50 protein-coding genes and 2 pseudogenes (2 of these 52 only partly in view) are annotated in these 56,264 nt (G+C 67.9%); 23 read left to right on the top strand and 29 right to left on the bottom strand.

Features of this window, described 5'->3' with window-relative positions; translation table 11 throughout:
- The 3 genes in view from QFZ47_RS14005 to QFZ47_RS13995 are tightly spaced (at most 8 nt apart) and all read right to left on the bottom strand, a layout consistent with a single transcriptional unit that may run on beyond the window.
- Window positions 1-459, bottom strand: partial view of an ABZJ_00895 family protein gene (locus tag QFZ47_RS14005; RefSeq protein WP_307656206.1) — the 5' portion only. Its footprint begins 18 nt before the window's first position; 459 of the gene's 477 nt are visible here — the first part of the coding sequence; its start codon is at window positions 457-459; its stop codon lies off the left edge, out of view.
- Window positions 396-605 (bottom strand): zinc-finger domain-containing protein, encoded by a 210-nt coding sequence (locus QFZ47_RS14000; protein WP_012745419.1) that lies wholly within the window; start codon window positions 603-605, stop codon window positions 396-398. Before QFZ47_RS14000 ends, QFZ47_RS14005 begins: the two co-directional genes overlap by 64 nt.
- Before the next feature lie 8 nt (window positions 606-613).
- Window positions 614-1,564: a branched-chain amino acid transaminase gene (locus QFZ47_RS13995; RefSeq protein ID WP_307656205.1), complete on the bottom strand. Its 951-nt coding sequence runs from the start codon at window positions 1,562-1,564 to the stop codon at window positions 614-616.
- A gap of 133 nt (window positions 1,565-1,697) precedes the next feature.
- Between QFZ47_RS13995 and QFZ47_RS13990 the strand changes: the two genes are divergently transcribed.
- Window positions 1,698-2,702, top strand: coding sequence for a recombination-associated protein RdgC (locus QFZ47_RS13990; RefSeq protein WP_307656204.1), 1,005 nt, complete (start codon window positions 1,698-1,700; stop codon window positions 2,700-2,702).
- A gap of 71 nt (window positions 2,703-2,773) precedes the next feature.
- Here QFZ47_RS13990 and QFZ47_RS13985 read toward each other — a convergent pair whose 3' ends face one another.
- Complete coding sequence (locus tag QFZ47_RS13985) at window positions 2,774-3,217, bottom strand: glycerate kinase (protein WP_307656203.1); 444 nt, start codon at window positions 3,215-3,217, stop codon at window positions 2,774-2,776.
- 242 nt (window positions 3,218-3,459) lie between these two features.
- Window positions 3,460-4,848, bottom strand: a complete 1,389-nt coding sequence (radA, locus tag QFZ47_RS13980; RefSeq protein ID WP_307656202.1) for a DNA repair protein RadA — start codon at window positions 4,846-4,848, stop codon at window positions 3,460-3,462.
- Window positions 4,849-4,947: 99 nt separating this feature from the next.
- Here radA and hpaR point away from each other — a divergent pair, with 99 nt between their 5' ends.
- From hpaR to QFZ47_RS13905, 15 genes are all read left to right on the top strand, one after another.
- Window positions 4,948-5,382: a homoprotocatechuate degradation operon regulator HpaR gene (gene hpaR / locus QFZ47_RS13975; RefSeq protein ID WP_307656201.1), complete on the top strand. Its 435-nt coding sequence runs from the start codon at window positions 4,948-4,950 to the stop codon at window positions 5,380-5,382.
- Window positions 5,379-6,017, top strand: a complete 639-nt coding sequence (locus QFZ47_RS13970; RefSeq protein ID WP_307656200.1) for a fumarylacetoacetate hydrolase family protein — start codon at window positions 5,379-5,381, stop codon at window positions 6,015-6,017. Before hpaR ends, QFZ47_RS13970 begins: the two co-directional genes overlap by 4 nt.
- Window positions 6,014-6,784 carry a fumarylacetoacetate hydrolase family protein gene (locus QFZ47_RS13965; protein WP_307656199.1) on the top strand — a complete coding sequence of 257 codons (771 nt, stop codon included), beginning with the start codon at window positions 6,014-6,016 and terminating at the stop codon, window positions 6,782-6,784. The genes QFZ47_RS13970 and QFZ47_RS13965 overlap by 4 nt, the downstream gene beginning before the upstream one ends.
- 45 nt (window positions 6,785-6,829) lie before the next feature.
- On the top strand, window positions 6,830-7,822 hold the full coding sequence (locus tag QFZ47_RS13960) for a Bug family tripartite tricarboxylate transporter substrate binding protein (protein ID WP_307656198.1): 993 nt from the start codon (window positions 6,830-6,832) through the stop codon (window positions 7,820-7,822).
- Between the two features lie 16 nt (window positions 7,823-7,838).
- Entirely contained in the window at window positions 7,839-9,302 is a 1,464-nt protein-coding gene (gene hpaE / locus QFZ47_RS13955; protein ID WP_307656197.1) for a 5-carboxymethyl-2-hydroxymuconate semialdehyde dehydrogenase, read from the top strand.
- A 327-nt stretch (window positions 9,303-9,629) separates the two neighbouring features.
- Window positions 9,630-9,965 (top strand): aromatic ring-opening dioxygenase subunit LigA, encoded by a 336-nt coding sequence (locus QFZ47_RS13950; RefSeq protein WP_307656196.1) that lies wholly within the window; start codon window positions 9,630-9,632, stop codon window positions 9,963-9,965.
- Window positions 9,962-10,789: a DODA-type extradiol aromatic ring-opening family dioxygenase gene (locus QFZ47_RS13945; RefSeq protein WP_307656195.1), complete on the top strand. Its 828-nt coding sequence runs from the start codon at window positions 9,962-9,964 to the stop codon at window positions 10,787-10,789. Before QFZ47_RS13950 ends, QFZ47_RS13945 begins: the two co-directional genes overlap by 4 nt.
- Window positions 10,790-10,802: 13 nt before the next feature.
- Complete coding sequence (locus QFZ47_RS13940) at window positions 10,803-11,207, top strand: 5-carboxymethyl-2-hydroxymuconate Delta-isomerase (protein ID WP_307656194.1); 405 nt, start codon at window positions 10,803-10,805, stop codon at window positions 11,205-11,207.
- Between the two features lie 4 nt (window positions 11,208-11,211).
- Complete coding sequence (gene hpaH / locus QFZ47_RS13935) at window positions 11,212-12,015, top strand: 2-oxo-hept-4-ene-1,7-dioate hydratase (protein ID WP_307656193.1); 804 nt, start codon at window positions 11,212-11,214, stop codon at window positions 12,013-12,015.
- Window positions 12,016-12,027: 12 nt separating this feature from the next.
- Complete coding sequence (locus QFZ47_RS13930) at window positions 12,028-12,849, top strand: aldolase/citrate lyase family protein (protein WP_307656192.1); 822 nt, start codon at window positions 12,028-12,030, stop codon at window positions 12,847-12,849.
- A gap of 38 nt (window positions 12,850-12,887) precedes the next feature.
- The gene (locus QFZ47_RS13925; RefSeq protein ID WP_307656191.1) at window positions 12,888-13,361 is read left to right on the top strand and encodes a nuclear transport factor 2 family protein; all 474 of its coding nucleotides are present in this window, start codon (window positions 12,888-12,890) and stop codon (window positions 13,359-13,361) included.
- A gap of 38 nt (window positions 13,362-13,399) precedes the next feature.
- On the top strand, window positions 13,400-15,136 hold the full coding sequence (ilvD, locus tag QFZ47_RS13920; RefSeq protein ID WP_307656190.1) for a dihydroxy-acid dehydratase: 1,737 nt from the start codon (window positions 13,400-13,402) through the stop codon (window positions 15,134-15,136).
- 34 nt (window positions 15,137-15,170) lie between these two features.
- The gene (locus QFZ47_RS13915; protein WP_307656189.1) at window positions 15,171-16,160 is read left to right on the top strand and encodes a Bug family tripartite tricarboxylate transporter substrate binding protein; all 990 of its coding nucleotides are present in this window, start codon (window positions 15,171-15,173) and stop codon (window positions 16,158-16,160) included.
- 20 nt (window positions 16,161-16,180) lie between these two features.
- Window positions 16,181-16,975 carry a class II aldolase/adducin family protein gene (locus QFZ47_RS13910; RefSeq protein WP_307656188.1) on the top strand — a complete coding sequence of 265 codons (795 nt, stop codon included), beginning with the start codon at window positions 16,181-16,183 and terminating at the stop codon, window positions 16,973-16,975.
- A gap of 1 nt (window position 16,976) precedes the next feature.
- Window positions 16,977-17,954, top strand: coding sequence for a 2-dehydropantoate 2-reductase (locus QFZ47_RS13905; protein WP_307656187.1), 978 nt, complete (start codon window positions 16,977-16,979; stop codon window positions 17,952-17,954).
- A gap of 11 nt (window positions 17,955-17,965) precedes the next feature.
- On the opposite strand, the gene QFZ47_RS13900 is transcribed toward QFZ47_RS13905, so the two are convergent.
- The gene (locus QFZ47_RS13900) at window positions 17,966-18,700 is read right to left on the bottom strand and encodes a hypothetical protein (protein ID WP_307656186.1); all 735 of its coding nucleotides are present in this window, start codon (window positions 18,698-18,700) and stop codon (window positions 17,966-17,968) included.
- Entirely contained in the window at window positions 18,697-19,797 is a 1,101-nt protein-coding gene (alr, locus tag QFZ47_RS13895; protein ID WP_307656185.1) for an alanine racemase, read from the bottom strand. Before alr ends, QFZ47_RS13900 begins: the two co-directional genes overlap by 4 nt.
- A gap of 172 nt (window positions 19,798-19,969) precedes the next feature.
- Between alr and lplT the strand changes: the two genes are divergently transcribed.
- The 3 genes from lplT to QFZ47_RS13880 all read left to right on the top strand — a co-directional run bounded on the left by lplT (window position 19,970) and on the right by QFZ47_RS13880 (window position 22,780).
- Window positions 19,970-21,274, top strand: a complete 1,305-nt coding sequence (gene lplT, locus QFZ47_RS13890; RefSeq protein WP_307656184.1) for a lysophospholipid transporter LplT — start codon at window positions 19,970-19,972, stop codon at window positions 21,272-21,274.
- 113 nt (window positions 21,275-21,387) lie between these two features.
- Window positions 21,388-22,278: a DMT family transporter gene (locus QFZ47_RS13885; protein WP_307656183.1), complete on the top strand. Its 891-nt coding sequence runs from the start codon at window positions 21,388-21,390 to the stop codon at window positions 22,276-22,278.
- A gap of 13 nt (window positions 22,279-22,291) precedes the next feature.
- Window positions 22,292-22,780, top strand: a complete 489-nt coding sequence (locus tag QFZ47_RS13880; protein ID WP_307656182.1) for a glutathione peroxidase — start codon at window positions 22,292-22,294, stop codon at window positions 22,778-22,780.
- 11 nt (window positions 22,781-22,791) lie between these two features.
- Here QFZ47_RS13880 and QFZ47_RS13875 read toward each other — a convergent pair whose 3' ends face one another.
- From QFZ47_RS13875 to QFZ47_RS13835, 9 genes and pseudogenes are all read right to left on the bottom strand, one after another.
- On the bottom strand, window positions 22,792-23,226 hold the full coding sequence (locus tag QFZ47_RS13875) for a carboxypeptidase regulatory-like domain-containing protein (RefSeq protein WP_307656181.1): 435 nt from the start codon (window positions 23,224-23,226) through the stop codon (window positions 22,792-22,794).
- A gap of 91 nt (window positions 23,227-23,317) precedes the next feature.
- A complete protein-coding gene (gene glcF, locus QFZ47_RS13870; RefSeq protein ID WP_307656180.1) occupies window positions 23,318-24,550 on the bottom strand; it encodes a glycolate oxidase subunit GlcF in 1,233 nt (410 codons plus the stop codon).
- A 26-nt stretch (window positions 24,551-24,576) separates the two neighbouring features.
- A complete protein-coding gene (gene glcE / locus QFZ47_RS13865; RefSeq protein ID WP_307656179.1) occupies window positions 24,577-25,686 on the bottom strand; it encodes a glycolate oxidase subunit GlcE in 1,110 nt (369 codons plus the stop codon).
- A 19-nt stretch (window positions 25,687-25,705) separates the two neighbouring features.
- Entirely contained in the window at window positions 25,706-27,208 is a 1,503-nt protein-coding gene (locus QFZ47_RS13860; protein WP_307656178.1) for an FAD-linked oxidase C-terminal domain-containing protein, read from the bottom strand.
- A gap of 124 nt (window positions 27,209-27,332) precedes the next feature.
- Window positions 27,333-28,214, bottom strand: a complete 882-nt coding sequence (locus QFZ47_RS13855; protein ID WP_307656177.1) for a LysR substrate-binding domain-containing protein — start codon at window positions 28,212-28,214, stop codon at window positions 27,333-27,335.
- A gap of 329 nt (window positions 28,215-28,543) precedes the next feature.
- A pseudogene (locus QFZ47_RS13850) lies at window positions 28,544-29,477 on the bottom strand (SMP-30/gluconolactonase/LRE family protein).
- 279 nt (window positions 29,478-29,756) lie between these two features.
- Window positions 29,757-31,283: an ammonium transporter gene (locus QFZ47_RS13845; RefSeq protein WP_307656175.1), complete on the bottom strand. Its 1,527-nt coding sequence runs from the start codon at window positions 31,281-31,283 to the stop codon at window positions 29,757-29,759.
- A 22-nt stretch (window positions 31,284-31,305) separates the two neighbouring features.
- Entirely contained in the window at window positions 31,306-31,644 is a 339-nt protein-coding gene (gene glnK, locus QFZ47_RS13840) for a P-II family nitrogen regulator (RefSeq protein ID WP_007833403.1), read from the bottom strand.
- Between the two features lie 67 nt (window positions 31,645-31,711).
- Entirely contained in the window at window positions 31,712-32,536 is an 825-nt protein-coding gene (locus tag QFZ47_RS13835) for a TorF family putative porin (protein ID WP_307656174.1), read from the bottom strand.
- Window positions 32,537-32,753: 217 nt separating this feature from the next.
- On the opposite strand from QFZ47_RS13835, the pseudogene QFZ47_RS13830 reads away from it, so the two are divergent.
- Window positions 32,754-34,302, top strand: a pseudogene (locus QFZ47_RS13830) (YifB family Mg chelatase-like AAA ATPase).
- 27 nt (window positions 34,303-34,329) lie between these two features.
- Here the strand turns inward: QFZ47_RS13830 and QFZ47_RS13825 are convergent.
- From QFZ47_RS13825 to tssJ, 6 genes are all read right to left on the bottom strand, one after another.
- Entirely contained in the window at window positions 34,330-36,492 is a 2,163-nt protein-coding gene (locus QFZ47_RS13825; protein WP_307656173.1) for a serine/threonine-protein kinase, read from the bottom strand.
- Between the two features lie 31 nt (window positions 36,493-36,523).
- A complete protein-coding gene (tagF, locus tag QFZ47_RS13820; protein ID WP_307656172.1) occupies window positions 36,524-37,252 on the bottom strand; it encodes a type VI secretion system-associated protein TagF in 729 nt (242 codons plus the stop codon).
- A 1-nt stretch (window position 37,253) separates the two neighbouring features.
- Complete coding sequence (gene tssM, locus QFZ47_RS13815; protein ID WP_307656171.1) at window positions 37,254-40,889, bottom strand: type VI secretion system membrane subunit TssM; 3,636 nt, start codon at window positions 40,887-40,889, stop codon at window positions 37,254-37,256.
- Window positions 40,889-42,265 (bottom strand): DotU family type VI secretion system protein, encoded by a 1,377-nt coding sequence (locus QFZ47_RS13810; protein ID WP_307656170.1) that lies wholly within the window; start codon window positions 42,263-42,265, stop codon window positions 40,889-40,891. Before QFZ47_RS13810 ends, tssM begins: the two co-directional genes overlap by 1 nt.
- 8 nt (window positions 42,266-42,273) lie before the next feature.
- On the bottom strand, window positions 42,274-43,569 hold the full coding sequence (gene tssK, locus QFZ47_RS13805) for a type VI secretion system baseplate subunit TssK (RefSeq protein WP_307658938.1): 1,296 nt from the start codon (window positions 43,567-43,569) through the stop codon (window positions 42,274-42,276).
- 243 nt (window positions 43,570-43,812) lie between these two features.
- Window positions 43,813-44,469 carry a type VI secretion system lipoprotein TssJ gene (tssJ, locus tag QFZ47_RS13800; RefSeq protein ID WP_307656169.1) on the bottom strand — a complete coding sequence of 219 codons (657 nt, stop codon included), beginning with the start codon at window positions 44,467-44,469 and terminating at the stop codon, window positions 43,813-43,815.
- 11 nt (window positions 44,470-44,480) lie between these two features.
- Here tssJ and QFZ47_RS13795 point away from each other — a divergent pair, with 11 nt between their 5' ends.
- From QFZ47_RS13795 to QFZ47_RS13785, 3 genes are all read left to right on the top strand, one after another.
- On the top strand, window positions 44,481-44,864 hold the full coding sequence (locus tag QFZ47_RS13795; RefSeq protein ID WP_307656168.1) for a TssQ family T6SS-associated lipoprotein: 384 nt from the start codon (window positions 44,481-44,483) through the stop codon (window positions 44,862-44,864).
- A gap of 131 nt (window positions 44,865-44,995) precedes the next feature.
- Entirely contained in the window at window positions 44,996-46,972 is a 1,977-nt protein-coding gene (gene tagH, locus QFZ47_RS13790; RefSeq protein WP_307656167.1) for a type VI secretion system-associated FHA domain protein TagH, read from the top strand.
- A complete protein-coding gene (locus tag QFZ47_RS13785) occupies window positions 46,965-47,780 on the top strand; it encodes a PP2C family protein-serine/threonine phosphatase (RefSeq protein WP_307656166.1) in 816 nt (271 codons plus the stop codon). Before tagH ends, QFZ47_RS13785 begins: the two co-directional genes overlap by 8 nt.
- A gap of 30 nt (window positions 47,781-47,810) precedes the next feature.
- On the opposite strand, the gene QFZ47_RS13780 is transcribed toward QFZ47_RS13785, so the two are convergent.
- The 7 genes in view from QFZ47_RS13780 to QFZ47_RS13750 are tightly spaced (at most 44 nt apart) and all read right to left on the bottom strand, a layout consistent with a single transcriptional unit that may run on beyond the window.
- Complete coding sequence (locus tag QFZ47_RS13780) at window positions 47,811-48,194, bottom strand: DUF4150 domain-containing protein (RefSeq protein ID WP_307656165.1); 384 nt, start codon at window positions 48,192-48,194, stop codon at window positions 47,811-47,813.
- Window positions 48,195-48,238: 44 nt separating this feature from the next.
- Complete coding sequence (locus QFZ47_RS13775) at window positions 48,239-48,931, bottom strand: DUF3540 domain-containing protein (RefSeq protein WP_307656164.1); 693 nt, start codon at window positions 48,929-48,931, stop codon at window positions 48,239-48,241.
- 20 nt (window positions 48,932-48,951) lie between these two features.
- The gene (locus QFZ47_RS13770; RefSeq protein ID WP_307656163.1) at window positions 48,952-50,007 is read right to left on the bottom strand and encodes a pentapeptide repeat-containing protein; all 1,056 of its coding nucleotides are present in this window, start codon (window positions 50,005-50,007) and stop codon (window positions 48,952-48,954) included.
- Window positions 50,004-52,685, bottom strand: coding sequence for a DUF2169 family type VI secretion system accessory protein (locus QFZ47_RS13765; protein WP_307656162.1), 2,682 nt, complete (start codon window positions 52,683-52,685; stop codon window positions 50,004-50,006). Before QFZ47_RS13765 ends, QFZ47_RS13770 begins: the two co-directional genes overlap by 4 nt.
- Complete coding sequence (locus QFZ47_RS13760; protein ID WP_307656161.1) at window positions 52,682-53,122, bottom strand: DUF3592 domain-containing protein; 441 nt, start codon at window positions 53,120-53,122, stop codon at window positions 52,682-52,684. The genes QFZ47_RS13765 and QFZ47_RS13760 overlap by 4 nt, the downstream gene beginning before the upstream one ends.
- Window positions 53,123-53,152: 30 nt before the next feature.
- Window positions 53,153-55,486 carry a type VI secretion system Vgr family protein gene (locus QFZ47_RS13755; RefSeq protein WP_307656160.1) on the bottom strand — a complete coding sequence of 778 codons (2,334 nt, stop codon included), beginning with the start codon at window positions 55,484-55,486 and terminating at the stop codon, window positions 53,153-53,155.
- Between the two features lie 31 nt (window positions 55,487-55,517).
- Window positions 55,518-56,264: the 3' end of a type VI secretion system Vgr family protein gene (locus tag QFZ47_RS13750; RefSeq protein ID WP_307656159.1), read on the bottom strand. The gene runs 1,581 nt beyond the window's last position; the window shows 747 of its 2,328 coding nt (coding positions 1,582-2,328); its start codon lies beyond the right edge, outside the window; it ends in the stop codon at window positions 55,518-55,520.

Raw genomic sequence — 56,264 nt, 5'->3', positions numbered from 1 at the left:
CCTGGCTTCGGCGGCCGCGAACTGCCGGCCCGCCATGCCGACGAAAAAGTAGATCACCGCGGCGTGCAGCGCGCCCACGAAAAGCAGCACCAGCAGCATCGGCCCCAATTGCAGCACCGAAGCGCCGGCAGCCAGGGCCGCCGCCACCGACACCGCGGCCTGGATCGCCAGGTCGATCGCGATCATGCCGAGCACGGCGCGGGTCTTTTCATCGCGCGCGAGGTACCGGCCGTTCTTCTTGCCGAAAGCCAGGCACACCCACATCACGGCGCCCAGGAGCGCCGCCGTGTTGACGCCCGCGTTGGCCTTGACGCCGAACAGGTTCAGCGCCAGGCCCAGGATGAGCAGCAGGAGCAGGTAGGCCGCGCCGAAGCGGCCCAGCAGGCCGCGAACGGTCAATGCCGGGACGACACCGTCTCGCCCGCCTTCAGGCGGTAGACGGTGCCGCAGTAGGGGCACTTGGCCTCACCGGTGCGCGCCACGTCCAGGTAGACCTTGGGATGGGTGTCCCAGAGCTTCATGTCCGCCTTGGGGCTGGGGCAGAACACGCCGCCCTGATGGTTGAGCTCTCTGGCCAGGAGTTCGACGACTGCGTTGGTAGGCATGGTTTTTCTCAGACTTTCGTGAGCCAGTGGGCGTACTTGGGGTTCTTGCCGTTCACGATGTCGAAGAAGGCCGCCTGGATTTTCTCGGTGATCGGGCCGCGCGAGCCGCCGTCGCCGCGGTTGCCGATCTCGATGCGGTCGAGCTCGCGGATGGGCGTCACTTCGGCGGCCGTGCCGGTGAAGAAGGCTTCGTCGGCAATGTAGACCTCGTCGCGCGTGATGCGCTTCTGCACCAGCTCGATGCCGAGATCCTTGCACACGTGCAGGATGGTATTGCGCGTGATGCCGTTGAGCGCGCCGGCCGAGAGGTCGGGCGTGTAGACCACGCCGCCCTTGACCACGAAGATGTTCTCGCCCGCGCCTTCGGAGACGAAGCCGCTCGCGTCGAGCAGCAGCGCCTCGTCGTAGCCGTCGTCCAGCGCTTCCATGTTGGCGAGGATCGAGTTGGTGTAGTTGCTCACCGACTTGGCCTGCGTCATGGTGATGTTGACGTGGTGGCGGGTGAAGCTCGAGGTCTTCACGCGGATGCCGCGCCGCATGCCCTCTTCGCCCAGGTAGGCGCCCCAGGACCAGGCCGCGACCATGGCGTGGATCCGGTTGCCCTTGGGGCTCACGCCGAGCTTTTCGGAGCCGATCCAGATCAGCGGGCGCAGGTAGCAGCTTTCGAGCTTGTTCTCGCGCACCACCTGCTTCTGGGCTTCGTTGAGCTGTTCCTGCGTGAAGGGAATCTTCATGCGCAGGATCTTGGCGCTGTTGAAGAGCCGCTCGGTGTGCTCGGCGAGGCGGAAGATCGCCGTGCCCTCGGGCGTCTTGTAGGCGCGCACGCCCTCGAAGGCGCCGCAGCCGTAGTGCAGCGTGTGGCTCAGCACGTGGATCTTGGCGTCGCGCCAGTCCACGAGTTCGCCGTCCATCCAGATCTTGCCGTCACGGTCGTCCAGCGAGGGGGGGATCGAGCTCATTTCCTGATTCCTTTGGGAGCTGTGTGGGGAGCGACCGGGGGGAAGTCGCAAAAGCTTTCGATTTTACGGTGGCCGCCGGAACGCCGTGCCCGACAATGGCCAGTTGTCCAAACCAGTGGAAAAAAGGGTTTCCGTGTCCGTATTCAAGAACGTCATCGTCTATCGCATCGAACCTGCCTGGTCCCAAACATTGGCCGAGGCAGAAGAGGGGCTCGGCAAGCACCGCTTCGAGCCCTGCGGCCCCTCGCAGGAAAAGTCCGCCGGCTGGGCCGAGCCCCGCGGCGAAGCCAACGGCCCGCTGGTCGAATCCATCGACGGCCAGTGGCTGGTCGAATACATGATCGAGAGCAAGGCGGTGCCCGGCTCCGTGGTGCGCCGCAAGCTCGACGAGCGCTGCGCGCAGATCGAGGCCACCACCGGCCGCAAGCCCGGCAAGAAGGAAAAGAAGGAGCTCAAGGAGGACATCACCCTGGAGCTGCTGCCGATGGCCTTCACGCGCAGCGCCCGCGTGGCCGTGTGGATCGACCAGGCCGAGCGCCGCCTCGTGATCAACAGCGGCAACGCCGCGCGCGCCGACGAAGTGGTCACCAGCCTCGTGAAGTCGCTCGACGGCTTTGCGGTGGCCCTCATCAACACGCAGATCGAGCCCGCGGCCGCCATGGCCAACTGGCTCCTGACGCAGGAGCCGCCCGCGGGTTTCACCATCGACCGCGAGTGCGAGCTCAAGGCCTCCGACGACTCCAAGGCCGTGGTGCGCTACGCCAAGCATCCGCTCGACATCGAGGAAGTGCAGAAGCACATCACCGACGGCAAGCGCCCCACGCGCCTGGCGCTCACCTGGGACGACCGCGTGTCCTTCGAGCTGACGCACGGCATGCTGATCCGCAAGATCGTGTTCCTCGAAGGCACGGGCGACGGCGCGGCCGGCGGCAAGAAGGAAGACAACTTCGACGCCGACGTGGCCATTGCCACCGGCGAGCTCGGCCAGCTGGTGCCGGCGCTGCTCGACGCGCTGGGCGGCGAGGCGGCGTTCAGCGGCGCGCCAACGGATGCAGCAGCCCCGAAGCCTGTCGCGCAAGTGCCCACGACCACCACGCCGGCCGACGCCGAAGCCGAGGAAGAAGACGCGCCCTTCTGACGGCCGGCGCTTCTTCGCGCGGGCTGAAGGCCCGCGACGATGGCGCCGGAAGCGCGGCACCTCAGCCTTGCCTAGCGCGCCGTGTTTTCTTCGGAAGACGGCGCGTCGTCGGGCTCCGCTTCGGGCCGCGTCAATGTCCAGCTCTGCAGCTTGCCGCCGTTGAACACGGCGTCGACGTACGAGCCGCCGGTGTCGGTCCAGCGGTAGAGCTCGGGCTGCTCGTCCTTGGGCGAGCGCAGCTCACCCAGGGCGCGCGTCATCGCAATGACGTGCATCAGCGTCACGCCCTGCTTGAGCTTGGCGTTGAGCATCACCGCGCTCGCCACATAGCCCACCGGCCGGTCGGCCGCGCGCTTGAGCACCTGCATCGCGCGGTTGAAGTGCAGCAGCAGGAACATCACGATGACGCCGCCGGTCAGCGCCACGCCGGCCCAGCCGTAGCTGCGCCATGCGAGCCCGAGCAGGATGATGCCGCCCACGGGCACCAGTATTTTCTGGAAATTCATGGGGCGCATTGTCGCCTCGCGCGGTAGCCGCCCTGGCTACCGCCAGGCGCGCAGGACGGTACTCGCCCCGAAAGGCGCACCGCGCGCCGGCTCCCGCTGGCACATTTCGCCGCACGGGCCGACCAGGCCGGTTTCATTCAGGGAGAGGCAACCGGGGTTGCCAGCACAACAACAAGACACGTCACACATCGGGGAACAGGGAGGATCGCCCGGCGCGCCATTGGCGCGCCGGGCATTTTTTCATGGGTCGATCAGTCGAGCCGGCGCACCACGTCCATCGCCTCCTCGATGCGCTCGACGGCATGGATGGTCAGGCCCTCGATCTCCTTCGAGCCCTTGCGCGGCGCGTTGGCCTTGGGCACCACGGCCACGCTGAAGCCCAGCTTGGCCGCTTCGCGCAGGCGCTCCTGGCCCCGCGGCGCGGGGCGCACCTCGCCGGCCAGCCCGACCTCGCCGAATGCGATGAACCCCTTGGGCAGCGGCTTGCCGCGCAGGCTTGAGGTGATGGCGAGCATCACGGCCAGGTCGGCCGCCGGCTCGCTGATGCGCACGCCGCCCACCGCGTTGACGAACACATCCTGGTCCATGCAGGCCACGCCCGCGTGGCGGTGCAGCACGGCCAGCAGCATCGCGAGCCGGTCGCGGTCCAGGCCCACCGAGAGGCGGCGCGGACTCGGCCCGCCGTTGTCGACCAGCGCCTGGATCTCCACCAGCATCGGCCGCGTGCCTTCGAGCGTGACCAGCACCACGCTGCCGGGCACCGGCTCCGCATGCTGGCTCAGGAAGATCGCGCTCGGGTTGGTCACGCCCTTCAGGCCGCGCTCGGTCATCGCGAACACGCCGATCTCGTTCACGGCGCCGAAGCGGTTCTTGATGGCGCGCACGAGGCGAAAGCTCGAATGCGTGTCGCCCTCGAAGTACAGCACCGTGTCGACCATGTGCTCGAGCACGCGCGGGCCCGCGAGCGCCCCCTCCTTGGTGACATGGCCCACCAGCACCACCGCCGTGCCGCTGGTCTTGGCAAAGCGCGTGAGGTGGGCCGCGCATTCGCGCACCTGGGCCACCGAGCCTGGGGCGGAAGTGAGCTGGTCGGAATACACCGTCTGGATCGAGTCGATCACCGCGATGGCCGGGCGCGTGGCGTCGAGCGTGGCGATGATCTTCTCGAGCTGGATCTCGGCCAGCACCTGCACCTGCGAGTGGTCCAGGCCCAGCCGCCTGGAGCGCAGCGCCACCTGCGCGCCGCTTTCCTCGCCGGTGACGTAGAGCGCGTTCTGCCCCGCGCGCTGCAGCGCATCGACCGCCTGCAGCAGCAAGGTCGACTTGCCGATGCCCGGGTCGCCGCCGATCAGCGTGACGCCGCCCGAGACGATGCCGCCGCCCAGCACGCGGTCGAGTTCGTCGAGCCCGGTGGGCGTGCGTTCGATGTCGGTCGCTTCCATTTCCGACAGCGTGGCAAGTTCGGACACGCCCGCGAGCGCGGCGTACTGTGTGCCGAAGCGGTTGTTGGCCGGGCCGCTGCTGCCCGCCACCTGTTCGATGAGAGTGTTCCAGGCGCCGCAGCTCGGGCATTTGCCGAGCCACTTGGGGCTGGTGCCGCCGCATTCGCTGCAGACGAAGAGAGATTTTTCCTTGGCCATGCGGCGAGTTTAGGTGTCCGCACAAACCCTGATGCCAGGGGCCTTGGAAAGGCGTGATGAATCATTTAACATGTTAAGTAATTTCGAAAGAGACGAGCCTTGAGCACCACATTCACGCACCGCAATTTGCCGCGCCTGCTGCTGCAGGCGCGCGAAGCCGTGATGGCCCACACGCGGCCCAGCCTGCGCGAGCATGCGCTGTCCGACCAGCAATGGCGCGTGCTGCGCGTACTTGGCGAGCACGGCGCGGTCGATACCGGCCGCGTGGCTCGCGAGGCCTTCATCCTCGGCCCCAGCCTCACCGGCGTGCTCGCACGCATGGAGCGCGACGACCTCATCATCCGCGCCCGCGATCCGGCCGACCAGCGCCGCACCGTGGTCGAGGCCACGCCGCACGGCATGAAGCTCGTAAAGCGCCTGTCGGGCAGCATCGAGGCGCACTACGACTGGATGGAAAGGTCGCTGGGCAAGGCCAAGCTCACGCAGCTCTATGGGCTGCTCGACGAACTCATCGCACTGGAGCAGCCCTCATGAGCGGCAACCCCCATTTCATGCCCGCCGGCACCGTGTACGGCACGCTGTTGAATTTCCGCGCCGAGTTCGAGGCGCTCGCCCCGCAGATGACGCAGCTGCCCTACAAGGCCCCGCCGAAGGCGCCCGTGCTCTACGTGAAGACGGTCAACACCTGGAGCCCGCACGGCAGCGCCATCGCGATGCCTTCGTCCGTGTCCGAGGTGGAAGTCGGCGCCAGCATCGGCATGGTGATCGGCGCCGAGGGCGACGTCGAAGGCTTCGTACTGATGAACGACCTCTCGATCCCGCATGCGAGCTTCTTCCGCCCGCCCGTGAAGTTCAAATGCGTCGACGGCTTCCTGGGCATTGGCCCGGCGCTGCGCGATGCGCAGGAGGTGGCCGACCCCGCGCACTTCCACGTCGAGGTGCGCATCAACGGCGCGCTGAAGCAGTCGATCGACTTCTCGCAGCTCGTGCGGCCCGCGCAGCAGCTGCTCGCCGACGTCGGCGAATTCATGACGCTCGCGCATGGCGACGTGCTGATGCTGGGCTGCGATGCCGGCCGGCCGCTGGCGCGTGCGGGCGACCGCATCGAGATCTCGGCGCCGGGCTTCGAGGCCTTGAGCAACACGCTGGTGCAAGAGGCCGCAGCATGAAGCACGCACGCGTCATCTTCGAAGGTCGTGAGCACACCGGCATCGCGCACGAATTCAACGGCCAGGCCGATGCCGCCGTGCGGCTGGACGACGGCCGCGTCGTGCCGCAGGAACAGCTTGTGTGGCTGCCGCCGCTCGCGCCCTCGCCGCGCCCGCGCACCATCCTCGCGCTCGGCCTGAACTACGCCGACCACGCGAAGGAACTCGAGTTCAAGGCGCCCGAGGAACCCTTGGTGTTCGTCAAGGGCCAGAGCACGCTCATCGGCCACCGCCAGCACACGCACCGGCCGGCCGGCGTGCAGTTCATGCACTACGAGTGCGAGCTCGCCATCGTGGTCGGCAAGACCGCGAAGAACGTGAAGCGGGCCGACGCCTACGACTTCATCGGCGGCTACACGGTCGCCAACGACTACGCGATCCGCGACTACCTCGAGAACTGGTACCGCCCCAACCTGCGCGTGAAGAACCGCGACACCTGCACGCCGCTCGGCCCCTGGTTCGTCGACGCGGCCGACGTGCCCGACCCCATGGCACTCGCATTGAAGACCACGGTGAACGGCACCGTCACGCAGCAGGGCAGCACGCGCGACATGATCTTCGACGTGCCCTTTCTCATCGAATACTTCAGCCGCTTCATGACACTGTCGCCGGGCGACCTGATCCTCACGGGCACGCCCGACGGCGTGGTCGACTGCGAGCCGGGCGACGTGGTCATCTGCGAGATCGAGCACATCGGCGCTTTGGTCAACACCATCGACGCGGCCTGATTTTTTTCCTGTCACACATATACAAAAGCAGCGGAGACAAACGCCATGAACACCAGAAAGAAAATACGCGGCGTCGCGGCCACCCTCGTGGCGTTGAGCGCCTCGATGTTCGCGCTCGATGCATCGGCGCAGACCGCGGCCTACCCCGCCAAGCCCGTGCGCTGGGTGGTGGGCTACCCGGCCGGCGGCGGCACCGACTTTCTCGCACGCACGGTCGGCGCGCAGGTGTCGCAGCAGGTGGGCCAGCCGGTGCTCGTCGACAACAAGCCCGGCGCGGGCGCGATCATCGCGTCGGAGAACGTGGCGCGTTCGCCGGGCGACGGCTACACCGTGTTCTCGGCCGACAACGGCGTGCTGGTCTACAACCCCGCGCTCTACAAGAAGCTGCCCTACGACGCCGAGAAAGACTTCGCGCTCGTCGGCATGATGGGCCGCTCGCCGCTCGTCATCACGGCCGCGCCCAATGCGGGCATCGCCGATGCCAAGGCGCTCGTCGCCGCGCTGAAGGCTTCACCCGGCAAATACAGCATCGCGACGCCTGGCACAGGCAGCCCGCACCACCTCGCGATGGAACTGTTCCAGCGCGAGGCCGGCGTGTCGATGCTTCACGTGCCCTACAAGGGCGGCGCACCCGCGCTTCAAGACCTGATGGGCGGCCAGGTTCCGCTGATGATGCTCGACCTGCCCAGCGGTGTGAGCGCGGTCAAGGCCGGCAAGGTGGTACCGCTGCTCGCGATGTCGGCCGAGCGCATTCCGCAGCTGCCCAATGTGCCCACCGCCAAGGAGATGGGCTACGCCAACGTCGAGGCCTACACCTGGCAGGGCCTCGTGGCGCCCGCAGCCACGCCGAAGGAAGTGCAGGCCAGGCTCGGCGCCGAGCTGCAGAAGGCCATGGGCGATGCGGGCGTGCGCCAGAAACTCTATGACGCGGGCTGGGAAGCACGCCCTGCCGACGCCACCGAAATGACGCGCTACACCGATGCGGAGCGCAAGAAATGGCACGCGCTGATCAAGGCGCGCGACATCAAGCTCGACTGAACCGGACACCTTTTCCATGCAACAGATCAACCACCTCATCGGCGGCAAGTCCGTCACAGGCAAGGACTACTTCGAGACCATCAACCCGGCCACGCAGGAGGTTCTGGCCGAGGTCGCCTCGGGCGGCGAGGCCGAAGTGAATGCGGCCGTGGCCGCCGCCAAGGAGGCCTTTCCCAAGTGGGCCGGCCTGCCCGCGCCCGAACGCGCCAAGCTCGTGCGCAAGCTCGGCGACCTGATCGCGCAGCACGTGCCCGAGATCGCACAGACCGAGACCAATGACTGCGGCCAGGTGATCGCACAGACCGGCAAGCAGCTGATTCCGCGCGCGGCCGACAACTTCTACTACTTCGCCGAGATGTGCACGCGCGTCGACGGCCACACCTACCCCACGCACACGCACCTGAACTACACGCTGTTTCACCCGGTGGGCGTGTGCGCGCTCATCAGCCCGTGGAACGTGCCCTTCATGACCGCCACCTGGAAGGTCGCGCCCTGCCTGGCCTTCGGCAACACCGCGGTGCTGAAGATGAGCGAGCTCTCGCCGCTCACGGCCGCGCGGCTGGGTGAGCTGGCGCTCGAAGCCGGCATTCCGCCCGGCGTGCTCAACCTCGTGCACGGCTATGGCAAGGAAGCCGGCGAGCCGCTGGTGGCGCACCCCGACGTGCGCGCGATCTCGTTCACCGGCTCCACCGCCACCGGCAACCGCATCGTGAAGAGCGCGGGCCTGAAGAAGTTCAGCATGGAGCTGGGCGGCAAGAGCCCGTTCGTGATCTTCGAAGACGCCGATCTCGACCGCGCGCTCGATGCGGCGGTGTTCATGATCTTCAGCAACAACGGCGAACGCTGCACGGCCGGTTCGCGCATCCTGGTGCAGCAGTCGATCTATGCCGACTTTGCCGCGAAGTTCGCCGAGCGCGCCAGGCGCATCGTGGTGGGCGACCCGCTCGACGAGAAGACCATCGTCGGGCCGATGATTTCGCAGGCGCACCTGGCGAAGGTGCGCAGCTATATCGAACTCGGTCCGAAGGAAGGCGCGACGCTCTTGTGCGGCGGGCTCGAGGTTCCGGGCAACCTGCCCGATCGCGTGAAGAAGGGCAACTACGTGGCGCCCACCGTGTTCGCCGACGTAGACAACCGGATGCGAATTGCGCAGGAAGAAATCTTCGGACCGGTGGCGTGCCTGATTCCGTTCAAGGACGAGGCCGATGCGATTCGCCTTGCCAACGACATCCAGTACGGCCTGAGCAGCTATGTATGGACCGAGAACATCGGCCGCGCGCACCGCGTGGCCGCCGCGGTCGAGGCCGGCATGTGCTTCGTCAACAGCCAGAACGTGCGCGACCTGCGCCAGCCCTTCGGCGGCACCAAGGCCTCGGGCACGGGGCGCGAAGGCGGCACCTGGAGTTATGAAGTGTTCTGCGAGCCGAAGAATGTGGCGGTGTCGATGGGCTCGCATCACATTCCGCATTGGGGGACTTGAGATGAGCTCTTGCTTTTCTGTTCGTCGCGTTGTGTTTGACGTGCGCTGTTCGGGGCGCGCTCCCGCCGACGGGGTACCTTGCTCCGCGAATGTCCTCCGGCCTGCGGCCTCCCCCTTTATTTCGCTGCGCAAGGCACCCCATCAGCGTGATCGTTATGCAGAGCGGTGGTTGATCGGCCAGCACAAGAGCAGCGCCCATGGTGCACAGGGCATCGGGTGCTCCCCGCAGCGAAATAAAGGAGGAGCCGAAGGCGGGGGACATTCGCGGAGGGGAGCACCCGGTGTCCTGTGCACGCGCCCTGAACAAGAGCGCCATGGATCACTGCAATGAGCCTGTACGCCATGCAGAAATTCCTGTTCACGCTCAACCGTGACGCCCAGGTGCAGCGCCGGTATGGCGAAGGCGGCGAAACACGTGCCGCGTTGCTGGCTGCCTATGACTTCGACGACGAAGAGCGCGAAGCCATCGACAAGGGCGACATCGGCAAGCTGTATGTGCTCGGCTGCAATGGACAACTGCTCATGCACTTTGCACCGCTGCTCGGCATTGCATGGGCCGACTATCTCGAAGCCATGCGCGAAGGCGTGCGCAAGTATGGCCCCGTGCGCGCCGGCATCTACGCCATGACAACAGGCACAGACGAGAAAGTGGCAGGCGTATGAGCCTCGTATTCGCAGGCGTGTGCAGCCACGCCCCCGGCATCACGGGCCGCGCCCACCTGGCCGACCCGGCCGCCAAGGACGAGTTCCACGCGCAGTTCCACCGCCTCGGTGAAGCCATGCGCGCCACGAAGCCCGATGCGGTGATCGTCATCGCGGCCGAGCACTTCGCGAACTTCTTCATGAACAACATGCCCGCGTATGCGATCGGCATGGCCGACAGCTACGAGGGCCCGATCGAGGACCCGAAGTGGCTGGGCATCGAGAAGCACACCATTCCCGGCGACGCCGCGCTGTCGCAGCGCCTGATCCGCGAGGTGATGCAGACCGTGGACGTGGCCTACGCGGAAGAATGGAAGCTCGACCACGGCATCATGGTGCCGCTGAACTTTCTCACGCCGAACTTCGACACCAAGGTCATTCCCGTGAACATCAACTGCCAGGGTCCGCCGCTCACGCCGCTGCACCGCGCATGGGCGTTCGGCGAGGCGCTGCGCCGCGCCTGCGACAAGGCGCCCGAGCGCATCGCGCTGGTGGGCACCGGCGGCATCTCGCACTGGCCGGCCACGCCCGATTCGGGCAAGGTGAATGCAGCCTGGGACGCCGAGTTCATGCGCCGCTGGTGCGCCAACGACCGCGAGGCGCTGCTCTCGCAAGACGATTACAACGACGAGGCCACCTACCGCGAAGCGGGCCAGGGCGGCTTCGAGATTCGCACCTTCATCAGCGTGGCCGCGGCTGCACGCGGCAAAGGGAATATCTTGCACATGAAGGCCATACCGATCTTCGCGGTGACATGCACCGCCGCGACGATGTCGGTCGAATGAACGGAACAACGACATGCCCCACCTGGTGATCCTCTACACGCCCAACATCGAAGCCGAGACCGACATGTCGGCGCTGTGCCGCACGCTGGCCGACACCATGCTCGCGCAGCGCGACGAGGCCGGCAAGCCGGTGTTCCCCGTCGGCGGCACGCGCGTGCTGGCCTATCCCGCCGCGCACTACGCGGTAGCCGACGGCAAGGCCGACTACGCCTTCGCGTACCTCAACCTCCGCATGGCCGCAGGCCGGCCCGAGGCCGTGAAGAAGAAGGCCGGCGACGACCTGCTGGCCGCCGTGCGCACGCATTTCGAACCGATCTTCGACAAGCGCCACATCGGCATCACGCTGCAGATCGACGAAAGCCCGGGCCAGGTGTATGACGGCAAGCACAGCAACCTGCATCCTCTTTTCAACAAGTAGAACCATGCTCACTGCCGACACCATTGCCAGGCTCGCGGCCGAACTGCACGAAAGCGAGAGGTCGCGCGTGCAGGTCGAGCATTTCTCCAAGCGCTTTCCCGAGATGACCATCGAGGACGGCTACGCCATCTCGCGCGAATGGGTGAAGCACAAGATCGCCGAGGGCCGCGTCGTGAAGGGCCACAAGATCGGCCTCACTTCGCGCGCCATGCAGCAGTCGAGCCAGATCGACGAGCCCGACTACGGCACCCTGCTCGACGACATGTTCTTCGAGCAGGGCGGCGACATCCCGTTCAAGCGCTTCATCGCGCCGCGCATCGAGGTGGAGCTGGCCTTCGTGCTCGGCAGGAAGCTGCAGGGGCCGAACGTGAGCATCTTCGACGTGCTCGCCGCCACCGACTACGTGGTGCCGGCCATCGAGATCATCGACGCGCGCATCGAGCAGTTCGACCGCCACACCAAGGCGCCGCGCAAGGTGTTCGACACCATTGCCGACAACGCGGCCAATGCGGGCATCGTGATGGGCGGCCGGCCGGTCAAGCCCGACGCGGTCGACCTGCGCTGGGTCAGCGCGCTGCTCTACAAGAACGGCGTGATCGAGGAATCGGGCGTGGCCGCGGCCGTGCTCAACCATCCGGCCACGGGCGTGGCCTGGCTCGCGAACAAGCTCGCGCCGTGGGACGAGTGCCTCGAAGCCGGTGAAATCGTGCTGGGCGGCTCGTTCACGCGGCCGACCACCGCCCTGGCCGGCGACACCTTCCATGCAGACTACGGTCCCTTGGGCGCCATCGCTTTCCGCTTGGTCTAAAGAAAGTATTTCATGCAAACACCCCTGAACACCTTCAAGCAGGCCATGCAGGCCGGCGAACAGAAGATCGGCCTCTGGGTCGGCCTGGCCGACGGCTATGCGGCCGAGATCCTGGCCGGCACCGGCTTCGACTGGCTGCTGGTCGACGGCGAGCACGCGCCCAACGACGTGCGCTCGGTGCTCGCGCAGCTGCAGGGCATCTCGAGCGCCTGGTCGGCGCAGCCCGAGTCCGAGCGCTCGCATCCCGTGGTGCGGGTTCCCGTCGGCGACGTCACGCTGCTCAAGCAGTACCTCGACATCGGCGCGCAGACCATCCTGGTGCCGATGGTCGACACCGCCGAGCAGGCGGCGCGCATGGTGCAGGGCATGCGCTACCCGCCCGAAGGCATCCGCGGCATGGGCAGCGCCCTGGCGCGCGCCTCGCGCTGGCAGGCCTATCCGCACTACCTGCACGAAGCCAACGCGCAGGCCTGCCTGCTGGTGCAGGCCGAAACCGTGGAGGCCATGAAGAACCTCGACGCCATCGCGGCCACGCCGGGCGTGAACGGCGTGTTCATCGGGCCGGCCGACCTGTCGGCCTCGATGGGCTTCGTAGGCCAGCCGAACCATCCCGAGGTGCAGGCCATGATCGCCGACGCCATTGCGCGCATCCGCAAGGCCGGCAAGGCGCCGGGCATTCTGTCGACCACCGAGGAGCAGGCGCGCAAGTGGCTGGCCGCCGGCGCGCAGTTCGTGGCGGTGGGGGTGGACACCATCCTGCTCACGGCGGCGGCGAAGCAGCTGTCGTCCCGATACAAGAGCGCCGCGAGCGCCGTGACGCCCAGCGGCTACTGAACGATTCATTCACTCGCTTTCGCACCGGAGCACCGTTCATGCAACGCGCCACCCTCGCGGCCCTTTTGGCGGCCGCCACCCTGTTCCTTGCCGCCTGCGCCCCCATGGGCACCGGCAAGCCGCAAGCCGCCACCGCCCAGCAGGAGACCAACCGCCAGACGGTACTCGCCTTCTACGAAAAAGGCCTGAACCAGAAGGACGCCGACGCGGCCCTGCAGTACGTGGGCAACCGCTATGTGCAGCACAACCCTACGGCGGCCGACGGGCCCGAGGGCTTCCGCAAGTTCATTGCGTTCCTGCGCGAGAAGTTTCCGAAATCGCACAGCGATATCAAGCGCAGTTTTGTCGATGGCGACCATGTGATCCTGCACGTCAACTCGGTGCGCGAACCGGGCACACGCGGCAGTGCCATCGTCGATATCTTCAAGCTGGAGAACGGGAAGATCGTCGAGCACTGGGATGTGGTGCAGCCCGTGCCCGAAACCGCCGCGAACAAGAACGGCATGTTCTGACGCTTCCGCAATCCAGCCAGCCAGCCGATGCCAGCCCGATGACCACCCCCACCGATCCGAACAGCAAGCGCTTCCGCTCCGCCACCATCCGCCAAGGCACGATCCGCGCGACCACGCGCAGCTTCCTGCATGCGCTGGGCCAGGACGACGAGGACATCGAACGCCCGCACATCGGCGTGTTCCACACCGGCGGCGAGATGAGCCCGTGCAACCTCAACCTGCGCGAGCAGGCACAGCACGCCAAGACCGGCATCTACGCCGGCGGCGGCACGCCCCACGAATGCCCGGTGGTGTCGGTGAGCGACGGGCTCACCATGGCGCATTCGGGCATGCGCTTCTCGCTGATCTCGCGCGAGCTGATCGCCGACAGCGTCGAGGCCTCCACGCGCGGCCACCAGTGGGACGGCATCTTCGCCATCGGCGCCTGCGACAAGAACCTGCCGGGGCTGATGATGGGCATGGTGCGCTGCAATGTGCCGAGCGTGTTCGTGCACGGCGGCTCGGCGCTGCCGGGGCAGATGCCGGGCCCGGACGGGCGCGACCTCAACGTGGTCGACACCTACGAGACCATCGGCAAGGTGCTGGCCGGCACCGCCACGCACGGCGAACTCGACGCGATGAGCCGCGCCTGCCTGCCCACGGCCGGCGCGTGCGCGGGGCAGTTCACGGCCAACACCATGGGCATGGTGTCGGAGGCGCTGGGCCTGGCGCCCATCGGTTCGAGCATGGTGCCGGCGGTGTTCAGCGAACGCGCACCGCTGATGCGCCGCGCCGCGAAGAACCTCATGAAGGCGGTGATGGGCGACAGCCCCCTGCCGCGCGACATCGTCACGCGCAAGGCGTTGGAAAACGCCTGCGCCGTGGTCTCGGCCACGGGCGGCTCGACCAACGCCGCGCTGCACCTGCCGGCCATCGCGCACGAGGCCGGCATCAGGTTCCACCTGGACGACGTCGCCGAGATCTTCGCGCGCACGCCGCTCATCGCAGACCTGCGCCCGGGTGGGCAGTACCTGGCGCGCGACGTGTTCTACATCGGCGGGGCGGGCGTCATTCTTCGCACGCTGATGGCGCAGGGCTTCGTGCATGGCGATGCGCTCACCTTCACCGGCCGCACGCTGGCCGAGGAACTGGCCGATGCCGCCGCGCCCGACGGCCGCGTGGTGCGCGCGCCCGGCAACCCGATCTCGCGCGACGGCGGCCTGGCCGTGCTCAAGGGCAATCTCTGCCCCGACGGCGCGCTGCTCAAGACCGCGGGCCTCCAGACGCTGGTGCACCGCGGCCCGGCGCGCGTCTTCGATTCGGAGGAAGAAGCGCAGGCCGCCGTGCAGAACCGGCGCTACGAGCCCGGCGACGTGATCGTGATCCGCAACGAAGGCCCCCGGGGCAGCCCCGGCATGCGCGAGATGCTGGGCATCACCGCCCTGCTCTACGGCCAGGGCATGGGCGACAAAGTGGCGCTTTTGACCGACGGGCGCTTCTCGGGCGCCACGCGCGGGCTTTGCATCGGCTATGCGGGGCCCGAAGCGGCCGACGGCGGGCCGATTGCGGCGCTGCAGGACGGCGACATGGTGGCCATCGACGCGCGGGCCGGGGCGCGCAGCATTTCGGTGGAACTGGCGGCGGAGGAAATTGCGCTCCGGCTCTCCAGACGTCAGGTAAACGCGGGGGTCCCGCACCGCGGCTTGCTGGAAAAATACGCGCTCACCGTGCGCCCGGCCTGCCAGGGCGCCGTGACCCATTCGGGCGCAGTCACCTGGCTGCGCGACGAATCGTGAAACGCAACCCACAACACCCCGGAGACAAATCATCATGACCTTCACCCGCCGCCAGCTGCTGCAGACCACCGGCGCCTCAGCGCTGCTTGCCAGCCTGGGCCAGCATGCCTTCGCGCAAGCCTCGCTCGAAACCGCCACCATCGTCACCGGCTTTGCGGCCGGTGGCACCTCGGACACCACCTGCCGGCGCATCGCGCAGAAGCTCAGCCCCGACTACGCCAAGGCCGCCGTGGTGGAAAACCGCACCGGCGCGGGCGGCCAGATCGCCGTGAGCTACGTGAAGGGCCGGCCCGCCGACGGCGCCACCATCCTGCAGACGCCGACCTCCATCCTCACGATCTATCCGCACATCTACAAGAAGCTGCCGTACGACCCGATGGTCGACCTCACGCCGGTGAGCATCGCGTGCATCTTCGACTTCGGCTTTGCGGTCGGCCCCGCGGTGCCCGCCAGCGTGAAGACGGTGCCCGAGTTCCTGGCCTGGGCCAAGGCCAATCCGGCCGGCGCCAACTTCGGCTCGCCGGCCGCGGGCTCCACGCCGCACTTCATCGGCGCGTTGCTGGGCAATAAGGGCGGCGTCGAACTCAAGCACGCCGCCTACCGCGGCACGCAGCCGGCCATGCTCGACCTGCTGGGCAGCAACATCTCGGCCGTCTCGGGCCCCATCGGCGACATCACGCAGCACCTGGCCTCGGGCAAGGTGCGCATCCTGGGCGTCTCGGGTGCCAAGCGCAGCCGCTTCGCGCCCGACGTGCCGACCTTCGGCGAGCAGGGCATCAAGGACATGGCGCACAGCGAATGGTTCGCCTTCTTCCTGCCGGCCAAGGCCTCGCCGGAGTTGGTCGCGAAGCTCAACACTTCGATGAAGAGCGCGCTGGCGCAGAAGGACGTGATCGACGGCCTCGGCACCTTCGGCCTGGAAGCCATGTCTTCCACGCCCGGCGAGCTGACCGACCTGCTCAAGAAAGACACCGCCAAGTGGGCGCCGATCGTGAAAGAAGTCGGCTTCACGGCTGAGGGATAAACCTGCATGAAGGAACTGCAATGAACACACTCGCCACCCGCGTGCCGCCGTCGGCTCCGGTCCATCCCTCGATCCATCCGGACGAGCGCGCCGCGCGCGAAGAGCTTGCGGCCTGCTATCGCGTGTTCGCGATGCTGGGCTGGACCGAGATGATCTACAACCACATCACGGTGCGGCTGCCCGCGAGCGTGACGGGCGGGGAGAAACAGTTCCTCATCAACCCCTTCGGGCTGCACTACAGCGAAGTCACGGCCAGTAACCTGGTGAAGATCGACCTGCAGGGCAAGGTGCTCGACGGATCGACGTATCCGGTGAACCCGGCTGGCTTCACGGTGCACGCCGCCATCCACGACGGCCTGCCCGGCGCGCACTGCGTGATGCACACGCACACCACGGCCGGCGTGGCCGTGGCCTGCCTGCAGGGCGGCCTGCAGCAGACCAATTTCTATACCGCGCAGCTGCACGGCATGGTGGCGTACCACGACTTCGAGGGCATCACCATCCATGCCGACGAGGGCCCGCGCCTGCTCAGGAGCATCGGCGACCGCAACGCCGTGATCCTGCGCAACCACGGCCTGCTGGCCTGGGGGCAGACGCTGCCGCAGACCTTCGCGATTCTCTGGACCTTGCAGCGCGCCTGCGAGATCCAGATGGCCACCTTCTCGATGGGCGCGGCCATTCCCGTGAGCGAAGAGATCGCGCAGCGCTGCACGCGCGACGCGCTGCAGTTCAGCCCCGAGCACGGCGCGGGACAGGACGTGTTCGATGCGCTGGTGCGGCAGGTCGACCGCATCGACGCCAGCTACAAGAACTGACATGAAGATCTGCATCTACGGCGCCGGCGCCATCGGCGGATGGATCGGCGCCGGCCTGGCGCAAGCTGGCGAACGGCTCAACGTGGTGGCGCGCGGCGCCACGCTCGAGGCACTGCAGCAGGGCGGCCTTTCACTGATGCGGGGCGAGGTGCGCACGCGCGTGCCCGTCAACGCGCAGGCCGACCCCGAATCGCTGGGCGTGCAGGACCTGGTGGTCATCGCCGTGAAGGCGCCCGCGCTGGCCGGCGTGGCCGAACGCATCGGGCCGCTGATCGGGCCCGACACCCTCGTGCTGGTGGCGATGAACGGCGTGCCGTGGTGGTTTCTCGAAGGCGGCTTCGGCGGCGCCATCACCGGCCATCGGCTTGCGGCGGTGGACCCCGACGGCGCAATTGCACGGGCCATTCCGTCGCGCAACGTGATCGGCTGCGTGGTGCATGCGAGCTGTTCGCTCGATGCGCCGGGTGTGGTGCGGCATCACTTCGGCAACGGGCTGATCGTCGGCGAGCCTTCGGGCGAAGCCACGCCGCGCGTGCAGAAGCTGGTCGCGCTGCTGCAGCGTGCCGGCCTGGACACCACGCTGTCGCCGCAGATCCAGAAGGACGTGTGGTTCAAGCTCTGGGGCAACATGACGGTGAACCCGATCAGCGCGCTCACGGGCGTCACCACCGACCTGATCATGGGCGACCACTACGTGCGCGGCTTCATCTCGGCCGTGATGCTCGAGGCAAAAGAGATCGGACAGCGCATCGGCATCGAGATCACGCAGAGCCCCGAAGACCGGCACGCGGTGACGATGAAGCTCGGCGCGTTCAAGACCTCGATGCTGCAGGACGTGGAAGCCGGACGGTCGGTGGAACTCGATGCGCTGGTGACCGTGGTGCGCGAACTCGGCGAGCTGACGGGCGTCGCCACGCCGTTCACCGATGCGCTGCTGGGGCTGGCGCGGTTGAAGCTGCGGCAGCTCGGGCTGTACTGAGCGCCGCCGGTTCAGTTCTTCTTCAACAAGACGCGCACCGCCTCGGGCAGCGAATTGACCTGCGGCATGAAGTGGTCCAGAACCGCACCCAGGATCACGGCGCAGGCGACGGCGCCCAGCAGCGGCTTCCACGTCAGCCGCACGGCCGCCATCAGCCAGCCCTCGCGCGCCACGCGCACCGCCGCGCGCGCCGACACGTACGAGAACGCCACTTCGACGGCCACGGCCAGCAGCGCGTCCCAGCTGAAGTAGAGCAGCACCAGCGAGCCGGCGCCGAGCACGATGGCCACGCAGACCAGGAAGATGGCGACCACCGGCACCACGATGACGGCGCCTTCGTCGGCAGCGCCAGCCACATCGAGCGCGCCGCTGGCCGCGTCGGACAGTGCGCTGCTGCCGGCGCCGCTTCCCGGGCTACCGCCCGCATCGAGCGCAAGATCGCCCGCGTCGACGACGTCCCCGGCATCGACGTTGAACTCGGCCCGGTTCTCGACCAGCCGCCGGGCCCACCAGCGCAGCACCAGCAGATAGCCGAGATAGCCCACGCCCAGCGTGAGGAAATAGCGCACCGCCAGCGACTGCACGCCGAACAAGTGCATCTGCAGCGCCGACACACCCCACATCAAGAGCAGCGTGAAGCTGCCGATCAGGATGCCGTGCGTGCGCAGGCTGTAGTTGCGGTGCAGGTCGCGCTCGAGCTGCGTCTCCCACAGGCGCACCGAGCGCCAGTTGGAGAGAACCTTCATTCGCCGTCGGCGGGAGCGAAGGGCACGCGCGGCGCCACCGCGCACATGAGCTCGTAGCCGACCGTGCCGGCCGCCTGCGCGACCTCGTCGATGGACAGCACCGCGCCGGTCACGGCCGAGCGGCCCCACAGCGTGACCTCGGTGCCGAACTTCGCCTCGGGCACGGGCGTGAGGTCGACGGTGATCATGTCCATGCTCACGCGGCCCACCATGCGCGTGCGCACGCCGTTCACCAGCACCGGCGTGCCGGTGTTGCAGTGGCGCGGATAGCCGTCGGCATACCCGACCGCCGCAACACCGATGGTGAGCGGCCCTTCGGCCGTGAAGTTGGAGCCGTAGCCGATGGTGTCGCCGGCCTTCAGCGTCTGCACCCCGATCAATTGGGTCGACAGCGTCATGGTGGGCTGCAATTGCCAGTGCGCCGCGTCATGCTCGGGAAAATCGGGCGCGCTGCCGTACAGCAGGATGCCGGGGCGCATCCAGTCGCCACGGGTCTGCTCAGGATGGCGCAGGGTGGCAGCACTGTTGGCGATGGTGCGTTCGCCCGGCAGGTCGCGGGTGACGCGCTCGAACACTTCCAGCTGGTGGGCGATGCCGCGCGCGCCATCGGCGTCGCTGAAATGCGTCATCAGCGAAATCTCGTCGACCTGCGGCAGCGCGTTCAGGCGCGTCCAGGCCGAGCCGAAGCGCTCGGGCGTGTAGCCCAGGCGGTTCATGCCGGAATTCATCTTGAGGAACACGCGCTGCGGCTTGAGCGTCTTGTGGGCCGCGAGCATGTCGATCTGCTCGTCGCAGTGCACCGTGTGCCACAGGTCGAGCCGCGAGCACAGCTCCAGGTCGCGCGCGTCGAACACGCCTTCGAGCAGCAGCACCGGGCCGCGCCAGCCAAGTGCGCGCACGCGTTCGGCTTCGGCCAGGTCGAGCAGCGCAAAGCCGTCGGCGCCGCGCAGGCCTTCATATACCCGCTCGATGCCATGGCCATAGGCATTGGCCTTGACCACGGCCCAGACGCGGGCATCGACCGCGGCACGCCGTGCCCGCTCGAGGTTGTGGCGAAGCGCGGCGGTATGAACAGTGGCGAGAATGGGGCGCGGCATGGTTGGCGTCGGATGGTGAACAGATGCGGTTTTAGCATCTTCGCAGACAGGGCCGTCCAGGGTGGCAACGCTGATTTCGCCGCCGTACCCCCATGCTATAACCGCCCATTCGCCCAAAACACGCGACACTTTTTACTACTGCCAGCACCTTTCCTGGCCAGCCAGCCCATCGATGAAGCGCGGTTTCTACACGATCATGTCGGCCCAGTTCTTTTCGTCGCTGGCCGACAACGCGATGTTTGTCGTGGCGGTCGAGCTCATGCGAAGCACGGGAGCGGCCGAATGGCAGCGCGCGGCGCTGGTGCCGATCTTTGCCGTCTTCTACGTGGTGCTTGCGCCGCTGGTGGGCGCCTTCGCCGACGCCCTGCCCAAGGGGCGGGTGATGTTCATCAGCAACGCGATCAAGGTGATCGGCTGCCTGATGATGCTGTTCGGCTCGCATCCGCTGCTGTCGTATTCGATCGTTGGGCTTGGCGCCGCGGCCTATTCGCCGGCCAAGTACGGCATCCTGACCGAGCTGCTGCCGGCGTCGCAGCTGGTCAAGGCCAACGGCTGGATCGAAGGGCTCACGATTGCCTCGATCCTGCTGGGCATCGTGCTTGGCGGCTCGCTGGTGGGCCACGCGGTCTCCAGCCGGCTGCTGTCCTTCGACATGCCGCTGATCAACACGGGGGTCGATTCGCCAGCCGAGGCGGCCATCTCGGTGCTGATCTTCGTCTATATGCTGGCGGCCTGGTTCAACACGCGCATTCCGCACACCGGCGTCGAGATGCGGCCGCTGCGCGCCAATGAAGCGCACGGCCTGGCGCGCAACATGTTCTCGCTGCTGCCCGACTTCTGGCACTGCAACGCCCGCCTGTGGCGCGACAAGCTCGGGCAGATCTCGCTGGCCACCACCACGCTGTTCTGGGGTGCGGGCGCCAACCTCAAGTACATCGTGCTGGCGTGGGCCGCGCTCGCGCTCGACTACAACACCACGCAAGCCACGGCGCTCACCGGCGTGGTCACCATCGGCATGGCGGTGGGCGCCATCGTGGCCTCGATGCGCATGCGCCTGGACATGGCCACGCGCGTGATTCCCATGGGCATTGCGATGGGGCTGCTGGTCATCAGCATGAACCTGATCAGCAATGTCTGGATCGCGGTGCCCTTTCTCATTTTGCTGGGCGGACTGGGCGGCTTCCTGGTGGTGCCGATGAACGCGCTGCTGCAGCACCGCGGCCACAACCTCATGGGCGCGGGCCGCTCGATTGCCGTGCAGAACTTCAACGAACAGGCCTGCATCCTGCTGCTCGGCGGCTTCTACAGCGCCTGCACGGGCCTGGGCCTGTCGGCCTTCGCGGCCATCGGCGCCTTCGGCGGCGTGGTGGCGGGCTGCATGTGGCTGATCCAGCGCTGGCATCATCAGAACCTGCGCAAGTACCCTGAAGAAGTCGAGCACCTGCTCGCCATCGCCCGCAGTGATAAACATCATTGACCTCCCCCAGGCTGCGCGCACTTCGTGTCGCTTCGCCCACCCCCTCACCGGGGGCAACACCGGTGGCCCGGCAAAGCCGGTTCCACGGTGTTCCACGAAAAATTCCCGTCCTCATGGCCGCTTTAGCACTGATCTTCAACGCCTTCGTATGGGGCGTTTCGTGGTTTCCGTTCCGGCACATCGAAAGCCACGGGCTGCATCCCGTCTGGACCACCTGCATCATCTACGTGGCGATCTCGCTGGCCATGGGGTTCTTTCGCCGGCACGCCTGGCGCGGCTTCGCGGCGTATCCGATGCTGGTGCTGCTGGGCCTGGCGGCGGGCTTCACCAACCTGGGCTTCAACTGGGCGGTGACGCAGGGCGACGTCGTGCGCGTGGTGCTGCTGTTCTACCTGATGCCGCTGTGGAGCGTGCTGCTGGGCTGGGCCGTGCTGGGCGAGCGGCCCACGGCGGGCGCGCTTGCGCGCGTGGCGCTGGCACTGGCCGGCGTGGTGGTGGTGCTCAAGGCGCCCGGCGTCGAATGGCCGGTGCCTTCGAGCGTGCCGGACTGGCTGGGCCTGGCGGCCGGGTTCAGCTTTGCCGTCACCAACATCGTGCTGCGCCACCTGCGCAACGCGCCCGGCGAATCGCGCGCACTGGCCATGTTCTGCGGGTGCGCGGCGGTAGCCGGCATTGCGGCGGCGGCCGGCACGCTGCTCGGCGCCTTCGGCTCCCCATTGCTGGCCGAGCCGGGCTGGATCGGATGGGCAGCCTTGCTGGGCGCCGGCTTCGTGGTGGCCAACGTCTGCCTGCAGTACGGCGCGGCCCGGCTGGCGGCCAGCGCCACGGCGGTAATCATGCTGTCGGAGGTGCTGTTCGCGAGCGTTTCGTCGGTGGCGCTCGACGCGGCCGCGATGAGCCCGCGCATCCTGGCCGGCGGCGCGCTGATCGTGCTGGCGGCCGTGTGGTCGGCGTTTGCGCGAACGCCGGCGCGGAGCGATGATCGCCTTTCGTCCCCCACCTGAGCAAGGCACTGCGATGACCAGCATCTACGACTTCGAAGCCAACCGGATCGACGGCCAGAACGTGAAGCTCTCGGCCTTCCGCGGCAAGGTGCTGCTGATCGTCAACACGGCCAGCCAATGCGGCTTCACGCCGCAGTTCGCCGGGCTCGAGGAGCTGCACGAAAAGTACGGCGGCCAGGGGCTGGTGGTGCTGGGCTTTCCGTCGAACCAGTTCGGCTCGCAAGACCCGGGCACCAACGAGGAAATCGGCGCCTTCTGCACCACCAACTACGGCGTGAGTTTTCCGATGATGGAAAAGATCGACGTCAACGGCAGCAACGCCGCGCCGCTCTACCAGTGGCTCACCAAGGAAAAGCCAGGCCTGCTGGGCAGCACGGCCATCAAGTGGAACTTCACCAAGTTCCTGGTCGGGCGCGACGGGCGGGTACTCAAGCGCTATGCGCCGCTCGACACGCCGGCCTCGATCGCGCGCGACATCGAGGCGGCGCTGGCGGCGGGCTGATCAAGGCCCGGTCAGAACCTGAAATCGGCCGTCTTCGAGCCGCCGCCTACCGTCACCGTCTGGCTCTTGGCAGTGGCTCCAGCCATGGCGGCGTCGATGGTGTAGCGGCCCGCCGGCAGATCGATCAGGCAGACCGGCCCGCTGGCGCGCAATGCCAGCGAAGGCGCGCCGTCGGCGCCCTTGATGTCGACCTGGACATCCGCCAGGTAGGCGCCATCGGAGCGCGCGAAAAGCAGCGCCAGCGGATGCTCTTTCATGGCCGCGCGCATTGCAGTCGATTCGTCCGAGCCGATGCCGCCGCAAACATAGCGCACCGCGCCCTCGCCCTTCCATTGCGGCATGGCCGACTGGGCCTGCACACCTGCGGCGCCGGCTGCGCATGCCAGCGCCAGCAAGGCGCGCCACAGGTTCTTCGGCAGGATGAACGCTTGAACAGAAGAAGACATGAGGCTTGCTCCTTGGAAATTCGGTGCCGCCATGATGCGGCTCGCCGCGCTTGCGCGCGAGTCGGACCAGGGCGCTCTTCGGTGTGCGCGATCAGGCCGCCGACAGCGCCGCGTCCAGCAGTTCCACCCAGTGCCGCACGGGCGTCTCGTGGCTGCCGCTTTGCAGGTGCGTGATGCAGCCGATGTTGGCCGAGGCGATGACGCTCGGCTGCAGTTGCTTCAGATGCTCCAACTTGCGGTCGCGCAGCGGGTAGGCCAGTTCGGGCTGCAGCACCGAGTAGGTGCCGGCCGAGCCGCAGCACAGGTGCGATTCGTTCAGAGCCACCCGCACGTCGAAGCCGAGCGCGCGCAAATGCGTTTCGACGCCGCCGCGCAGCTTCTGGCCGTGCTGCAGCGTACAGGGCGGGTGATAGGCGACCACGCCCTGCGGCGCGTGCACGCGGGCCTTCAGCGCAGGCACCAAGTCGGGCAGCAGCTCGCTCAGGTCGCGCGTCAGCTCGCTGATGCGCGCGGCCTTGGCGGCGTAGGCCGCGTCGTGCTGCAGGATGTGACCGTATTCGCGCACGGTGACACCGCAGCCCGAGGCGTTCATCACGATGGCTTCGACCTCGTTCCGTTCGACCATCGGCCACCAGGCGTCGATGTTGGCGCGCATCTGCGCCTTGCCGCCCTCCTGGTCGTTGAGGTGGAATTTCACGGCGCCGCAGCAGCCGGCCTCGGGCGCGATCACGGCCTGGATGCCGGCCGCATCGAGCACGCGCGCGGTGGCGCTGTTGATGTTGGGCATCATCGCCGGCTGCACGCAGCCCGCGAGCATCAGCACCTTGCGCGCATGCGTGGCAGTGGGCCAGGCGCCGGCCTCCTGCTTCGCGGGCACCTTGGCCTTGAGCGCATCGGGCAGCAAGCCGCGCACCGACTGGCCGAGCTTCATCGCGGGGGCGAAGAGCGGCGACGGCAGCCCTTCCTTCAGCAGCCAGCGGGCGGCCGATTCCATGGCGGGGCGCGGCACTTTCTCGTCGACGATCCTGCGGCCGATGTCGACCAGGTGGCCGTACTGCACGCCGCTTGGGCAGGTGCTCTCGCAGTTGCGGCAGGTCAGGCAGCGGTCCAGGTGCAGCTGCGTGCTGCGCGTGGGGGCCTTGCCTTCGAGCACCTGCTTGATCAGGTAGATGCGGCCGCGCGGGCCGTCGAGTTCGTCGCCGAGCAGCTGGTAGGTGGGGCAGGTGGCGGTGCAGAAGCCGCAGTGCACGCACTTGCGCAGGATGGCTTCGGCTTCGCGGCCTTCGTCGGTGCCGCGGAATTCAGGGGCGAGTTCGGTTTGCATCGCGGGGGGTCTCGATTTTCTTTTTTCTAGGCGTCGGCGAACAGACGCGCGCGATCGAAGATGCGGTGCGGATCGAACTCGTGCATCAGTGCGTGGTGGATGCGGGCCACGGGGGGGCTCAATGCGTCGAAGCGCGAGACGTCGGCGCCAGCGGCGTCGGAGCCGGGCATCCTGAACAGCGTGGCGTGTCCGCCCGCCGCACGCGCGGCTTCGCGGATGCGCGCGGCCTGCGCGGGCGGCGCCTTGTACCAGCGCTGCCCGCCATGCCATTCGACCAGCGGCGCGTCGCCATCGCCCCACGCGAGCACCGATGCAGTCTGCGGCAGCGACAGGCGCCACAGCGCGTGCGGGCCGCTGGCGGTATCGAACCATGGCAGTTGCTGGTCGCGCAGCGCCTGCCATTCCGCCGCGGCGGCCGCGTTGTCCCTGCGCTTGCCGCCCAGGTGCGCGCAGGCGGCTTCCACCGCCGCGACCGCGCCGCGCAGGCGCAGCTGCAGGATGCCGGCGCCCGCCTGTTCGAACCAGCAGCTCGCATTCAGCGGCAGCGGCCGGCCGCCCCATTCGTTGAGCAGGCGCAGTGCATCGGCCTGGGTGCAGGTGAATTCGAGCGTGGCCTCGGCCGGCGCGACGGGCAGCACCTTGAGGCTCACTTCGGCAATCACGCCCAGCGTGCCGAGCGAACCCGCGAGCACGCGCGAGACGTCGTAGCCGGCCACGTTCTTCATGACCTGGCCGCCGAAGCTCAGCACTTCGCCGCGGCCGTTGACGAGCGTGGCGCCCAGCACGTAGTCGCGCACCGCGCCGACGCTGGCGCGCGCCGGGCCGCTGAGCCCCGCCGCGACCATGCCGCCGACGGTGGTGCCGGGGCCGAAGTGCGGCGGCTCGAACGGCAGGCACTGTCCCATCTCGGCCAGCACGGCCTCGAGCTCGGCGAGCGGCGTGCCGCCGCGTACGGTGACCACCAGTTCGCTGGGTTCGTAGCTCGTGATGCCGGTGAGCGCGGTGGTGCTCAGGATGTCGCCCTGCGGCGTCTCGCCATGAAAGTCCTTGGTGCCGCCGCCGCGGATGCGAAGCGGTGTGGCGTCGGCGGCCGCGGCGCGGATGCGTTCGGCAATCTGGCTGAGGGCTGGATCCATGTCGTCTCTTTTTATTTGCTCAGAAGCGCGGCAGGTCGGGATGCGGCAGCCGGCCGCCGCGCACCACCTGCTTGCCGTATTCGGCGCAGCGCTGCAACGTGGGAATCACCTTGCCGGGATTCAGCAGGCCGGCCGGATCGAAGGCCCGCTTGACGCCGAACATCTGCTCGTTCTCGGCCGCGGTGAACTGCACGCACATGCTGTTGAGCTTTTCCACGCCCACGCCATGCTCGCCCGATACGGTGCCGCCCATGGCCACGCTAGTCTCGAGGATGTCGGCACCGAAGAGCTCGCAGCGGTGCAGCTCGTCGGGGTCGTTGGCATCGAACAGCACCAGCGGATGCAGGTTGCCGTCGCCCGCGTGGAACACGTTGCAGCAGCGCAGCTTGTATTTCTTCTCCATCTCCTGGATGGCCAGCAGGATGTCGGCCAGCCGCTTGCGCGGAATGGTGGAGTCCAGACACATGTAGTCGGGGCTGATGCGGCCCGACGCGGGGAACGCGTTCTTGCGGCCGCTCCAGAACTTCATGCGTTCGTCTTCGCTGGTGCTGACCGCAATGGCGGTGGCGCCGGAGGAGCGCAGCACGGCCGTCATGCGGTCGATTTCCTCTTCCACCTCTTCGGCGGTGCCGTCGGATTCGCACAGCAGGATCGCGGCCGCATCGAGGTCGTAGCCTGCATGCACGAAGTCTTCGACGGCGGCGGTCATGGGCTTGTCCATCATCTCGAGCCCCGCGGGAATGATGCCGGCCGCAATCACCGCGGCCACCGCATCGCCGGCTTTGCGCACGTCATCGAAGCTGGCCATGATGCAGCGCGCGAGCTGCGGCTTAGGCACCAGCTTGACGGTGACCTCGGTGGTCACGGCGAGCATGCCTTCGCTGCCGATGACCAGCGCGAGCAGGTCCAGGCCCGGCGCGTCGAGCGCCTCGCCGCCGAACTCGACGAAAGCGCCTTCGGCCGTGAAGCCGCGCACGCGCAGCACGTTGTGCAGCGTGAGGCCGTACTTGAGGCAGTGCACGCCGCCCGAGTTCTCGGCCACGTTGCCGCCGATGGTGCAGGCGATCTGGCTCGACGGATCGGGCGCGTAATACAGGTTGAAGGGCGCGGCGGCTTCGCTGATGGCGAGGTTGCGCACGCCGCACTGCACCACGGCCGTGCGGCTCACCGGGTCGATCTTCAGGATGCGGTTGAACTTGGCGAGCGACAGCGTCACGCCCAGCGCATGCGGCATGGCGCCGCCCGAGAGCCCGGTGCCCGCACCGCGCGCCACCACGGGCACGCCGAGCTGGTGGCAGGTCTTGAGCACGGCCGCCACCTGCGCCTCGGTTTCGGGCAGCGCCACCACCAGCGGCCGCTGCCGGTAGGCGGTGAGGCCATCGCACTCGTAGGGCGTGGTGTCCTCGGCGTGCCAGATGAGCGCGTGCGCCGGCAGGTGGGCCTGCAGGGCGTGCACGATCTGCGACTGGCGGTCGGTTTTCTGCAGCGAATCGTGCTGGACGGCGGTGAGCGGCGCGTTCATGGGTGTGTCTCGTGGTGCCTCGCACTCTACGCAAATGGGGCGGCGCCGGGTTGAAGCTTTTTCGCGCCGGGCTTGAGGGAATTTTGCCGGCCGTCCGCGCGCTCGGCTCAGGCCGAGCCCGCGTTCATTTCATGCTCTGCGCGAGCCAGTCGGCAAAGGCCGCGCATTCCCAGCGATCGAGCGTGCCGGGCTGCCAGCAGATGGTGTGGCGGTGCGGCGACGGCACGGGCCGGTCGGACAGCGGCACCAGCCGACCCGATTCGAACCAGGCGGCGCCCATCTTCTGGCGCACCAGCGCCACGCCGAAGCCGCTCGCGGCCGCGTCGTAGACCAGGCCCAGGTCGTTGAACTGGGAGCCCACATGCGGCTCGGGCTGGTCGATTCCGCAGCTTGCGAACCAGGTACCCCAGGGCTCGAGCGGGCTGCGGATCAGCCGGGCGCTCGCAATCTCGGCCGCGGTGCGGAAGCCGTCGAACGGGCCGAACTCGTTGAGATAGCTCGGGCTGCAGGCGGGCAGCACCTCTTCCTCGAGCAGCAGCCGGTGTTCGCAGTCGGCATAGGCGCCGCTGCCGTAGCGCACCTCGAGGTCGGCCTGCTCGGCCGTCACATCGAGCAGCGGAATGGACACCTGCAGCACCAGTTCGATGTCGGGATAAATGTTTCGGAACAGCTCGAGCCGGGGCATCAGGAACACGCGGCTGAAGGTGGGCGTGACGGCGATGCGCAGGCGCGTGGCGCGCGGCGCCGCGTTGCCGAGCGGCGTGGCCTGCAGCGCCGCGAGGCCGGTGCGCACGTTCGCGAGGTAGGCCGCGCCGTCGGCCGTGAGGCTGAAGTCGCCGCGGCCGAAGAGCTTGAAGCCCACGTGCGCCTCGAGCTGGCGGATGCGGTGGCTCACGGCGCTGGCGGTGACGCACAGCTCGTCGGCCGCGCGGCCCGCGTGCCGCAGCCGTGCCACGGCTTCGAAGGTCAGCAGGCACTGGATGGGCGGGATGTGCTGTAGGGTCATGTCTTTACCCTCAGGCCCTTTGTTCTTGGCGCTGCTGTTCAGGGCGCGTGCACAGGCCACCGGGTACTCCCCTCCGCGAATGTCCCCCGCCTTCGGCTCCTCCTTTATTTCGCTGCGGGGAGCACCCGATGCCCTGTGCACCTGGGCACGCTGCTGGTGTATCGCTGATCAACGACCGCTCCGCATAACGATCCCGCTGATGGGGTGCCTTGCGCAGCGAAATCAAGGAGGAGGCCGAAGGCCGGGGGACATTCGCGGAGCAAGGCACCCCGTCGGCGGGAGCGCGCCCTGAACACAGCACGCCGAACACAACGCATTGAGTCGACACCCTAGTCCTCGAAGAAGTTGACAGGCAACCCAGGCGTCTCGACACGCATCGAGATCACCGTCCCCGATGCCGGCAGCCGCTCGATCTCGGCAGCGGGCCGGCCCTTGCGCGCGGTGGTGACGAAGAGCGTCTTCAGGTCGTCGCCGCCGAAGCAGGGCATGGTCGGGCATTGGACCGGAACGGGAACCGCGGCCACGATCTCGCCCGAAGGCCGCGAGGCGCAGCAGCTGCGCGCCTTCGAACATCGCAACCCAGTAGTGGCCTTGCGCATCGACCGTGGCGCCGTCGGGGCGGCCTTCGTAGCGCATGGTCGAATCGGGAGTCCAGCCTTCGGGCTTGGCGTCGAACTGGCGGAACACTCGGGGCTGCGAGAGCGCGTTGGCCTCGGCGTCCCAGTCCCAGGCGCGCACCTGGTGCGCGGGCGTGTCGGCCCAATAAAGGGTGCGCGCATCGGGCGAGAACGCGAGCCCGTTGGCCGTCGTCACCTGGTTGGCCATTTGCGTGAGGACCGGCGCCACCCCGGTGCCGGGGCGCGCATCGAGGCAATACAGCGCGGCGTTGGCGCGGTCCTTCGCCTCGTTGATCGAACCGCTCCAGAAGCGGCCGAGCGCATCGCACTTGCCGTCGTTGAAGCGCATGGTGCGCACGTCGTGTTCCACGTGCGCGATTGCGACGAGCTCGCCGCCCCACTCGCGCGCCCGGTAGATGCCGTCGCGCAGCGCGATCACGAGGCCGCCGCTGCGCGCCGGCGCCATGCAGCCGGGCTCGGTGGACAAGGCCCATCGCTCGACCTTGGCGGATGGCGAGCCGATGTCGCCGCGCGTGCGCAGCACCGCGCGGCCCGGAATGTCGAGCCAGTACAGGGCGCGTTCCCGCGGATGCCAGAACGGCGATTCGCCGAGCTCGCAGAGGCTGTTGTCGATGGAGGTCCACATGCCCGGAATTGTGCATGCGCGGACATCGCCGCTCCAGAGGAAAAACACAGGCAAAAAAAAAGCCCGCTGACGCCGAAGCGCTCGCGGGCTGAACATCCAAAGGAGACCTCGCTGAAAAAGAGTTCCTGGTTTTTTTATAACCAGCCTGCGCGCCATATGCCTTCTTCGTGAAACACCGCGGAACCGGCTTTGCCGGGCCGCTGGTGTTGCCCCCAGCAGGGGGGTTGGCGTAGCGACACGAAGTGCGCGAAGACTGGGGGGTTACCTATTGCTTGGGGGTTACCTGTTATATGCGGTCTCGCCGTGCGCGGAGATGTCGAGGCCTTCGCGCTCTTCTTCTTCCGACACACGCAGGCCGATGGTGAGGTCGGCGATCTTGAAGGCAATGAACGCCACCACGCCCGACCACACGATGGTCAGCAGCACGCCCTTGAGCTGGATCCAGACCTGGGCGCCGATGCCGTTGGACACCACGCTGGCCGTGACCCAGTCGCCCACGAGGCCGGGGCCGCCGAGTGCCTGGGTGTTGAACACGCCGGTGAGCAGCGCGCCGACGATACCGCCGACACCGTGCACGCCGAACACGTCGAGCGAGTCGTCCGCGCCGAGCATCTTCTTGAGGCCGTTGACGCCCCAGAGGCAGGCGAAGCCGGCGACGAAGCCGATGATGATCGCGCCCATCAGGCCGACGTTGCCGGCGGCGGGGGTGATGGCCACGAGGCCTGCAACAGCGCCCGAAGCGGCGCCCAGCATGGAGGCCTTGCCGCGCATCAGCGCTTCACCGATGCACCATGCGAGCACGGCCGCGGCGGTGGCCGAGAAGGTGTTCATGAAGGCAAGCACGGCGCTGGTGCCGGCTTCGAGGGCCGAACCTGCGTTGAAGCCGAACCAGCCGACCCACAGCAGCGAAGCGCCGACCATGGTGAGCGTGAGCGAGTGCGGCGTGAAGGATTCCTTGCCGTAGCCGACGCGCTTGCCGATCACGTAGGCGCCCACCAGGCCCGCAACGGCGGCGTTGATGTGCACCACGGTGCCGCCTGCGAAGTCGAGCGCGCCCCATTGCCAGATCAGGCCAGCCTTGCCATTCATGGCGTCGACCACGTCCTTGCTGGCATAGGCATCAGGGCCCATCCAGAACCAGACCATGTGCGCGAGCGGCGCATAGCTGAAGGTGAACCAGATCACCATGAACAGCAGCACGGCCGAGAACTTGGCGCGCTCCGCGAAGGCACCCACGATCAGGCAGCAGGTGATGCCGGCGAAGGTGGCCTGGAAGGCGGCGAACAGCAGCTCGGGGATGTAGACGCCCTTGCTGAAGGTGGCGCCGGGCGCGAACACGCCGGTGGCCGGATCGAAGATCCCCTTCATGAAGAGCCGGTCGAATCCGCCGAAGAAGGCGTTCCCCTCGGTGAACGCGAGGCTGTAGCCATAGATGAGCCACAGCACCACGATCATCGAGAAGGTGACCATCACCTGCATCAGCACCGACAGCATGTTCTTGCTGCGCACCAGGCCGCCGTAGAACAGGGCCAGGCCGGGGATGGTCATCATGATGACGAGCAGCGTGGACAGCATCATCCAGCTGGTGTCACCCTTGTTGAAAGAGGGAGCGGCAGGAGCCGCGGCGGGCGCTGCTTCGGCAGCAGCTGCAGCAGCAGGAGCGGCGGCAGCGGGTGCCGGTGCGGCGGCTGCGGGCGCCGATGCCGCCGGCGCTTCGGGCGTGGCAGCAGGCGCCTGGGCGAAGCTCGCCGTGCCTGCGGCGAGCAGGCTCAGGCCGAGCGCGAGAGAAACAAGCAGTTTTTTCATGGTTGTTGTTTTCCGGGCTGGATCAGAGGGCTTCGCGGCCGGTTTCACCGGTGCGGATGCGAACGACCTGCTCGAGGTTGTAGACAAAAATCTTTCCGTCGCCGATCTTGCCGGTGCGCGCCGCGCCCTCCACGGCTTCGATCACGCGGTCGACGAGGTCGTCGGAAACCGCCGCTTCGATCTTGACCTTGGGCAGGAAGTCGACCACGTACTCCGCGCCGCGGTACAGCTCGGTGTGGCCCTTCTGGCGGCCGAAGCCCTTGACCTCCGTGACCGTGATGCCCTGCACGCCGATGGCCGAGAGGGCTTCGCGCACCTCGTCGAGCTTGAACGGTTTGATGATGGCTGTGACCAGCTTCATGACTTTCTCCTTCTTGGATGGAATGAATGGTGCGGCAGCTTGGGCCGCACCTTGTTCTTGTGCCTGCTTACAGCGTCTTGCTGAGCGTAACGATGAAGCGCGCCTTGTTGGGCGAATAGGTGGTCTGGCCGAAGGTGCCGAAGCCGAAGTCGTAGCCTGGGTTGGACACGGCCAGGTACGAGCTCTTCTTGTTGGCGCCCTGCACCGAGCCGGCCAGTGCCAATCCGTTGCCGAAGTCGTACGACACGCCCACGTTGTAGTCCACGTAGCTCTTGTAGCCCAGGCTGCGGATGTCGCTGGACATGTGGGTGTAGCCCACGGCGGCCTTCAGCGTGAGCTTGGGCACGATTTCCTTGCTGTAGGCCAGGTTCAGGTAGCCCGTGTTGCGGCCCTTCAGCCCCGAGCCGGCCTTGTTGCCCGCGTAGCCGAAGTAGTCCTTCGACACCGTGTGCGAGTACTTCAGCGTGAACGAGCCGATGGCCTCGTCGGCCCAGGTGCCGGCGCCGTACAGCTCGGTGGTGTTGCCGGTGGAGTTGCCCGGGTAGATGTAGCTGAGCGCGCCCACGTCCAGGTCGAACGGGCCGGCCTTGAACTTGTAGCCGCCGTAGATGTCGCTCTCGATGCTGTTGCCCTGCAGCCAGTTGACGCTGGAGTTCCAGTTGCCCACGTAGAAGCCGGTTTCGCCGAAGGCGTAGTCGAAGCCGCCCTGGATGGCGGGCTTGAAGCCCTTGGTCTTGGCGTAGTCGTTCTTCCCGATCATGTCCTGGTCCTGACCGCGGAACTTGTAGTTGCTGGTCAGTGCCACATTCCCCGTGAGCTGTGCGCTCGCAAGCATCGGCAGGGCGGCAAGGGCGGCCACGGCCATTGCCTGGGCGAATTTACGGTGCATCATCGGGACTCCTCGGAGTTGGTTGGATTGTTGGGGGACACCGTCTCATAGCAGGGAGCGTGCCAAAGTGCACGTTTTGCCCTGCGGCACGGCGGCCGCTCCCGCACCCGCAACCCAAGCGAAATAGTTACAAGCATGTTCAGTTGCGGTACCCCATGGGGCACCGCGGTGCATGAGCCCGACCAAAAACGGGCGCACCACAATGGGGAGAGGGAGAGAAATGAGCCTGTCTTTGGTGCAAAGCCGTGCTTTGCTTGGGCTGGAAGCGGCCAGTGTCACGGTCGAGGTGCATCTGGCGAACGGCCTGCCGAGCTTCACGCTCGTCGGACTGGCGGAAACCGAGGTCAAGGAAGCGCGCGAAAGAGTGCGCTCGGCCATCCAGAACGCCGGCCTGGAGTTTCCGAACAACAAGAGGATCACCGTCAACCTGGCGCCGGCCGACCTGCCCAAGGATTCGGGCCGCTTCGATCTGCCGATTGCGCTCGGCATCCTCGCGGCCAGCGGGCAGATACAGCCTGCGCTCCTCGCGGGCCACGAATTTGCCGGCGAGCTCTCTCTTTCAGGCGAACTGCGCCCCGTGCGCGGCGCGCTGGCCATGGCGCTGGCCCTGCACACACGCGGCATCGCGACACGCCTGGTGCTGCCCGCCGCAAGCGCCCAGGAAGCGGCGCTGGTGCCCGGCAGCGAGGTTTACGGCGCCAGGCACCTGCTGGACGTGGTGCAGCGCTTCATGCCCGAGGGCGCCGCGCTGCCGCAGGGTGAGGAGCAGCAGCAGCCCGCCGCCGACGGCTGGGCCCGGGTCCAGGCCGCGGCCGCGGCGCCCGGGCCGCTCTATGCCGACCTGGCCGACGTCAAGGGGCATGCGGGCGCCAAGCGCGCCCTCGAGATCGCCGCCGCGGGCGGGCACAGCCTGCTGATGGTCGGCGAGCCCGGCTCGGGCAAGTCGATGCTGGCGCAGCGCTTTGCCGGCCTGCTGCCGCCCATGAGCGTCGACGAGGCGCTGGAGAGCGCGGCCGTGGCCAGCCTGGCCGGCAGCTTCTCGACCGCGCGCTGGATGAACAGGCCGACCTCGGCGCCCCACCACACGTCGAGCGCCGTGGCGCTGGTGGGCGGCGGCTCGCCCCCGCGGCCGGGCGAGATCTCGCAGGCGCACCACGGCGTGCTCTTTCTGGACGAGTTTCCGGAGTTCGCGCGCTCCGCGCTCGAGGCGCTGCGCGAGCCGCTGGAGACGGGCACCATCACCATCGCGCGCGCCGCCCGGCGCGCCGAGTTTCCGGCCCGCTTCCAGCTGGTCGCGGCCATGAACCCCTGCCCTTGCGGCTACCTGGGCTCGGCGCTGAAGGCCTGCCGCTGCACGCCGGACCAGATCTCGCGCTACCAGGGCAAGCTCAGCGGCCCGCTGCTGGACCGCATCGACCTGCACATCGAGGTGCCCGCGGTATCGGCAGAGCAGCTCATCGATGCGCCCGCCGGCGAATCGACCGCCAGCATCCGCAGCCGCGTGGTGGCCGCGCGCGAGTTCGCCTTGCAGCGCCAGGGCAGCCCCAACCAGGCGCTGCAGGCCGGCGCCATCGACAAGCATGCCGCGCTCGACGATGCGGCACGCAAGTTCGTCTACAACGCCGCCGCCAAGCTCGGCTGGTCGGCGCGCAGCACGCACCGTGCGCTCAAGGTGGCGCGCACCGTGGCCGACCTGGCGGGCGCCGAATCGGTGGGGGTGGTGGCATGTGGCGGAGGCGGTGCAGTACCGCAGGGCGCTGCGGAACTGAGCGCCACCGCCAGATGCCGACGAGCGCCTACTTGAACTCGTGGCTCACCACAGGCGCAGACTTGCTGTCCTGGACCGTCACGCGCTGGCGATAGACATCGAGGTCGCCATTGCGCACTTCGATGTTGTAGATGCCCGGGCGCAGCGACAGCGACTTGAGCGGCGGGCTCACGCCGCGCTCGGCGCCGTCGACGAAGACCTGGCCCCACGGCCGGATGTTGAGCACCACGCGCCCCGTGCCGGGCGGTGCGGCCGGGGGCGCGGGCGGCGGCGTGGTGCCGCCTGCGACCACGGTGGGTACGGTGTTCGTTGGTGCCGTGCCGGGTGCCGCGGGCGCCGTCGGCGGCGAGAGCCGGTTCAGCTCTGCAATGGCGTTGCGGGCGTCGCGCGTATGCGGGCCGCGGCGATAGCGGCGCAGGTAGGCCTCGTAGCCTTCGCGCGTGTTCTCGGCCTGCGCCAGGTTCCAGTCCTCGGCTTCGGCGGTGGCCTGGGCGGGCTCCGGAGGTGTCATGGGCGTGGGCGTCGAGCCCGGCGGCGTGGCTGCGGGGTCCGGTGTTGCCGGTGCTGGCGCCGGCGCTGCGCCGACCGGCATGTTGTTCAGCGGCGTCAACGGGCCGGTCGGCGCGCTGGCGGCCGCGGCGGGAGGCGGCGTACCGGGCGCTGCCGCCACGTTGTCGCCCGCAGGCGCCGATGAGCCGCCGGGGGCGCTTTCGCCCGGCGGCATGGCGGCCGGCGGCGCAGCGGCGGACATCGGCCCCGACGGCGGGGGCACCGGCGCCATGGCGGTCGAGGTTTCCTGCCGGCCCGAAGTCAGGTGAAGGCCGATCCAGCTGCCCACGGCCACCAGCGCAATCATCAGCACGCCGACCAGGCCCCACGGCGGCCGGGATGACGCTTTCTTGGTGGGCGGCGGCTGCTTGCCGGCGGCCGATGGCGTGCGTGCCGGCGCTGCCGCTGCTTCGCGCGGCGCGGCGGGCTTGGGCGAGGATGGCGGAGCCGGTTCGGTTCGCGGACCGGGCTGGGGCTTGGGCCTGGCCGGTTCGGGAGAGGCGGCTTCGGCCCGTACGGCGCCGGCCGACGCAGCGGCCTGCGACACCGCACTCGGCGCGGGCGCCGGTGTTGTCGGTGTTGCCGGCGTCGTGGGCGCCGACGCAGCCGGCGCTTGCTGCGGCACCGGCGCCACCGCCGGCGCGGCCTTCGAAGGAGGCGGCGTAATGATGGCCGTCGGCGCCGCCAGCCCGCTCACGTAGGTGTCGCCGAGCTTGGCAAGGCCCAGTTCGGCGGCGAACGCGGCCACGGTCTGCGTGCGGTCCTTGCTGTGCACCGCCAGCGTGTGGTCGACGGCCGCGCAGAAGGCCGGGCTCAGGTCGCTGCGGCCCAATGACGACAGCGGCACGTAGGCGTCCTGCACGCTGCGCACCACGGCCGAGGGCGGCGGGTGCCCGGTGACGGCGCGGTACAGCACGGCGCCCAGCGCGTAGAGGTCGGTCCACGCGCCCTGCAGCAGCGTGTTGTCGTCGGCGTATTGCTCGATGGGCGAATAGCCGGACTTCACCATCACCGCTACTTCATCGACGAGGTCGGCAATCGACTTGCGCGCCGCGCCAAAGTCGAGCAGCACGGGCAGGTCGTCCTGCTGGATGAAGATGTTGTCGGGCGCGATGTCGCGGTGGAAGCACTGGCTGCGGTGCAGGGTTTCGAGCGCGCCGAGCAGCGGGCCGAGCATGCTCAGCAGCCAGGCTTCGGAGATCTTCTTCGGATCTTCCTCGGCCAGGCGGCGCAGCGTGCGGCCGCGGTAGAGCTGGATCGCCATGTAGGCGGTGGAGTTGGCCTCCCAGAAGCGGTGCACCCGCACCAGCGCCGGATGGCTGAACTGCGCGAGCGTGCGCGCCTCGTTGATGAAGCTGCGCAGGCCCGCCTGGAAGGTGGCCGTGAGCCGGTCGGAGCGCACGTGCACGCTGTCGTCGCCCACGCGGCGCGCAAGCATCGACGGCATGTATTCCTTGACGGCCACCTCGCGCTGCAGCGAGTGGTCGTAGGCCCGGTAGACGATGCCGAAGCCGCCTTCGCCGATGACCTCGAGCAGCTCGAATTCGTCCAGCCGGTGGCCCGCGTCCAGCGGATGGGGACGCTCCTGCGGATCGGCCTGCATGCTGGTGCTGTTGTTGTTGCTGCTGGCGTTGGTCGTCATGCATCTCCTCCCGCGGCGGGGGTCTGGTCGTTCATGCCCATGGCACATGCCCCTGTGAAAACAACTTGGAAAACAACGGCGTGTTGAGGCCTCCGCCGTGGGCGGCGGTGCGCAGCGGCGAGCCGTCCGCCTGGTTGGTCCACCAGTAGCTGGTGCTTCCGAAGGCGTCGAAGCACAGCGGAAGCTCGGGCCAGCCGAGGCGCTGCTGGGCAGCACCTGTTGCACCGGCGCCCCCGGCCGCGGGGCCGAGGATCGACAGGATGTCGTCCGAGCCGCCGCTCGCGGTCTGGAAACCGCCGTGGGCCGCGGCCAGCACCTGGCGGTCGAACTGGTCGGGCGCCACGCTGTGGCGGATCGCCTGCAGCAGCGCGGTGCCGCATTGCCAGTACCACGCGGCGGAGCCTTCGAGCATGGAGGGCCGGTAGCTCGATGCAGCCACCTGCAAGGTCACGCACACGGGGTAGTAGCGCCCCACGCGGTCGCAGCTGGGCGCCAGGCAGCCGAACTGCACCGCGTCCACGCCCTGCGTGGCCGGAATCGCAAAGTTCCAGACCGGCGCCACCACGTAGTGCCGCGTCATGGCGTCGGGCCAGCGCTTGAAGGTGCCCAGGCCGTTCTGCATCCAGCGGTCCCACCAGGCCTGCAGTTCGCGCGGCACGCGGCGGTAGAGAAAGTCGCCAGCCGCGGGCAGCTTGCCGTACCAGCCGATCTGCTCGTCGTCGGGCACCCACACCCGTGGTGAAGGAATGCCGCTGTTCATCTCAGGATTTCCCCGGGCATGAAAAGCCGTTCATCTGGTTCAGGCGCAGCGGGTTGTAGACGCTGTTGGCCGTCACCGCCAGCACCACCTTCTTGCCCTGCAGGTCGAAGGTTGCGTTGAACGATTCGGGCGCGCTGCCCGACGAGATCGAGGCCTTGTCGAACAGCCGGTGCAGCGCCCACGGCCCTTCAGTGACGATGCCGCCGGCCGGCGTGCCGCTGGCGGTCGTCACCTGCAGCCGCACCTGGTTGCTGTTGCGCGGGCCCGGCCACTTGACGGTGCTGGGCGCCTGCGGCCCGTGCGCGTAGCGCACCGTCTGGCCATCGATGTCGAGCGTGAACTGGCTGATGGCGGCGTCCATGTCCTCGGGCCGGATGTCGATGGTGAACGAGGGCGTGCGCCCGCCCGCCATGCCCGAGAAGAACACGTCTCGGATCGCCTGCGCCTTCTGGAACGAATCGAGGTACGCCGAGCGGCCCGGCGAGCTGCCGTCCACGCCCTTCTTGAAGGCCCACGGGTTGACGGAGGTGTCGACCTGCGAGGCCAGGTTCTTCTGGAAGAAGTCGTCCATCATGCCGCCCGGCGCGAACAGCTGCGCGAAGTCGCCGGCGGCCACGTCGCGGTTCGAGCCGCGCGAGAACGGATAGCGCCCCGCAATGGCCTGGCTGCAGAACTGGCCGATGGTGGCGGCCGCGTTTTGCCCGATGTTCTGCCGCGTCACGGCCGCCGCCTTGGACGACGCGGTGGCCGAGAGATCGTTCAGCATGCCCTGGAACGGCACCGGCAGGCGGCCCGCCTCGGCCTGCACCTTGGTGACCGCGTCGCCGGGCGGCGGAATGTTGCCGCTGCGCAATGCGGTGTCGGTGGCGGTGAGGAAGGTGTAGAGCTCGTTGATGAGCGCGGCGGTCGCGTCGATCGGCGCCTGGCCGCCGGCCTTGGGCGCGGTGACCATGCGGCGCAGCGGCGCGAAGTGGTTGTCCACCAGCGATTCGGGGCGGTCCGGCTGGGTGTTGCGGCGCTGGCTGCCGTCGGGCTGGCCGATGAGCTGCTCGATGCGCTCGCGCGTGCTGGCCACGCGGTTCTGCGCCTGGTCGAGCAGGCTGCGCGTGGCCTCGTCGTGGTTGCGCAGCAGGTCGGTCTCGCGCGCCGCGCCGCGGATGAGGCGCGACATCGGCGACTCGCTGGTCGAGAGCACGCGCGTCATCTGGATGCTCTGCAGCAGCGAGCGGCTGTCGGCCAGCCGGACGTCGAGCAGGTACTCGTCCCAGACGCGGATGTAGTCGGTGAGATAGAGCCGGCGCACTTCGCGCAGCAGCAGCTCGCGCGAGGTGATGTCGGTCATGCCCGGCGCGCGGATCTGCAGCACCCAGCGGTCTTCCTGTTCGAGCGCGAGCGTGGTCTCGGCCATGCGCTTGTCGAAGATGTCCCAGTAGCCGCGGTAGGTGAACAGCGTGGGGATGCCGTCGGTGAGCGGCTTGCCGCTCGCGCGCTTGATCACCAGCGCGGACTCGGCCCCCGCCGCCTCCGCAATGCTGAAGGCGTTGGGCGGGCTGGTCTGCAGCAGGATGCGCCGCAGCCGTGCGTAGGAGCGCTGCGCCAGCGGCACGCCGGCCAGGCGGTTGCGCGTTTCGGTGATGAGCCGGTCGTCCTTGGCGAAGGGCGAGGTCACCACGCGTTCCGCAAACAGCGCGTGCAGGTGCGACTCGAGGTTGGTGCGCTGCTCGCGCGTGAGGCCGGCGCCGATCTTGCGGTCCACGTCGGTGAGCAGCCAGGCCTGGAGAAAGTCGGCGTCGTAGCGCTCCGCGTCGTACAGCATGAGGTAGGCCTTGAGCGCCTCGTAGCTGTATTCGGCGTCGATCTTGGCGGCCTCGCGCAGCGCCTGCTCCACGCGCTGCGCGGCCTGCGGCAGCAGCACGCTTTCGAGGGCCCGCTGGTAGACGCCGTCGGTCGCGGCCTGCAGCTTCTCGCCCTGGTAGAGCCCGAAGCGGTAGCCCACGGGCGGGTCGCCGATGTCGAACTGGCCTGACTTGGGCAGGTCGCGCAGGCGGTCGAGCACCGGCAGCGAAGTGGCGATGTCGCTGTTGGAATCGACCACCGTCGGCAGCTCGCCGCGCGCCGCGGCCTTGTTGAAGGCCTTGGCGTTGTTGTCGACCTCGGCCACGTAGTCGCGGTTGTTGCGCCAGCTGTTGACGCACGCGCCCAGCAGCACCACCAGCAGCACGCCGATGAGGCCGTAGCCCGCCAGGTCGATGGCGCGCTTGCGCCGGTACCAGCGCAGGTTGGTGCCGGCCACGCCCGCGTCGCGGAAGATCACCTGCTGCAGCAGCTCCTTCAGGAAGTAGCTCTTGCCCGGACCCGGCGGTGGCGCGGGCGGCGCGTTGACCTGCAGGTAGCGCTTGATCGCGCCCATCACGCGGTCGAAGGCCGTGCCCTCCTGCGTGCCGCTGGTGAAGTACACGCCGCGCAGCATCGGCGCGACTTCGAACTTCGACGGGTTGAACACGTCGGCCAGGAAGGTGCCGAGGATGTCCTCGAAGCTCGCGAACTGCTGCGGCAGCAGGTAGGCCTGCGCGCGGCGCAGCTGGTCGGGCTCGGCCGCGAGCAGCTCCGGCAGGCGCTCGTCCAGGCGCTGGTGCAGCAGCTTGTATTCCTGGTGGAAGCGCTCGCGCAGGTCGGCCTTGGCGGGGTCTGCCGGGTTGGCGTCGATCGGAAAGGTGAAGCCCCACACCTGCGCTCGCTCGGCCCGGCCGAGCGAGCCGAAATACTCGTTGAAGCCGGCCAAGAGGTCGGTCTTGGTGACCAGCACGTACACCGGAAAATCGATGCCCAGGCCGTTGCGCAGTTCGAGCAGGCGCTTGCGCAACGCCATGGCGTGGCGCGCGCGCTGCGCATCGTCGGCCAGCGGCAGGTCGGCAATGCTGATGGTGAGGATGGCGCCGTTGATCGGCTGGCGCGGCCTGAACTTCTTGAGCAGGTCGAGGAAGCCCTTCCACTCGCCCTCGTCGGTTTCGCGGTTGCTCTCGTGCGTGGTGTAACGCCCGGCGGTGTCGATCAGCACCGCCTCGTTGGTGAACCACCAGTCGCAGTTGCGCGTGCCGCCGATGCCGCGCACCGCGGCCTTGCCGAGCTGGTCGGCCAGCGGAAAGTCGAGGTCGGAGTTGACCAGCGCCGTGGTCTTGCCCGAGCCCGGCGCGCCGATGAAGATGTACCAGGGCAGCTGGTACAGGTACTGGCGGTCGAACACCGCGAAGCGCCCCGCGGCCTTGCCGTCGGCACCCGCGCCGAAGCGCATGTTCTTCAGGATGGACGTGGCGTCGGTGAAGCCGCTTTGCAGCTCCTTGATCTCGGGCGCGTCTTCCGGCTTGGCGGCCTTCTCCTTGGGTGAGGGCGTGCGCAGCTGGTTGAGCAGCTGCGCGTTGAGGCGGCGCTCGCGCCATTTGCGGTAGAGCACGCGCGCGATCCAGATCGCGAACATCAGCGCGATCACCACGATGCGCACGAACTCGCTTTCGAACGGCCGGTAGCGGCCCACCGCGATGACGGGGCCGATGATCCAGATCAGGAACGCAACGGCCAGCAGCCCGAGAAAGACCCACAGGTCGCGGCTCACGAGAAAACGGAAAATCGCGCGCAGCATCAGCGGGTTCCTCCCTGCGGCGCCGCGGCTGCGGCCCCCGCCACGGGCGCCACCAGCAGCGTCACCTCGACCCGCCGGTTGCGCGCACGGTTGGCCGGCGAATCGTTGGGCACCAGCGGGTCGGCATCGCCGCGGCCTTCGGCGCGCAGGCGCTCGGGCCGCGTGACGCGCGTGGCGATCATCTTCTTGACAGCATCGGCACGCGCCTGCGAGAGCTGCCAGTTGGACGGAAAGCGCACGCTGCGGATCGGCTGGTCGTCGCTGAAGCCGCTGACCAGCACGTTGCCCTCCACCGAGTTGAGCGCATCGGCCACGCGCGCGAGCACGGGCGCATAGCGGTCGAGCACGCGGTCGGAGCCCGATGCGAACAGGCCGTCGCCGCGCAGCACCACCACGCTGCGGTCGGCCTCGTCGCGCACCGTCAGCAGGCCGTCGCGGATCTCGGGCTCGAGAAAGCGCTGCAGGCGCGGCTGCGGCGCCGCTGCAACGGCCACGGCGCGCTGCGTCTGCGGCAGGCGCACCGCATTGACCGCGGAGAACGCGCCGTCGGAGCGGCTGGCCAGGCTGAAGGTGAGCACCCCGAACACCAGCACCAGCAGCACCGCCGCCACCGCGCCCACGGCCCACAGCGGCACCCAGTTGCGCGTGCGGCGCACCGGCGCGCTCGAATCCTGCCAGTGCGGCGACAGCGGCGCGGCAATTTCACCGCGCGCCTGGCGAATGATCTGCAGCAGCCGCTGCTTGAGCGTTTCGAGCTGCGTGCGGCCGTTGTCGATGACACGGAAGCGCCCTTCGAAGCCCATCGCCAGGCAGAAGTAGATGAGCTCGATCAGCTGCAGGTGCTGCTGCGGGTTCTGCACCAGCCGCGACAGCAGCTGGAAGAATTTCTCGCCGCCCCAGGTCTCGTTGTGGAACATCACGAGCAGGCTCTGCGACGACCAGATGCTGCCGCCCCAGGGCGTGAGCGCGGCCGCCTCGTCGACTGCGGTGCACAGGCAGTAGCGCGCGCCGATGATCACCTCGGGCGCAATGCCGCTTTGCTGCGCGCGCGTCTCGAAGCGCCTGACCTCGTCGACCAGGTGCTCGCGCAATTGCGCGGGCGCATCGTGGTGGCCGGTGGCGCGGATCTGCGGGATCAGGTCGAGCAGCGGGTTGGCCGCCGCGACGAGCGGATTGTTGCCGGCCAGCGCGGTGTCGCCCGCATGCGGACGGCGCGCGTCGTGCAAGGCGGTGAATGACTGGGGTTGCTGCTGCCCCGCGCCGCGCGATGCCGGGGACGGGCCCGCCGCATCGCCGTTGCCGCTGTTGTTGCCGCCGCCCGGGTTGGGCGGCACGAAGCCTCCCGGACCGACGGCCATGTCGTTGACACCGTTCATTGGGTCCCTCACGGACGAATTGCCCAGAACTCCATGGCCAGGCCCGGGAAGTCGCCGGCCAGGTGCATTGCAACGCCGCCCGATTTTTCGAGCTGGCGCCACATGTCGCCACTCTTGTCGAGTTCGAAATAGTGGTAGCCCGCGTTGTATGGAATCTGGCGCGGGGCTACCGGCAGTGGCCGCACCGCCACGCCCGGCAGCTGCAGCTGCACGAGGTCGCGGATGCGCTCGACCGAGCCGATCTTGACCTGCGTCGGAAAGCGCTGCTGGATGGCTTCGGCGGGCAGGTTGGCATGCACCGCGAGCACGAAGCCCGCGTTGCGCACGAGCACCGGATCGGGCATGCGGCCCACGCGCACGCCATGGCTGCGCTCCTCGAGCTCGATGGCGATGGCGCTCTGCTCGAGCACCGCCGAGAGCGAGCGCCGCAGCTCTTCCATCAGCGGCCGGATGCTCTCGTTGAGATTGTCGTGGTCGTACTTCGGCCACACCACGGGGCGCCGCGTGGGCGAGGTGTGCGTGGCGAGATGGCAGGCCAGCTTGAACCAGTCGACGAACAGTTCCTCGGGATGCACCTGCACCGCATGCTGCGCATGCCAGGTCAGCGCGAGATAGCGGTTGACGAGTTCGAGCAAAAGAAAGTCGGAGACCTCGCTCACGCCGCCGCGGCCGGGCTGCGAGAGCCGCGAGGCCAGGGCCTCGGAGCGCTGCGTGAGCAGGCCGTGCAGCTCGGCCACCATGCTGCGCAGCATGGGGTGCGCCGACGCATCGAGCACCGGCGGAATGTAGTTGGCGTCGATCACCAGCTTGTGGTCGGTGCGCCGCTCGATCACGCGCACCGCGCCGATGGCCTGCCACTCGGCCGTGAGCGACGATGCGCGCGCCAGGCGCAGGCGCGGCTTGGCAAGCTGCAGCACCGCCGGGCCGAGCGCCACCGAATTGCCGTCGGCCACCTCGCGCTCGACCACGCCGAAGCGCGCGGCCGAGCCTTCGTTCTCCGCGAAGATGATTTCTTCGCTGCCCGTGCGGCGCAGCGGCAGCGCAAGCACGATGAGCTCGTCGGTCAGGTCGTTCGGCACCTCGTAGGGCAGTGGCGCATCGTCGGCGCCGAACGAGAACGGCGTGCCGTCGGGCAGCACGCCCGCGCCGCCGAGCAGCGACACGCGGCCGAGCGCATGGGCATCGCGGTCGATGTCCAGCTGCAGCCATCCCCAATAGGCACCTTGCAGGCCCGCTGTGCGGCGCGTGACGTACTGCTCGACATAGCGCTCCAGTTGCTGGAAATGCTGCGGCCGCAGGTACATGCCTTCGGACCACACCACGCGATTCGCCAACGCCTGCGGAAGGGCGCCTTGCTTGCCGGCGCCCGGATTGCGAACTGTCACCAAAGAACCTCCTGGGGAGTGCCCACACTGAAGCGGGAGGTGCTGCTAACGGCCTCCCGATTGAATTGGTTTTTTTCTCTGATGCTACACGGCGCTTCTTACGTTTTGCACCGCTTTTCGCGTGCGAATTTCTCGCACTTTCTAGCTACAAAGCCGAGAAAATTAACGACTTGGTAGTAACTCGATGCCGCTCTTGCGGATCGCGATGCGCACGGTTTGCTCGCTCGGAGAAAACTGCCACACCTTGTAGAGATTGGTTTGCTTGGGCTCCTTGAGCGGCAGCACGATGCGCCATCGCGCGGCCTCGAGCTTGCGGTAGCCGGCAATGATGCCGATGGCACGCGAATCGAGCCCGGCCTCGCGCTTGAAGACACGCTCTTCGCCGCTGCGCATGATGGCCTGGTCGGCGTTCACGAGTTCCGTCGAAAGCGTTTCGCGGTCGCGGTCCTGTAGTGCAAAGTAGTCTGCTGTCTCGAAGTTACCGGAAGATTTCAGTTCGAAGACCTTGACGAGAATCGGCGCCGGCTGGCCGCGTCCGTCGGGGTTGACGCCATCGTCGATCCTGATGGTCACTGCGTAGGGCGTGGGCAATGACTTCGCAGTCGATGCGCATCCACCGAGGCCACCGAGCAACGGTGCGGTTGCAAGTGCGCCTTGAAGCAGGGTTCGTCGATGCATTGAGATCTTCCCTTGTGGTTCGCGGCCTATATTATCGAAGTCGTGCGCACGAATCGCATTGCATCGCGTGCCTGTCGCATGACAGCGGCACACTATCTCAAGCATTGCCTTTTGCAAGGTAGGAGAGAAGATTGAAGTCATGTCTGCCTGCTTTGGCGTTCACCCTGGTTCTGGCCGCTGGTTGCGCAACCAAGCCACCGCCCGAGCCGCCGCAACCCGAACGCCTGAGCCAGCAGGTGGCGCGCAGCACGCTCGAACGCGCGCAACAGGCCTATGACGAAGGCGACTACGCCAAGGCCATCACCACGCTCAAGAGCGGTGGCGTCTCGGTGTTCGAGGCCGCGGAGCCGGCCACGCGGCTCGATGCCATGAAGCTCGAAGCGTTCAGCTATTGCGTGGCCAACCAGGTGCCTGAATGCCGCGCGCAATTCCGCAAGCTCATGGACGCGTTCCCGAACTTCGACCTCACCGTTGCCGAGCGCAAGCACCCGGTGTGGGGCCCTGCCTTCGAGGCCGCCAAGCGAATGAAGCGTTGAGCGCCGCAAGGGATGAGCCGCGGCTCGACATAGATGGAAATCCATGAACCCCCACGTTCATCACTGTGTGTATTCACTGCCCCCCGAGGGGGCGCAGACCGCCCTTGGGGCGGCCCGGCGGGAGGTCTGATATGCGTTGGACGGTGATCGAACATGCCGGCAAGCCGGTGGCCGCGGGGCCCTCGGCCTTGCTCGCGGCACCCGGCGGAACCATCGGGCGCAGCCCCGACAACCACCTGGTGCTGCCCGACGAGCAGCGCCAGATCTCGCGCCTGCAGGCCACCGTGCGCTTCGACGACAGTGGCGTGACGGTGCTGCGCAACATGAGCGCGGTGCTGCCCATCGGCGTCAACGAGCGCACGCTGCAGCACGAGCAGGAATCGCCGATCGCCGACGGCGACCGCGTGACCATCGGGAGCTATGTGCTGGTGGCGGGGAGCGCGCAACGCGCCGTGCCTGTCGAGGCCGCCGCGCCCGTGATGGCAGCACCACCGCCGGCCGCGCTTGTGCGCAATGCATCGCCGGCCGGCGCCATGGCGCAAGCGCCGATGGACTCGCTGCTGCCGGCGGCGCCCGTCTCCGATGTGTTCTCGGACCTCTTCGGCGCAGGCGCGCTGCCGATCGGCGATGCGCAGCCCGTGACCGTGGCGAGGCCACCGCCGGCCGTGCCGGCACCACCGCCCGCCGAAGCATTTGCGGCCGCGCCGGTGCCCGCGGCCTCGCCCTCGCCCTCGCCCTCGCCCTCGCCCTCGCCCTCGCCAGCCCCATCGCCGGCAAGCACTCATCCAGGCGCCTCGCAGATTCCCTCCGCCGCCGATTGGGATGCCATCCTCGCAAATGCGCCGCGCCGCGAAGCGAGCGCCTCCGAGCCCATGCCCGACCCGATGGCGCACGAGCCTTTCGAGCTGCCCTCGCAGGCACGCAGGAATCCGGTCGACCCGCTGGCCGAGCTGAACCCGCGTGCGGAAGAGGGCATGTCCGACGTGGCGCTCAAGCGCGGCATGGACCCGCTGTCCTTCTTTGCCGCCGACAACGACGCGCCCTCGCCGCTTTCCGATCCGCGCCCCACCGCGCTGACCCACGAAGATCCGCTCAGCGACGTGCATCCGGCCGTCGATCTGCTGACCAGGCCGGCGGCACCGCAGGGGTACGGCCACTCGAACCATGCGCGGGAACTGACGGCGCAATTCAGGCCGCCGAACCCGGTGGCCTTTGATGCGCCGGCTGCGAAGACCATCGAGGCGCAGGTGTCCGCGTCGACCGAACCGCCATCTTCGCCACCGCCACCGACACCGCCGCCGCCGCCGCCATCGCCAGCACCAGCACCAGCACCAGCAGCACCGGTGCCGGTCACAGCCACAGCCGCCCACGCGGACATTTCTCCTCCTGCAAAGGCCGCGCCGGCTGAACCGCCCGCGCCGGAACCGAAGCCCGCTGCTGCTGCGCCTTCGCCGGTGGCTGCGCCTACAGCCCCCGCCGCAGCGCCCTCATCGACACCGTCCTCCTCGGACGAACTCTTCAAGGCTTTTCTCGAAGGTGCCGGCGTGCCCGACGTGGCCGGCCAGCAGCCGCTGGACGCCGAAGCCATGCGGCGCCTCGGCCGGCTCATGCGCGCGTTCACCGACGGCACCATCGAGCTGCTCTCGTCGCGCGCCATGCTCAAGCGCGAAGTGCGCGCCGAGATCACGATGATCGTCGACGAAGAGAACAACCCCTTCAAGATTCTTCCCAACGGCCGCGCCGTGCTGATGCAGATGTTCGGCGCGCGCATGCCCGGCTTCCTGGCGCCCGAAGCGGCCGTGCACGACGCGCTCGGCGACCTGCAGTCGCATCAGCTCGGCATGGTGGCCGGCATGCGCGCCGCGCTGCTCACGGTGCTCAAGCGCTTCGACCCCGCAGCATTGAACACCGCGACGCCGCACGACGGCGGACTGGGCGAGAAGCTGCTGCCCGGCGGCCGCGAGGCGCGCCTGTGGCGCCAGCTGCAGAAGCTGCATGCCGAGACCACCGCGGCCGTCGAGGACGATTTCCAGGCCGTCTTCGGCCGGGCCTTCCAGCAGGCCTACGACAAGGAGATGGAACGGTTGAAGGAGGCGCGCCGTGCTTGAGACCGCTCCCCGCGCCTTTTCGGTTCCCATCTCGACCTCGCAGTTCTCCTGCGTGGGCGAGCGCAGCGGCAACCAGGACGCCATCGGCTACCACCTCGACGAATACAACGCCTGTTTCGTCGTGAGCGACGGCGTCGGCGGCAACGCGGGCGGCGAACTGGCCGCGCGCATCGCGGTCGATACCGCGCTCAACACCTTCGTCGACAACCCGTCGGTGGCGCAGCATGACATCCAGCAGGCCGTGAAGGCCGCCAACGACGCCATCCTTGCCAAGCAGCGCGAGCTGGCCGACCAGAACAGGATGAGCGCGACCATCGTCTCGCTGTTCGTGGACCGCACCAGCGGCCAGGCCTGCTGGGCCCATGTCGGCGACAGCCGTCTCTACTGGTTCCGCCGCGGCGCGCTGATGCAGCGCACCGAGGACCACAGCCTGTCGGAGCGCTCGGGCGAAGCCGCCATGGGCAATGGCGCCAACGGCGGCGAACGGCTGGTGAAGACCAATTTGCTGTACCGCGCGCTCGGCGCCCGGGCCACGGCGGAAACCACCGTGTCGACGCCGCAGCGCCTTGCCGACGGCGATGCGTTTTTGCTGTGCACGGACGGCTTGTGGCAGCTCATCTCGCAACAGGTGATGGAGCGCTCGCTGCAGTTGGCCGACAGCGCCGAGGAATGGCTCGCGCTGCTGCGCCGCGCGGCCGAAGCCAAAGCCGACGAGTCGCGCGACAACTATTCGGCGCTGGCGGTGTGGGTGGGGTTTCCGCAGCAGGTAACGCTGGCGGGGACGGCGGTGGCGCGCGGTACCGCCTGACGCCCCTCGCTGTCTTTCTCTCAGTGACTTTCAGGCCATCAGCACCAGGATCTTGGGCTGGCTCGGCACGATGCGCATGCCCATCGCGTTGCCGCGATTCTGTCGCGTCATGCTCGTCAGGCGCGTCTGCGCCGAGCCCTTGATCAGCATCGTGAACGCGCCCAGCGTGTGCTGGGACTGGCCCATCACGCTCTGCACCGCCACGCCCAGGCCGATGCCCGCGTTGTCGCCGAAGGTGATCGGCGTGCGCGTCGCCAGGTTGTGCGCGGGGGTGCACAGGTAGAGGATGTTCCAGGCTTTCGGAATCGCGGTGGGGCCGAGCGCGAAGTTGGGGTATGGAATCGGAATGGCCGGCGTCTTGCAGACGTCGGGAATGGCAAGGTCCATGCCCATCAACTGGCAATTGGCAAACATGCGGTGTCTCCTTCGATGATTGGAAAGCTTGGGCAGGCTGTGCTTCAGCCCATGTGAATCTGGCTGGCGTCGGCCTTGATCAGGTCCTGCGCCGTGACCACGGTGTTCCTGCCGTGCAGCCGCGCCATCTCGCTGGCCTGGTAGTCGATGTGCGACGCTCGCACCTGGTCGATGCCCTCGGTCATCCGAAATGCGGTCTTGCTCAGGTGCACCAGTCGGTCGACGATGACTTCGTAGACGCGGCCGATCACGCGCATGCTGAGCACCCTGGCCTCGGCCTCCTCGCCCTGGTAGGCGAGCCGGCCCACGCGGCAGTCAGCCGTGTCAGCGTCGATTTCCAGCTGCGGCGTATCCATGCACAGGCGTTCGCGGCCCTGCAGCGACAGCCGCGTCGCACTTTCGATGCTGACCGCGCCGCGCTCGGAAGCCAGGGTGAGATCGCCGCTCACGTCCAGGCGCGAGGTGCGCGCATCGGCCTGCTCGGCCACTGCGGTGAGATAGAGGCGCTTCGCATCGGGCCCGCTCACGAGCACCAGGTCGCCGATCTCGGGGCGCAGCAGGCAGCTGGCGGCACGCTGGCAATGCAGCACGCGGCCGTCGCTCTCGACGCTGTAGAGGCCGCCGGGCAACGCCGAGGTGACGCTGCCGAGCGCGTTGACGGCGCCGCCCTCCGCGCTCGTGCGCTGCTCGGTGGCTGTTGGTTGGATGGATGGAGATCTCAGGGAAGCGACATTCATGGGGAACCTCGATGTCCTTGTCAGGGTCTGGCTCGACGCGCCGAGAATTCCTCGGCCGCGAAAAGATCGGGATCGTTCGGCAGCAAGCCGCCGCGATCGGAAAAGCGCGTGCCTTCGGTCAGCGCACGGTGCATCTTCGTGCGCATGAACGTGGCGCCCCCGAAGTCGGCGTCGTGCAGGTCGGCATACGAAAAATCGGCGTATGTCAGCGTCGATTCCCCGAAGCTGGCCGCGCCGCAGCGCGCACGGTGGAACACGCACTGCTCGAGATCGGCGCCAGTGAAATCGACGCCTTCCAGGTCGGCATCGATCCAGATGCTCTGGGTGAATACCCCACCCGTGCACGCCACGCCCTTCATGCGCACTTGCGGAAAGAGGCACTGCGGCGCGCGCACACGCCGCAGGTTGCCGCCTTCGAGCAGCGCACCCTTGAAGTTGCAGCGCGCGAGCGTCGCGCCTTCAAAGTCGCAGTCGCTGAGGTCGGCGTCGGTGAACTGGCAGTTCTCGAAAGACTGGCCGCGAAAGGCCTGCCCCGCGAGCTTGGACTCGATGAAGATGGTCTTGTCGTAGCTGCAGCCGGCGAACACCGCCGAGCGCAGGTCGGTCCGATAGAACGTGGCGCGCACCTGCACGCGCGAGAAATCGGCGCGCAGCAGCGTGCATGAATAGACGCTGAGCTTTTCCAGGCGGACGTCGGCGAACGATGCGTCGTCCAGCACGTCGTTGTCGAACGAGGCATGGCCCAGGTCCGCGCCCGAGAAGTCCACGCCCGCCAGGTTGCAGCTCTCGAACATGACGCCGTCGAGCGTTGCGCCGGGCATGCGCGCACCGGGCGCCTCGCACCGGCTGAAGACGCATTCGACCAGCACCGCCGAGGCGAGGTCCGCATCGGCGAAGCGGCACTGGTTGAACACGCTGCCTTCGAGCTTCGCGCCCGAGAGATCGGCCCCGCTGAAATCGCACGACGAGAAGATGCCGCCCGACAGGTCGAAGCCGTGGAAGTCCAGCCCCTTCAGGTTTTTTTCGCGGACCTCGTCGCCGTGCTGGACCATGGCCTGGATGCGTGTGGGCGTCATGGCCTGTCCGCCTCCGTCGGCTGCGGCGCGCGCCGGGGCACGGTCTTGACCTGCCCGGTGTAGGCCTCGTCGAAACGGGTGAACTCGTCGATCAGGCACTGGCCCAGGTCGGCCTGGAACAGGTTCGCGCGATGGAAGTTGGCCGAGGCGAGCAAGGCCTTCTGCAGGTTCGCGCCGATCAGGTTCGCACCGGCGAGCGTTGCACCCGTGAGATCGGTGCGCACGAAGCTCGAATCCCGTGCGTCGGCGTCCACCAGCACGGCATGGCGCATCGAGGCGTTCGAGAAGTCGGTGTTGTCCATCCGCGCGCCGGTGAAATCGGCGGCATCGAGCACCGCGTCGCGCAGGTTGCAGTCGATCAGCACCGCGCGCTGGAATTTCGTCTCGCCCAGCTTGCTGGCGCCGACGAAGCAGGTGCTCTCCACGCGCGCATCCGAGAAATCGACGCCGCCGCGGCATTCGCTGTCGGTCCAGTCGCAGGTGTCGAGCGCGGCGCCCGCAAAAACCATTCCGGAGACGACGCAGTTGTGCCATGAGACCTTGCGCAGGCGCGCATGGTCGAAGCTGACCCGGTGCAGTTCGCTCTCGTCGAAAAAGTCCACCGAGACGAGTTGCGCGCGGTCGAACCTGCAGTCGCTCAGATGGGCCTTGTCCAGCGTCAGGTCATCGAGCTTCGCATCCGAGAAATCGCAGCCCTCGGCACGCAGCTCGTCGAGCTGGGTCCCGTCGAAGCGGGCTCCCGAGAAATCGGCGCTCTCGCAGATGGCCAGCACCATGTTGGCCTTGGCGAAGCCGGCGCCGCGCAGCGAGGTGCGCGAAAAGCGTGCGCGCACCAGCAGCGCCTCGCCGAAGTCAGCGTCGTCGAGCACGCAACCGCTGAAGTCGGCGCTCTCCAGCAGCGTGCGCCGCCAGCGCGTGCCGCGCAGGTCCATGCCCGAGAAGTCCGCGCCGGTGAGGTCCAGGTCCGAGAAGTCGCGGCCATCGGCCAGGATGCGTTCGGCCTCGGCGCGCGTTTGCGCGGCCGCCTCGGGCGACATCGCATCGGCCGCATCCTGGTGCTGCGCCATGCGCCGGTAGTTGGCGGTGAGCTGGTCGCCCGCGGTTCGGGACAGTTGCTTCAACTCATCGGCCGCCTCTTGCGACATGGGGCGCGTGCCCGGCGCGGCGGGCGACTGCCGCAGCTTCTCGATGCGCGACCAGGCGTCGATCTTCGGCGGCCCCTTCTGCTTCGCAGTCATGCTCTGCCCCATCAGCGTCGAGCTGTCGAAGCCCGCCTTGCGCGATTCGACCGCATTGGCTTCGGCAGCCGCCGCCATCTCGGCGCGCACCTCTTCCATCTTCGCGCGCTGGTCCGCGATCATGGCGCGCGTCTTCTCGATGTAGGATGGCAACTCACGCATCGACGTCGGCGGCTTGGGCGCCGCCATGTCGCTCTCCTGCGCTTCGAAGCGGGACATGTCGACGCCGTCCCGCTTGGCCTTCTCCCGCACTTCCGAGCGCATGCGCTCGGCGCGCGCCTCCATGTTGCGCCGCAGGGGCGACGGCGGCAGCGCAGTGAGGTCCAGTTCGGGCCACGGGCCAAGGATGTGCTCGGGCATCAGCTGCTCGTCGCGCAAGAGGTAGAGCGCGCGGTCTTCGGCCTCGCAGCGGATCACCAGCACCTCGCGGTAGTCCGCGAGCGGCAGCGGCGGCGCGCTGCCCTCCTCCATCGCCATCATGGCGTGGCTGATGTCGGCGGCATCGTCCTCGGCGATCTCGGTCACGCCGTGATAGACCAGGCCGATGCGCTCCAGATGCGGAAAGAACCATGCGGTACTCAGGTGCAGCGGCAGGTCTTCGAGCACCGCGCCGTCGAGCTTGTTGCGATACGCGCCGCGCACCACGAAGCCGCGCGCGCGCCAGTCGGGAATGCGGCCCCGCTGCACCGGGTATCCGGGGTGCATGTTCAGGATCTCGAACTCGGCGCCGGCCAGTTCGCCGTCGCCGGGCGCGAGCCACTGGTCCGGCGGCGCGGCGTTGAAGTAGTTCCAGTCCATGTCGCGCGCATAGCCCGGAAAGAGGTTCTGCTTCCAGTGCTCGTCGTACTGCTTTCCGAGGCGCTGCATGCGCGAGGGCCGCTCGATGCCGACCAGGCCGAATCCCGCGGGAACGGCCTGCTGGTCGGGACGGTGCAGCATCGCGTGCGGCAGCTCGATGTTGGGCAGGCGGCGCGTGCGCAGGCCGTTGACGAGCTCGTCCGCATGGCCGATGCCCTCGGGGTTCTCGGCAAATCCGGGGCCGCCGAAAGCGTGCTGCCAATCGAGCCGCAGCGTGTCGAACGGTTGCGGCGCGCTCGCGCGGCCGTCGACCCAGAAGCGGTCACCGAACACGTGCAGCGCCTTGGTGCGCCGGCCAACCCGCACCGCCACCGCGCTCTGTGTGCGGTCGGGCTGGTGGCAGGTGTAGGCATTGCCCGTCACGAGGAACTCGGGGTTCGCCTTGGGCATGCCGAGATCGAAGGAGAACTCGCTGCCGAGCTCGGCGGCGAAGGTTTTCCAGCAATCGGGTTCCGGCACCAGCTTCGCGTCGCGGCCGAAGCCGTCGGTCATGACGATCGCGGTCATGGCAAGCCAGTGGCGGCGGTCCTTGATGAAGGGACGGGTGAGCATGCTCATGCGCAGCGGCTTGAAGATCTTCATGCGGCGGTCGTGCTCGGAATCTCGACCTGCGTGCGATCGCGGTCGATCGCCACCAGCGGCGGCACGCTGTCGGAATACAGCACATGCACCTTGCTGCCCCTGACGAAGGTCGAGAGCAGGTCCTCGTCGATGAAGGTCCTCAGCGTGGCCTCGCGCAGTTCGCCCTGCTCGTCGCGAAAGGCCAGGCGCAGTTCGGTCGCCGTCATGCCCGCGCCGTGCCGCCCGCGCTTGGTGAGCTGGCCGGGCGGGCGCGCGAGTCCGAGCACCTCGGCCTCAGCCTGCCGTGCATGGCCCCGCAGTTGCGCCCAGTGCCGCTCCTCGTGTTTGTATTCGGAGTTGGTGGTTACGGTGCTCCACACCAGGAAGACGGACAGGATCACCGCGGCAACCATCGCGATCGCGCCTATCGTGCCAAGCAATATCTCAGACCATGCCATGCAGTACTTTTCCTCCGAGAGGTGCGGGCCTCATTCGGTGTTGCTCAGGTCGCCGGACTGCGTTTCTTCCAGGGCCACGTCGACCTCCACCGCCTTGGTCTCCTTCAGCTTGATGACGACGTTCTCCTTGCGCCAGACCCAGTCGATGAAGTTGACCAGCGACAGATTGACGAAGACCACGGAATTGATCCAGTTGAGACCCGAGGTCAGGATCTTGATGCCGTACAGGTCGTAGGACGCCAAGGTCGCCGTGGCCTGGAATCCAGTGCCTTCCTTCACATTGCGCTGGTACCAGGTCTGGCTGTCGGCGTTCACCTTCTGGCTGGGCGTGTTGTAGGTCGTCACGTCCGCATTGATCGTGAAGTTGGTGACGTTGACGGTGAAATCCTTGCTCGTATAGGTGATGTCGGGCGCGGTGACCGTCTTCGGGCCGGTGACCACCGTGTTGTCGGGGCCGAGCACCAGCTTGCCGTCGAAGGCGTTGATGATCTCGACCCGGCCGCTGCCCGTGATGCGGATGTCCGCGCCCGCGACCAGCCGCAGCACCGAACCGTTGACCGTGACGATCACGTCGCCGTTCACCGTCTCGACGATGCCGCCGTTCACCAGGCGCCGTTCGCCGCCGGTGATGGTCTCGATCGCGCCGCCGGTGATGGTGCGCGTCTCGCCGCCCGACACCGTCTCGGTGGCCCCGTCGTGCACGGTGCGGGTTTCGCCGCCGCCGATGGTTTCGAGCGCGCCGGCGGTGATGTGGCGTTCCTCGCCCGTCTCGAAGGTGGACGACTCGTGGCCCTTGATGAGCGTGGTGCGCGTCTTCTGGGTGGTGTGCGTCTCGTCGCCCTCCACTTCCACGTCGAGCCTGCGCTCGGCATGCAGCAGGACCTGCTCGGCGCCGCTCCTGTCCTCGAACACCATGGCGTTGGCACTGGCCGGCGAGCCGCCCTTGGTCGAACGCGACACGATGCCGCTTTTGGTGTCTTCGGCCGGCAGGTCCAGCGGCGGCATCTGCTCGGCGTTGTAGACGCGGCCGATCACGATCGGGCGGTCGACGCGGCCGGCGATGAAATCGACGATCACCTCCTGCCCGATGCGCGGCACGTGCACGGTGCCGAAGCCGTCGCCGGCCCAGGCCTGGGAGACGCGCACCCAGAACGAGCTGTCTTGGTTGTTCTGCCCCATGCGGTCCCAGTGGAACTGCACCTTCACGCGGCCGTACTCGTCGGTCCAGACCTCCTCGCCCTCGGGGCCGACCACGATCGCGGTCTGCGGGCCGGTGGTGCGCGGCATTGGCGTGCGGCGCGGCGCGCGGAACGGCGCTGCCGAGGGCTGCACCATGAAATTGAAGCCGTAGCTGCCGGGCGCCCCGGGGCCGGTGGCATAGCCGCCTTCGCGCAGTGCGTAGTGAACCGACACCAGCAGGTACTCGCGGTTGTCGTCGCCGCGCGGCGCGCCCCGCATCGTGAAGCGGTAGCCCGGCGCCAGGCCGAGCACCGTAGCATGGCCGGTGCTGCGGTCGGCCAGCGACTGCGCTTCCTCGAGCCGCACACGCGCATAGTGCTCGCCGTCGCCGGCGGCGCCGTAGTCGCCCAGCCATTCGTACATGTCGTAGTCGGCGTTGGCGGTGGCCAGCGGCTGCACGCGGGCGCTCGCGAGGTCGGCCCGGGGCGTGGTGAAGTTGAAGTCGTTGACGGTGTAGCTGCCAGCACGCACTTCGGCCGTGACCTGCCAGTCATCGATCACCTCGATGTCCTCGGTGTCGGGACGGTCGGTCGCGAAGCAGTCGATGCAGGCATAGCCGGGCAGTTCGTCGTGCGCCGAGATGTCATCGGACAGCATCAGTGTGTGCTGGCTCTTCTCGTGCCTGAACCAGTAGTAGATGCCCTCCAGCTCCATCAGCCGGCAGACGAAGGCGTAGTCCGTTTCCTCGTACTGCGCGCAGAAGTCCCACGCCCGGTAGCTGCCGCAGAGTTTTTTCTCGAACGCGTAGCCGTAGGCGCCCAGCACCTCTTCGATCATCTCGACCGCGGTGCAACCCTGGAAGGTGCGGTTGCGGCTCGCGCGCGTGAGGTACCAGAGCCATGGCCGCATGGTCGCGCGATAAACGGTGTGGCGCACCATGCCGTCCTCGCGACCAATGCGCGCGAAGCGCGTCACCTCGCCGTGCAGGAAACGCGGGGCCGCGGCCGTGCGGATTTCCAGCACCAGCGACTTGCCCAGCAGCGACGCGCTCGCGATCGACGGGTTGGTGCTCAGCAACTCGACCTCGAACTCGAACAGCTCCGACAGCGCCTCGCTGCCGTGCATCGCGCGAAAGAACAGCTGGTCTTCGCCGAGCGGCGTGTGGGCACGGACTATTCTTGCCATGGCGTGTCTTTCCTTTCTGCCTGGACGGCGCTCATTTCTTGTTGCGCTTCAGGTTGACAGTGACCACGAACGGCCCCTTTTTTTGGACGGTGCCCGCTTTGACGCGACTCTTCACGTTGACCTTGATGTTGATGAGCGCGTCGAGCCAGAACAGGTATGACCAGTTCGCGAAGATTCCGCTGAGCATGGTGTTCACCCCCGCCACCTGCACCTTGATGCCGAACAGGTCGGTGGCACCGATGAACAGCCGCACGCGCTGGTTCGACACGATGTCCTTCTGCTGGTCGACCCAGCCCTGGTCGGCGGCATTGCCGGTGTAGCCCGGCGTGTTGAGAATCGCGACCTTCGCATTGAGCGTGTAGTTGACGGTGTTGATCGTGTAGTTGGTGCTGTTGTAGGTCATGGTCGGCGCCGACACCGTCTTCGTGCCCGTCACCGTGGTCGAGTGTGGGCCGAGTACCAGCTTGCCGTCCATGGCGTTGATGATCTCGAGCCGGCCGGCCGCGGTGACGCGAATGTCCGCACCGGTGACCAGGCGCACCGTGCTGCCGTTCACCGCAAGCACGACGTTGCCGTTGTCGGTCTCCACGATGCCGCCATTCACCGTGCGCGTCTCTCCGCCGCTGATCGTCTCGATCGCCCCGCCCGTGATCGTGCGCTCCTCGCCCTCCGTCACCGTCTCCGTCGCACCGCCCGTCACCGTGCGCTCCTCGCCGCCATCGATGGTCTCCACCGCCCCGCCCGTGATGTGCCGCTCTTCCCCCGTCTCGTAGGTGGC

Source organism: Variovorax paradoxus (assembly GCF_030815975.1).
GTDB classification, from domain to species: domain Bacteria; phylum Pseudomonadota; class Gammaproteobacteria; order Burkholderiales; family Burkholderiaceae_C; genus Variovorax; species Variovorax paradoxus_N.
This window is presented reverse-complemented; position numbering and strand designations above follow the sequence as displayed.

What these genes read in the sequence shown, in the direction of transcription:
- hpaE (WP_307656197.1), top strand. Translation starts at nt 7,839, where the DNA reads ATGCAACAGATCAACCACCTCATCGGCGGCAAGTCCGTCACAGGCAAG.
- QFZ47_RS13855 (WP_307656177.1), bottom strand. Translation starts at nt 28,214, where the DNA reads ATGACCCTACAGCACATCCCGCCCATCCAGTGCCTGCTGACCTTCGAA.
- tagF (WP_307656172.1), bottom strand. Translation starts at nt 37,252, where the DNA reads ATGAACAGCGGCATTCCTTCACCACGGGTGTGGGTGCCCGACGACGAG.
- QFZ47_RS13765 (WP_307656162.1), bottom strand. Translation starts at nt 52,685, where the DNA reads ATGAAGATCTTCAAGCCGCTGCGCATGAGCATGCTCACCCGTCCCTTC.
- ilvD (WP_307656190.1), top strand. Translation starts at nt 13,400, where the DNA reads ATGACCACCCCCACCGATCCGAACAGCAAGCGCTTCCGCTCCGCCACC.
- QFZ47_RS13810 (WP_307656170.1), bottom strand. Translation starts at nt 42,265, where the DNA reads ATGAACGGTGTCAACGACATGGCCGTCGGTCCGGGAGGCTTCGTGCCG.
- QFZ47_RS13845 (WP_307656175.1), bottom strand. Translation starts at nt 31,283, where the DNA reads ATGAAAAAACTGCTTGTTTCTCTCGCGCTCGGCCTGAGCCTGCTCGCC.
- QFZ47_RS13930 (WP_307656192.1), top strand. Translation starts at nt 12,028, where the DNA reads ATGCAAACACCCCTGAACACCTTCAAGCAGGCCATGCAGGCCGGCGAA.
- QFZ47_RS13900 (WP_307656186.1), bottom strand. Translation starts at nt 18,700, where the DNA reads ATGAAGGTTCTCTCCAACTGGCGCTCGGTGCGCCTGTGGGAGACGCAG.
- tssJ (WP_307656169.1), bottom strand. Translation starts at nt 44,469, where the DNA reads ATGACTTCAATCTTCTCTCCTACCTTGCAAAAGGCAATGCTTGAGATA.
- glcE (WP_307656179.1), bottom strand. Translation starts at nt 25,686, where the DNA reads ATGGATCCAGCCCTCAGCCAGATTGCCGAACGCATCCGCGCCGCGGCC.
- QFZ47_RS13780 (WP_307656165.1), bottom strand. Translation starts at nt 48,194, where the DNA reads ATGTTTGCCAATTGCCAGTTGATGGGCATGGACCTTGCCATTCCCGAC.
- QFZ47_RS13825 (WP_307656173.1), bottom strand. Translation starts at nt 36,492, where the DNA reads ATGACGACCAACGCCAGCAGCAACAACAACAGCACCAGCATGCAGGCC.
- QFZ47_RS13880 (WP_307656182.1), top strand. Translation starts at nt 22,292, where the DNA reads ATGACCAGCATCTACGACTTCGAAGCCAACCGGATCGACGGCCAGAAC.
- QFZ47_RS13860 (WP_307656178.1), bottom strand. Translation starts at nt 27,208, where the DNA reads ATGAACGCGCCGCTCACCGCCGTCCAGCACGATTCGCTGCAGAAAACC.
- tssK (WP_307658938.1), bottom strand. Translation starts at nt 43,569, where the DNA reads ATGTACCTGCGGCCGCAGCATTTCCAGCAACTGGAGCGCTATGTCGAG.
- QFZ47_RS13995 (WP_307656205.1), bottom strand. Translation starts at nt 1,564, where the DNA reads ATGAGCTCGATCCCCCCCTCGCTGGACGACCGTGACGGCAAGATCTGG.
- hpaH (WP_307656193.1), top strand. Translation starts at nt 11,212, where the DNA reads ATGCTCACTGCCGACACCATTGCCAGGCTCGCGGCCGAACTGCACGAA.
- QFZ47_RS13770 (WP_307656163.1), bottom strand. Translation starts at nt 50,007, where the DNA reads ATGACGCCCACACGCATCCAGGCCATGGTCCAGCACGGCGACGAGGTC.
- QFZ47_RS13925 (WP_307656191.1), top strand. Translation starts at nt 12,888, where the DNA reads ATGCAACGCGCCACCCTCGCGGCCCTTTTGGCGGCCGCCACCCTGTTC.
- QFZ47_RS13940 (WP_307656194.1), top strand. Translation starts at nt 10,803, where the DNA reads ATGCCCCACCTGGTGATCCTCTACACGCCCAACATCGAAGCCGAGACC.
- QFZ47_RS13835 (WP_307656174.1), bottom strand. Translation starts at nt 32,536, where the DNA reads ATGATGCACCGTAAATTCGCCCAGGCAATGGCCGTGGCCGCCCTTGCC.
- QFZ47_RS13945 (WP_307656195.1), top strand. Translation starts at nt 9,962, where the DNA reads ATGAGCCTCGTATTCGCAGGCGTGTGCAGCCACGCCCCCGGCATCACG.
- glnK (WP_007833403.1), bottom strand. Translation starts at nt 31,644, where the DNA reads ATGAAGCTGGTCACAGCCATCATCAAACCGTTCAAGCTCGACGAGGTG.
- QFZ47_RS13960 (WP_307656198.1), top strand. Translation starts at nt 6,830, where the DNA reads ATGAACACCAGAAAGAAAATACGCGGCGTCGCGGCCACCCTCGTGGCG.
- QFZ47_RS13965 (WP_307656199.1), top strand. Translation starts at nt 6,014, where the DNA reads ATGAAGCACGCACGCGTCATCTTCGAAGGTCGTGAGCACACCGGCATC.
- QFZ47_RS13950 (WP_307656196.1), top strand. Translation starts at nt 9,630, where the DNA reads ATGAGCCTGTACGCCATGCAGAAATTCCTGTTCACGCTCAACCGTGAC.
- alr (WP_307656185.1), bottom strand. Translation starts at nt 19,797, where the DNA reads ATGCCGCGCCCCATTCTCGCCACTGTTCATACCGCCGCGCTTCGCCAC.
- glcF (WP_307656180.1), bottom strand. Translation starts at nt 24,550, where the DNA reads ATGCAAACCGAACTCGCCCCTGAATTCCGCGGCACCGACGAAGGCCGC.
- QFZ47_RS13760 (WP_307656161.1), bottom strand. Translation starts at nt 53,122, where the DNA reads ATGGCATGGTCTGAGATATTGCTTGGCACGATAGGCGCGATCGCGATG.
- QFZ47_RS13915 (WP_307656189.1), top strand. Translation starts at nt 15,171, where the DNA reads ATGACCTTCACCCGCCGCCAGCTGCTGCAGACCACCGGCGCCTCAGCG.
- QFZ47_RS13970 (WP_307656200.1), top strand. Translation starts at nt 5,379, where the DNA reads ATGAGCGGCAACCCCCATTTCATGCCCGCCGGCACCGTGTACGGCACG.
- QFZ47_RS13775 (WP_307656164.1), bottom strand. Translation starts at nt 48,931, where the DNA reads ATGAATGTCGCTTCCCTGAGATCTCCATCCATCCAACCAACAGCCACC.
- QFZ47_RS13985 (WP_307656203.1), bottom strand. Translation starts at nt 3,217, where the DNA reads ATGCGCCCCATGAATTTCCAGAAAATACTGGTGCCCGTGGGCGGCATC.
- radA (WP_307656202.1), bottom strand. Translation starts at nt 4,848, where the DNA reads ATGGCCAAGGAAAAATCTCTCTTCGTCTGCAGCGAATGCGGCGGCACC.
- QFZ47_RS13885 (WP_307656183.1), top strand. Translation starts at nt 21,388, where the DNA reads ATGGCCGCTTTAGCACTGATCTTCAACGCCTTCGTATGGGGCGTTTCG.
- QFZ47_RS13755 (WP_307656160.1), bottom strand. Translation starts at nt 55,486, where the DNA reads ATGGCAAGAATAGTCCGTGCCCACACGCCGCTCGGCGAAGACCAGCTG.
- QFZ47_RS13910 (WP_307656188.1), top strand. Translation starts at nt 16,181, where the DNA reads ATGAACACACTCGCCACCCGCGTGCCGCCGTCGGCTCCGGTCCATCCC.
- QFZ47_RS13875 (WP_307656181.1), bottom strand. Translation starts at nt 23,226, where the DNA reads ATGTCTTCTTCTGTTCAAGCGTTCATCCTGCCGAAGAACCTGTGGCGC.
- QFZ47_RS14000 (WP_012745419.1), bottom strand. Translation starts at nt 605, where the DNA reads ATGCCTACCAACGCAGTCGTCGAACTCCTGGCCAGAGAGCTCAACCAT.
- QFZ47_RS13905 (WP_307656187.1), top strand. Translation starts at nt 16,977, where the DNA reads ATGAAGATCTGCATCTACGGCGCCGGCGCCATCGGCGGATGGATCGGC.
- tssM (WP_307656171.1), bottom strand. Translation starts at nt 40,889, where the DNA reads ATGCTGCGCGCGATTTTCCGTTTTCTCGTGAGCCGCGACCTGTGGGTC.
- tagH (WP_307656167.1), top strand. Translation starts at nt 44,996, where the DNA reads ATGCGTTGGACGGTGATCGAACATGCCGGCAAGCCGGTGGCCGCGGGG.
- lplT (WP_307656184.1), top strand. Translation starts at nt 19,970, where the DNA reads ATGAAGCGCGGTTTCTACACGATCATGTCGGCCCAGTTCTTTTCGTCG.